At 73.6% G+C, this 55,484-nt stretch carries 58 protein-coding genes (2 of these 58 cut by a window edge); 25 read left to right on the plus strand and 33 right to left on the minus strand.

Annotation, left to right across the window (positions count from 1 at the left end):
* On the minus strand, nucleotides 1–53 hold the 5' end (the start) of the coding sequence (locus tag ACN265_RS11965; RefSeq protein ID WP_421411454.1) for a FecCD family ABC transporter permease. Its footprint begins 973 nt before the window's first position; 53 of the gene's 1,026 nt are visible here — the first part of the coding sequence; it begins with the start codon at nucleotides 51–53; its stop codon lies off the left edge, out of view.
* Between the two features lie 35 nt (nucleotides 54–88).
* On the minus strand, nucleotides 89–1,162 hold the full coding sequence (locus tag ACN265_RS11970; RefSeq protein WP_421411456.1) for a FecCD family ABC transporter permease: 1,074 nt from the start codon (nucleotides 1,160–1,162) through the stop codon (nucleotides 89–91).
* Nucleotides 1,163–1,234: 72 nt separating this feature from the next.
* Between ACN265_RS11970 and ACN265_RS11975 the strand changes: the two genes are divergently transcribed.
* Nucleotides 1,235–2,269, plus strand: coding sequence for an ABC transporter substrate-binding protein (locus ACN265_RS11975; protein WP_421407434.1), 1,035 nt, complete (start codon nucleotides 1,235–1,237; stop codon nucleotides 2,267–2,269).
* Between the two features lie 128 nt (nucleotides 2,270–2,397).
* Here the strand turns inward: ACN265_RS11975 and ACN265_RS11980 are convergent, their stop codons facing one another.
* On the minus strand, nucleotides 2,398–2,697 hold the full coding sequence (locus tag ACN265_RS11980; protein ID WP_420117202.1) for a hypothetical protein: 300 nt from the start codon (nucleotides 2,695–2,697) through the stop codon (nucleotides 2,398–2,400).
* A gap of 205 nt (nucleotides 2,698–2,902) precedes the next feature.
* Between ACN265_RS11980 and ACN265_RS11985 the strand changes: the two genes are divergently transcribed.
* Entirely contained in the window at nucleotides 2,903–3,742 is an 840-nt protein-coding gene (locus tag ACN265_RS11985; RefSeq protein ID WP_421407436.1) for an ATP-grasp domain-containing protein, read from the plus strand.
* On the opposite strand, the gene ACN265_RS11990 is transcribed toward ACN265_RS11985, so the two are convergent.
* From ACN265_RS11990 to pgi, 4 genes are all read right to left on the minus strand, one after another.
* Nucleotides 3,682–4,422 carry a lysoplasmalogenase gene (locus ACN265_RS11990; RefSeq protein WP_420117200.1) on the minus strand — a complete coding sequence of 247 codons (741 nt, stop codon included), beginning with the start codon at nucleotides 4,420–4,422 and terminating at the stop codon, nucleotides 3,682–3,684. The genes ACN265_RS11985 and ACN265_RS11990 overlap by 61 nt on opposite strands.
* Complete coding sequence (locus tag ACN265_RS11995) at nucleotides 4,419–5,246, minus strand: sterol desaturase family protein (RefSeq protein ID WP_204923012.1); 828 nt, start codon at nucleotides 5,244–5,246, stop codon at nucleotides 4,419–4,421. The genes ACN265_RS11990 and ACN265_RS11995 overlap by 4 nt, the downstream gene beginning before the upstream one ends.
* A gap of 100 nt (nucleotides 5,247–5,346) precedes the next feature.
* Entirely contained in the window at nucleotides 5,347–6,048 is a 702-nt protein-coding gene (locus ACN265_RS12000; protein WP_421407438.1) for a FadR/GntR family transcriptional regulator, read from the minus strand.
* A gap of 151 nt (nucleotides 6,049–6,199) precedes the next feature.
* A complete protein-coding gene (pgi, locus tag ACN265_RS12005) occupies nucleotides 6,200–7,837 on the minus strand; it encodes a glucose-6-phosphate isomerase (protein WP_421407440.1) in 1,638 nt (545 codons plus the stop codon).
* A 233-nt stretch (nucleotides 7,838–8,070) separates the two neighbouring features.
* Here pgi and ACN265_RS12010 point away from each other — a divergent pair, with 233 nt between their 5' ends.
* Both ACN265_RS12010 and ACN265_RS12015 read left to right on the plus strand, forming a co-directional pair.
* Entirely contained in the window at nucleotides 8,071–10,014 is a 1,944-nt protein-coding gene (locus tag ACN265_RS12010; RefSeq protein WP_421407442.1) for an ABC transporter ATP-binding protein, read from the plus strand.
* A gap of 221 nt (nucleotides 10,015–10,235) precedes the next feature.
* A complete protein-coding gene (locus ACN265_RS12015) occupies nucleotides 10,236–11,714 on the plus strand; it encodes an endo-1,4-beta-xylanase (RefSeq protein ID WP_421407444.1) in 1,479 nt (492 codons plus the stop codon).
* A 208-nt stretch (nucleotides 11,715–11,922) separates the two neighbouring features.
* Here ACN265_RS12015 and ACN265_RS12020 read toward each other — a convergent pair whose 3' ends face one another.
* From ACN265_RS12020 to ACN265_RS12045, 6 genes are all read right to left on the minus strand, one after another.
* On the minus strand, nucleotides 11,923–13,200 hold the full coding sequence (locus ACN265_RS12020; protein WP_421407447.1) for a sulfite oxidase: 1,278 nt from the start codon (nucleotides 13,198–13,200) through the stop codon (nucleotides 11,923–11,925).
* Nucleotides 13,201–13,297: 97 nt separating this feature from the next.
* Nucleotides 13,298–13,930, minus strand: coding sequence for a hypothetical protein (locus tag ACN265_RS12025; RefSeq protein ID WP_421407449.1), 633 nt, complete (start codon nucleotides 13,928–13,930; stop codon nucleotides 13,298–13,300).
* Nucleotides 13,927–15,345, minus strand: coding sequence for a selenium-binding family protein (locus ACN265_RS12030; protein WP_421407450.1), 1,419 nt, complete (start codon nucleotides 15,343–15,345; stop codon nucleotides 13,927–13,929). Before ACN265_RS12030 ends, ACN265_RS12025 begins: the two co-directional genes overlap by 4 nt.
* A 15-nt stretch (nucleotides 15,346–15,360) precedes the next feature.
* Nucleotides 15,361–16,155: an ABC transporter ATP-binding protein gene (locus ACN265_RS12035; protein ID WP_421407451.1), complete on the minus strand. Its 795-nt coding sequence runs from the start codon at nucleotides 16,153–16,155 to the stop codon at nucleotides 15,361–15,363.
* Nucleotides 16,128–16,961 carry an ABC transporter permease gene (locus ACN265_RS12040; RefSeq protein WP_421407453.1) on the minus strand — a complete coding sequence of 278 codons (834 nt, stop codon included), beginning with the start codon at nucleotides 16,959–16,961 and terminating at the stop codon, nucleotides 16,128–16,130. The genes ACN265_RS12035 and ACN265_RS12040 overlap by 28 nt, the downstream gene beginning before the upstream one ends.
* Complete coding sequence (locus ACN265_RS12045) at nucleotides 16,958–17,929, minus strand: aliphatic sulfonate ABC transporter substrate-binding protein (RefSeq protein ID WP_421407454.1); 972 nt, start codon at nucleotides 17,927–17,929, stop codon at nucleotides 16,958–16,960. The genes ACN265_RS12040 and ACN265_RS12045 overlap by 4 nt, the downstream gene beginning before the upstream one ends.
* A gap of 130 nt (nucleotides 17,930–18,059) precedes the next feature.
* On the opposite strand from ACN265_RS12045, the gene ACN265_RS12050 reads away from it, so the two are divergent.
* A complete protein-coding gene (locus tag ACN265_RS12050; protein ID WP_420117188.1) occupies nucleotides 18,060–19,220 on the plus strand; it encodes an LLM class flavin-dependent oxidoreductase in 1,161 nt (386 codons plus the stop codon).
* Between the two features lie 76 nt (nucleotides 19,221–19,296).
* Here ACN265_RS12050 and ACN265_RS12055 read toward each other — a convergent pair whose 3' ends face one another.
* Nucleotides 19,297–19,710 (minus strand): winged helix-turn-helix transcriptional regulator, encoded by a 414-nt coding sequence (locus tag ACN265_RS12055; protein ID WP_421407456.1) that lies wholly within the window; start codon nucleotides 19,708–19,710, stop codon nucleotides 19,297–19,299.
* Nucleotides 19,711–19,815: 105 nt separating this feature from the next.
* Between ACN265_RS12055 and ACN265_RS12060 the strand changes: the two genes are divergently transcribed.
* Both ACN265_RS12060 and ACN265_RS12065 read left to right on the plus strand, forming a co-directional pair.
* Nucleotides 19,816–20,526, plus strand: a complete 711-nt coding sequence (locus tag ACN265_RS12060; protein ID WP_421407459.1) for a DsbA family oxidoreductase — start codon at nucleotides 19,816–19,818, stop codon at nucleotides 20,524–20,526.
* A 90-nt stretch (nucleotides 20,527–20,616) separates the two neighbouring features.
* Nucleotides 20,617–21,285 (plus strand): NAD(P)-dependent oxidoreductase, encoded by a 669-nt coding sequence (locus ACN265_RS12065; RefSeq protein ID WP_421407462.1) that lies wholly within the window; start codon nucleotides 20,617–20,619, stop codon nucleotides 21,283–21,285.
* Nucleotides 21,286–21,336: 51 nt separating this feature from the next.
* Here the strand turns inward: ACN265_RS12065 and ACN265_RS12070 are convergent, their stop codons facing one another.
* The 7 genes from ACN265_RS12070 to ACN265_RS12100 form a co-directional block, all read right to left on the minus strand.
* The gene (locus tag ACN265_RS12070) at nucleotides 21,337–21,843 is read right to left on the minus strand and encodes an NUDIX domain-containing protein (protein WP_420117184.1); all 507 of its coding nucleotides are present in this window, start codon (nucleotides 21,841–21,843) and stop codon (nucleotides 21,337–21,339) included.
* Between the two features lie 34 nt (nucleotides 21,844–21,877).
* Entirely contained in the window at nucleotides 21,878–22,468 is a 591-nt protein-coding gene (locus tag ACN265_RS12075; RefSeq protein WP_421407465.1) for an NADAR family protein, read from the minus strand.
* Between the two features lie 80 nt (nucleotides 22,469–22,548).
* On the minus strand, nucleotides 22,549–23,190 hold the full coding sequence (locus ACN265_RS12080; RefSeq protein ID WP_421407467.1) for an SRPBCC family protein: 642 nt from the start codon (nucleotides 23,188–23,190) through the stop codon (nucleotides 22,549–22,551).
* Entirely contained in the window at nucleotides 23,187–23,558 is a 372-nt protein-coding gene (locus ACN265_RS12085; protein WP_204922997.1) for an ArsR/SmtB family transcription factor, read from the minus strand. The genes ACN265_RS12080 and ACN265_RS12085 overlap by 4 nt, the downstream gene beginning before the upstream one ends.
* Nucleotides 23,559–23,594: 36 nt before the next feature.
* The gene (locus ACN265_RS12090; RefSeq protein ID WP_421407470.1) at nucleotides 23,595–24,365 is read right to left on the minus strand and encodes a peptidoglycan recognition family protein; all 771 of its coding nucleotides are present in this window, start codon (nucleotides 24,363–24,365) and stop codon (nucleotides 23,595–23,597) included.
* A 111-nt stretch (nucleotides 24,366–24,476) separates the two neighbouring features.
* Complete coding sequence (locus ACN265_RS12095) at nucleotides 24,477–25,208, minus strand: lysozyme (protein ID WP_204922995.1); 732 nt, start codon at nucleotides 25,206–25,208, stop codon at nucleotides 24,477–24,479.
* A 168-nt stretch (nucleotides 25,209–25,376) separates the two neighbouring features.
* Nucleotides 25,377–26,924: an FAD-dependent oxidoreductase gene (locus ACN265_RS12100; protein ID WP_421407474.1), complete on the minus strand. Its 1,548-nt coding sequence runs from the start codon at nucleotides 26,922–26,924 to the stop codon at nucleotides 25,377–25,379.
* A 43-nt stretch (nucleotides 26,925–26,967) separates the two neighbouring features.
* Between ACN265_RS12100 and ACN265_RS12105 the strand changes: the two genes are divergently transcribed.
* On the plus strand, nucleotides 26,968–27,882 hold the full coding sequence (locus ACN265_RS12105; RefSeq protein ID WP_421407477.1) for a DUF559 domain-containing protein: 915 nt from the start codon (nucleotides 26,968–26,970) through the stop codon (nucleotides 27,880–27,882).
* Between the two features lie 247 nt (nucleotides 27,883–28,129).
* Here ACN265_RS12105 and ACN265_RS12110 read toward each other — a convergent pair whose 3' ends face one another.
* Nucleotides 28,130–28,522 carry a MarR family winged helix-turn-helix transcriptional regulator gene (locus tag ACN265_RS12110; protein ID WP_357930262.1) on the minus strand — a complete coding sequence of 131 codons (393 nt, stop codon included), beginning with the start codon at nucleotides 28,520–28,522 and terminating at the stop codon, nucleotides 28,130–28,132.
* 183 nt (nucleotides 28,523–28,705) lie between these two features.
* On the opposite strand from ACN265_RS12110, the gene ACN265_RS12115 reads away from it, so the two are divergent.
* Both ACN265_RS12115 and ACN265_RS12120 read left to right on the plus strand, forming a co-directional pair.
* Nucleotides 28,706–30,508 carry an ABC transporter ATP-binding protein gene (locus tag ACN265_RS12115; protein ID WP_421407479.1) on the plus strand — a complete coding sequence of 601 codons (1,803 nt, stop codon included), beginning with the start codon at nucleotides 28,706–28,708 and terminating at the stop codon, nucleotides 30,506–30,508.
* A gap of 78 nt (nucleotides 30,509–30,586) precedes the next feature.
* A complete protein-coding gene (locus ACN265_RS12120) occupies nucleotides 30,587–31,288 on the plus strand; it encodes a VOC family protein (RefSeq protein ID WP_421407482.1) in 702 nt (233 codons plus the stop codon).
* Between the two features lie 6 nt (nucleotides 31,289–31,294).
* On the opposite strand, the gene ACN265_RS12125 is transcribed toward ACN265_RS12120, so the two are convergent.
* Both ACN265_RS12125 and ACN265_RS12130 read right to left on the minus strand, forming a co-directional pair.
* Nucleotides 31,295–31,603 carry a hypothetical protein gene (locus ACN265_RS12125; RefSeq protein ID WP_420119002.1) on the minus strand — a complete coding sequence of 103 codons (309 nt, stop codon included), beginning with the start codon at nucleotides 31,601–31,603 and terminating at the stop codon, nucleotides 31,295–31,297.
* Nucleotides 31,597–31,878 (minus strand): DivIVA domain-containing protein, encoded by a 282-nt coding sequence (locus ACN265_RS12130; protein ID WP_421407484.1) that lies wholly within the window; start codon nucleotides 31,876–31,878, stop codon nucleotides 31,597–31,599. Before ACN265_RS12130 ends, ACN265_RS12125 begins: the two co-directional genes overlap by 7 nt.
* Before the next feature lie 307 nt (nucleotides 31,879–32,185).
* Here ACN265_RS12130 and ACN265_RS12135 point away from each other — a divergent pair, with 307 nt between their 5' ends.
* The 6 genes from ACN265_RS12135 to ACN265_RS12160 all read left to right on the plus strand — a co-directional run bounded on the left by ACN265_RS12135 (nucleotide 32,186) and on the right by ACN265_RS12160 (nucleotide 36,785).
* The gene (locus ACN265_RS12135; RefSeq protein WP_421407486.1) at nucleotides 32,186–32,425 is read left to right on the plus strand and encodes a winged helix-turn-helix domain-containing protein; all 240 of its coding nucleotides are present in this window, start codon (nucleotides 32,186–32,188) and stop codon (nucleotides 32,423–32,425) included.
* A gap of 251 nt (nucleotides 32,426–32,676) precedes the next feature.
* Nucleotides 32,677–33,531 carry a hypothetical protein gene (locus ACN265_RS12140; RefSeq protein WP_421407488.1) on the plus strand — a complete coding sequence of 285 codons (855 nt, stop codon included), beginning with the start codon at nucleotides 32,677–32,679 and terminating at the stop codon, nucleotides 33,529–33,531.
* A gap of 239 nt (nucleotides 33,532–33,770) precedes the next feature.
* Nucleotides 33,771–34,184, plus strand: a complete 414-nt coding sequence (locus ACN265_RS12145; protein ID WP_421407490.1) for a hypothetical protein — start codon at nucleotides 33,771–33,773, stop codon at nucleotides 34,182–34,184.
* Between the two features lie 162 nt (nucleotides 34,185–34,346).
* Entirely contained in the window at nucleotides 34,347–35,597 is a 1,251-nt protein-coding gene (locus tag ACN265_RS12150) for a cellulose-binding domain-containing protein (RefSeq protein WP_421407492.1), read from the plus strand.
* A 218-nt stretch (nucleotides 35,598–35,815) separates the two neighbouring features.
* A complete protein-coding gene (locus tag ACN265_RS12155) occupies nucleotides 35,816–36,283 on the plus strand; it encodes a ribonuclease domain-containing protein (RefSeq protein ID WP_421407494.1) in 468 nt (155 codons plus the stop codon).
* Between the two features lie 61 nt (nucleotides 36,284–36,344).
* Complete coding sequence (locus tag ACN265_RS12160; protein ID WP_421407496.1) at nucleotides 36,345–36,785, plus strand: barstar family protein; 441 nt, start codon at nucleotides 36,345–36,347, stop codon at nucleotides 36,783–36,785.
* A gap of 62 nt (nucleotides 36,786–36,847) precedes the next feature.
* Here the strand turns inward: ACN265_RS12160 and ACN265_RS12165 are convergent, their stop codons facing one another.
* From ACN265_RS12165 to ACN265_RS12175, 3 genes are all read right to left on the minus strand, one after another.
* Nucleotides 36,848–37,564, minus strand: coding sequence for an HD domain-containing protein (locus ACN265_RS12165; RefSeq protein ID WP_357930004.1), 717 nt, complete (start codon nucleotides 37,562–37,564; stop codon nucleotides 36,848–36,850).
* A 60-nt stretch (nucleotides 37,565–37,624) separates the two neighbouring features.
* Nucleotides 37,625–38,218, minus strand: a complete 594-nt coding sequence (locus ACN265_RS12170) for an ATP-binding protein (protein ID WP_421407498.1) — start codon at nucleotides 38,216–38,218, stop codon at nucleotides 37,625–37,627.
* Nucleotides 38,219–38,378: 160 nt separating this feature from the next.
* The gene (locus ACN265_RS12175; RefSeq protein WP_420118995.1) at nucleotides 38,379–38,669 is read right to left on the minus strand and encodes a helix-turn-helix domain-containing protein; all 291 of its coding nucleotides are present in this window, start codon (nucleotides 38,667–38,669) and stop codon (nucleotides 38,379–38,381) included.
* 66 nt (nucleotides 38,670–38,735) lie between these two features.
* Between ACN265_RS12175 and map the strand changes: the two genes are divergently transcribed.
* Nucleotides 38,736–39,506, plus strand: coding sequence for a type I methionyl aminopeptidase (gene map / locus ACN265_RS12180; protein WP_357930010.1), 771 nt, complete (start codon nucleotides 38,736–38,738; stop codon nucleotides 39,504–39,506).
* A 50-nt stretch (nucleotides 39,507–39,556) separates the two neighbouring features.
* Here map and ACN265_RS12185 read toward each other — a convergent pair whose 3' ends face one another.
* From ACN265_RS12185 to ACN265_RS12210, 6 genes are all read right to left on the minus strand, one after another.
* Complete coding sequence (locus tag ACN265_RS12185; RefSeq protein WP_421407501.1) at nucleotides 39,557–40,912, minus strand: pectate lyase family protein; 1,356 nt, start codon at nucleotides 40,910–40,912, stop codon at nucleotides 39,557–39,559.
* A 33-nt stretch (nucleotides 40,913–40,945) separates the two neighbouring features.
* Nucleotides 40,946–42,115, minus strand: coding sequence for a Gfo/Idh/MocA family protein (locus ACN265_RS12190; RefSeq protein WP_421411458.1), 1,170 nt, complete (start codon nucleotides 42,113–42,115; stop codon nucleotides 40,946–40,948).
* A gap of 74 nt (nucleotides 42,116–42,189) precedes the next feature.
* Complete coding sequence (locus tag ACN265_RS12195) at nucleotides 42,190–43,680, minus strand: mannitol dehydrogenase family protein (RefSeq protein ID WP_421407503.1); 1,491 nt, start codon at nucleotides 43,678–43,680, stop codon at nucleotides 42,190–42,192.
* A complete protein-coding gene (locus ACN265_RS12200; protein ID WP_421407505.1) occupies nucleotides 43,671–44,975 on the minus strand; it encodes an enolase C-terminal domain-like protein in 1,305 nt (434 codons plus the stop codon). Before ACN265_RS12200 ends, ACN265_RS12195 begins: the two co-directional genes overlap by 10 nt.
* On the minus strand, nucleotides 44,972–46,396 hold the full coding sequence (gene uxaC, locus ACN265_RS12205; protein WP_421407507.1) for a glucuronate isomerase: 1,425 nt from the start codon (nucleotides 46,394–46,396) through the stop codon (nucleotides 44,972–44,974). The genes ACN265_RS12200 and uxaC overlap by 4 nt, the downstream gene beginning before the upstream one ends.
* 69 nt (nucleotides 46,397–46,465) lie before the next feature.
* Entirely contained in the window at nucleotides 46,466–47,794 is a 1,329-nt protein-coding gene (locus ACN265_RS12210; protein WP_421407509.1) for a Gfo/Idh/MocA family protein, read from the minus strand.
* A gap of 237 nt (nucleotides 47,795–48,031) precedes the next feature.
* Between ACN265_RS12210 and ACN265_RS12215 the strand changes: the two genes are divergently transcribed.
* The 8 genes in view from ACN265_RS12215 to ACN265_RS12250 are tightly spaced (at most 35 nt apart) and all read left to right on the plus strand, a layout consistent with a single transcriptional unit that may run on beyond the window.
* On the plus strand, nucleotides 48,032–49,150 hold the full coding sequence (locus ACN265_RS12215; protein WP_421407511.1) for a LacI family DNA-binding transcriptional regulator: 1,119 nt from the start codon (nucleotides 48,032–48,034) through the stop codon (nucleotides 49,148–49,150).
* A 16-nt stretch (nucleotides 49,151–49,166) separates the two neighbouring features.
* On the plus strand, nucleotides 49,167–50,507 hold the full coding sequence (locus ACN265_RS12220; protein WP_421407513.1) for an ABC transporter substrate-binding protein: 1,341 nt from the start codon (nucleotides 49,167–49,169) through the stop codon (nucleotides 50,505–50,507).
* 35 nt (nucleotides 50,508–50,542) lie between these two features.
* On the plus strand, nucleotides 50,543–51,520 hold the full coding sequence (locus ACN265_RS12225) for a carbohydrate ABC transporter permease (RefSeq protein WP_421407515.1): 978 nt from the start codon (nucleotides 50,543–50,545) through the stop codon (nucleotides 51,518–51,520).
* Nucleotides 51,520–52,398 carry a carbohydrate ABC transporter permease gene (locus tag ACN265_RS12230; protein WP_421407517.1) on the plus strand — a complete coding sequence of 293 codons (879 nt, stop codon included), beginning with the start codon at nucleotides 51,520–51,522 and terminating at the stop codon, nucleotides 52,396–52,398. Before ACN265_RS12225 ends, ACN265_RS12230 begins: the two co-directional genes overlap by 1 nt.
* Complete coding sequence (locus ACN265_RS12235) at nucleotides 52,395–53,027, plus strand: hypothetical protein (protein ID WP_421407519.1); 633 nt, start codon at nucleotides 52,395–52,397, stop codon at nucleotides 53,025–53,027. Before ACN265_RS12230 ends, ACN265_RS12235 begins: the two co-directional genes overlap by 4 nt.
* Complete coding sequence (locus ACN265_RS12240; protein ID WP_421407521.1) at nucleotides 53,024–53,941, plus strand: PmoA family protein; 918 nt, start codon at nucleotides 53,024–53,026, stop codon at nucleotides 53,939–53,941. The genes ACN265_RS12235 and ACN265_RS12240 overlap by 4 nt, the downstream gene beginning before the upstream one ends.
* Nucleotides 53,938–54,975, plus strand: a complete 1,038-nt coding sequence (locus ACN265_RS12245; protein ID WP_421407524.1) for a sugar kinase — start codon at nucleotides 53,938–53,940, stop codon at nucleotides 54,973–54,975. The genes ACN265_RS12240 and ACN265_RS12245 overlap by 4 nt, the downstream gene beginning before the upstream one ends.
* Nucleotides 54,972–55,484, plus strand: partial view of a bifunctional 4-hydroxy-2-oxoglutarate aldolase/2-dehydro-3-deoxy-phosphogluconate aldolase gene (locus tag ACN265_RS12250; protein ID WP_357930049.1) — the 5' portion only. Its footprint extends 96 nt past the window's final position; the window shows 513 of its 609 coding nt (coding positions 1–513); it begins with the start codon at nucleotides 54,972–54,974; its stop codon lies off the right edge, out of view. Before ACN265_RS12245 ends, ACN265_RS12250 begins: the two co-directional genes overlap by 4 nt.

Genomic DNA, 55,484 nt, shown 5'->3' on the forward strand with positions numbered 1-55,484 from the left:
CTCCGGCCACGCCAGCGTACCGAGCGGGTGCCGATGCGGACCGCCCGTGCCAGCGGCCGGGGCGGTGGGGCGGCGGGACGGGTGCGGCTCACCGGCGGGCCACCAGACGCAGGAACAGCGGGCCGCCGAGTACGGCGGTGACCAGTCCGACCTGGAGTTCCCCGGGTCGGCCGAGGACCCGGCCGAGCACGTCGGCGCCGAGCAGCAGCACCGGGGCGAGCACCGCCGCGTACGGCAGCAGCCAGCGCAGGTCCGGGCCGGTCAGCGCGCGTACCAGGTGGGGGACGAGCAGACCGACGAAGACGATCGGGCCGCAGGCGGCGGTGGCCGCGCCGCAGAGCAGGGTGACCGCGGTGACCGTGCCGGCCCGGATCAGGGCGGGGCTGGCGCCCAGCGCGCGGGCCGCGTCGTCGCCGAGGGCCAGGGCGTTGAGCGGGCGGGCCCCGGCCAGCCCGACCAGCAGGCCGGCCAGGATGAACGGGGCCACCGTGGCGACGGTGGTGAAGTCGGCGGTGGCCAGCGAACCGACCGTCCAGAACCGCAGCCGGTCCAGCGAGGCCGCGTCGAGCAGCATCACCGCGCTGACGAACGAGTAGAGCACCGCGTTGAGGGCGGCCCCGGCCAACGCGAGCCGTTCCGGGGTGGCCTGTCGGCCGCCGCCGACGGCGTGCACCGCCACCGTGACGATCACCGCTCCGAGCAGGGCGAACCAGATCCAGCCCCGGACCGTGACGACGCCGAGTAGGGCGGTGGCGGTGGCCACGGCGGCGGACGCGCCGGCGTTGATGCCGAGCAGGCCGGGGTCGGCGAGCGGGTTGCGGGTGAGCGCCTGCATCAGGGCGCCGGCCACGCCGAGGGCCGCGCCGGCGAGCAGCCCGAGCAGGGTCCGGGGCAGCCGCATCTGCTGCACGACCGCGTGTTCGGGGGAGCCGGGGGAGACCAGGCCGTGCCACACCTCGACGAGGGTGAGCTGCTTCGCGCCGACGGCGATGCTGAGCACCGTCACGGCGACGAGGAGCAGCAGGCCGGTGCCGAGCCCGACGGCCCGGACGCCGACGCGCCGACGGGTCGACGCCACGCCCGGTGCAGCGGTGGGTGAGGATAGGGTGGCGGACAGTGTCGGCTCCAGGGGGCGAAAGAGCGGCGCATGCAGGTTGGACAGTGACTTAGGTTAGGTTAGCCTAACCCTGCTGTCGCGGATCGTCACGGTCCGGGCCTGATCGAAAGACGTCGTATGTTGCCTTCCTCGTCCTCACCCCGCCTCTCCCGCCGAGGGCTGCTCGCCGCCGGTGGCGGCGCGGCCCTGACCGCCCTCCTCGCCGCCTGCGGCGGTGGCGACGACCCGGCCGAGCCCGCCGGGAACGCCCCGGCCGGTCCGTGGAGTTTCACCGACGACCGCCAGCGCAAGGTCGAGGCGGCCACCGCGCCGACCCGAGTGGTCGCCTTCACCGGGGTGGCCGCCGCGCTCGTCGACTTCGGACTCGACTCCGCGCTCGTCGGGGTGTTCGGCGAGACCACCCGCACCGACGGCTCCCGCGAGCCGCAGGCCGGTGACCTCGACGTCGACAAGGTCACCGTGCTGGGCAACGTCTGGGGCGAGTTCAACGTGGAGAAGTACGCCGCGCTGCGCCCCGAACTGCTGGTCACCCACATGTACGACCCCGACGCCCTCTGGTACGTCCCGGACGAGAGCCGCGACAAGATCCTCAAGCTCGCGCCCAGCGTGGCGATCGCCACCGCGCGCACCCCGATGACCCGCCCGATCGAACGCTACGCCGAACTGGCCCGCTCCCTCGGCGCGGACCTGTCCGCCGCGAAGGTCACCACGGCCAAGACCCGCTTCGAGGCCGCCGCCGAGCAGGTGCGGGCGGCGGTCAAGGCCAACCCGGGCATCCGGGTGATGGCCTCCTCGGGCAGCCCCGACCTGTTCTACGTCTCCAACCCGAAGGTCAGCACCGACCTGATGTACTTCGCCGAGCTGGGTGTGGACATCGTGGTGCCGACCAAGCTGGAGGCCGGCGACTACTTCGAGGCGCTGAGCTGGGAGAACGCCGGCAAGTTCCCGGCCGATCTGATCCTGCTGGACAACCGCTCCACCGCGTTGCAGCCCAAGGACCTCGCGGCCAAGCCCACCTGGGCGCAGCTCCCGGCCGTCAAGGCCAACCAGGTCACCCCGTGGGACGCGGTGCCCCGCTTCTCGTACGCGGGCGCGGCCCCGCTGCTGGAGAACCTGGCCACCGCGATCCGCTCCGCCAAGCGCCTCGGCTGACTGCCGGGTCAGGTCTTCGGCAGCCCGCCGGCGCGGTCCGGGGGCGAGACAGGAAGAAGACAGGTCGCGTCCCCCTCACCGGCCCGGTGCGCCAGCCGCCGGGGGCGAGGGGGACGGCGATCGACGGGTCAGGCCGCCTCGACGGTACGCGTGCGCCGCGCGGGCCGGCCGGGCTGCTCCCGTACGGTGCGTCGGTCGTCGATGACGCCGGTCGTCACGTCGCCGGCCATGGTCAGCGCCCGGTGGGCGTTGCGCGCGGCGTCGCAGGGCCACTCCTGGTGTTCGCAGAGCAGGTTGTCGCAACGCCCGGCCTGGTCGGGATGGTGCGCGTCGATCACATCGAGGGCCATCCGCCACAGGAGCGGATCGGTGACCCCGGCGGGAACGGCGGCTCGGGTATGTCGCTGCGGGCGGTCGGTGTCGGGCACGGTCTCCCCCTTTGTCGGTACCGAAGAAGAGTCTCCACCCCGCGCGCAAGCGAAACCAACCGCCCCGGGTGCGGATGACCACCGCCACGCTGCGGAACTGTCCGACAGCGTGACCGTTCGTGCCCCCATTCCGGGTAAATCCGTGTGCCGCGTTCGCGGGAAAAGACGATGGGTGCGGGCGGGTCTGCCGGGGGAGGATGCGGGCATGCTGTTGATCGTCCCCGCCGACCCGCTGCGTCCCCGTCGACCGGACCCGCACTTCGCGCCGGAGGCGCAGGCCGCCCGGGCGGCCGGGCACCCGGTAGCCGTCGTCGACCACGACGCCCTCGCGTCGGGGCGGGACGTCACCCGGGCGGTCGCCGGGGTGCCCGCGGCCGACGACGCGGTCTACCGGGGCTGGATGCTCTCCACCGCCCGGTACGCGGGCTTCGCCGGGGCGCTGCGCGCCCGGCAGGTCACCCTGCGCACCGACCCCGACCGGTACCGCCGCGCCCACGAGCTGCCCGGGTGGTACGCCACGGCCGCGGCGCTCACCCCGCAGTCCTGCTGGACGGTCGGCGTCGACCGGTCCGACTTCGACCGCGCCCGTACCGCGCTGGGCGGCGGTCCGGCGGTGCTGCGGGACTGGACCAAATCCGCCAAGCACCACTGGCACGAGGCGTGTTTCGTGCCGGAGTTGGCCGACGGTGACGCCGCCTGGCGGGTCGCGACCCGGCTGCGCGAACTGCGTGACGACGACTTCGCCTGCGGTTTCGTGCTGCGCCGCTTCGAGCCCCTCGCCGGCGTCGAGATCCGCACCTGGTGGGTGGACGGCCGCTGCGTGCTCACCGGCCCGCACCCGGACACCCCGGCGGAACTGCCCGACGTGCCGGTGGACCTCGGGCCGCTGGCCGCCGTGGTGACGGCGCTCGACCTGCCCTTCGTCACCGCCGACCTGGCGTGGCGCACCGACGGCCGGTGGCGGCTGGTGGAGATCGGCGACGGTCAGGTCAGCGACCGCCCGTCCACGATGGCTCCGGAGGCCCTGGTCGCCGCCCTCGGCTGAGCCGGGTCGGCGCGGGGCGGCCCGACCCGGCGGCCCGCCCAGCCGGTGGTGATCAGGAGCAGGGCGGCGAGGTAGGTGGTCATCACCCACAGCCCGTGGCCGGGCAGCCGGACGCCCGTCGCCTCGACCCCGATCAGCAGGTCGGACAGGAGGAACAGCGCGCCACCGGCGGCCACCCGCCGGGACACCCCCCAGCCGGCGGCGGCCATCAGGGTCAACGCCAGGCTGTAGCCGAGCACCGGCAGCCGCAGGTCACCCAGCCGACCCCAGAGCAGCGCGTTGCCCGCCGCCCACAGTGCCAGGTAGCCGGCCACGGCCGGCGCGGGTGGCCGCCGGTGGCGCAGGAACGCGGTCAGGAACGCCAGCTGGGTGCCGAGGAAGCACCCCATCCCGAGCAGGAACGCGGTGCTGCCGGGCACCAGCAGCGCCACGTCACCGGCGGCCGCGCAGACCAGCCCGGTCGCCACCGGGTCCCACCGCCGGCGTACGGCGAGCAGCCAGCCGAGCAGCAGCGGGGCGAGCAGCGGCTTGGCCGCCCACTGCACGGCCGGCGCGTCGAGGGCGACCCCGGTCAGCTCGACGACGGCGGCCAGTCCGAACGCCCCCAGCCACCACCGACCGGCCACACCGGACGCCGGCCGGCCCCGGTCGGGTCGCCGGGTAGCGCGGGCGCCGCTCATCGGGCGGGCTGCCAGCCGGGACGGCCGAGGACGTGCCCGAGCCGGTGCCGCCACGAACCGGCCCGCCGCACGTCGGCCCAGATCGCGGCGTACTCGTGGGTGGCCACCCGCAGCGGGTTGTAGGTGCCGATGTTCGTCGTCAGCCCGTACCGCACGGCGGTGTCCTCCGGGGCGAAGCTGCCGAAGAGCCGGTCCCAGACGATCAGGATGCCGCCGTAGTTGCGGTCCAGGTACTCGCGGTTCGCGCCGTGGTGCACCCGGTGGTGCGACGGGGTGTTGAAGACCCACTCGACCGGTCGGGGCAGCCTGTCGATCCGCTCGGTGTGCAGGAAGAACTGGTACAGCAGGCTGACCGACTGCTGGAGGAAGATCATCCAGGGTGGGATGCCGAGCAGCGCCAGCGGCAGCCAGAACGGCAGTGAGGTCATCGGCGTCCAGCTCTGCCGCAGCGCGGTGGAGAGGTTGAAGTGGGTGCTGGAGTGGTGCACCACGTGGCTGGCCCAGAACAGGCGTACCTCGTGGTGGGTGCGGTGGAACCAGTAGTACGCCAGGTCGTCGGCGACGAACAGCAGCACCCAGGTGCCGACGCTGGTGGGGGAGAGCTGCACCGGCGCGACGGTCCACAGCGCGACGTACAGGCCGACGGTGAGCAGTTTCCACGGGAAGCCGATCAGTTGGCTGCCGGCGCCCATGGTGAGGCTGGTGGTGGTGTCCCGCAGCTCGTAGCCGCGTTCGTCGTCGTCCGGCGCGAACCGGTACGACCACGCCTCGACGGCGATGAGCAGCAGGAATGCCGGTACGGCGTAGAGCACGGCGGGGATCATGCGCGACGTTCCCTTCCGGGGGACGGGCGACGGGGGTGGACGCCCGGGACGGGTCGGCGGGTGGGGTGGTGCGGGTCGACCGGTGGCAGATGTCCGACGGTCAGCCGGTCGGGCTGGTGAGGGAGGCGGTGAGCAGGGTGTGTGCCTCGGTGGCGGCGTCGTCGCCCCGGCCGTCGGCGATCGCGGCGGCCAGCCGGCGGTGCCCGGCGACGTCCAGCAGTTCGGCCGCGCGTCGGGCCGGCGGCACCTCGCCGACGGCCAGTGCCCCGGCCACCAGGCTGTTGAAGGAGAGCAGGTAGGCGGTGTTGCCGCTGCCGGTGACGATGTGCCGCCACAGCGCGATGTTCGCCTCGGCCATCGCGGACAGGTCGGGGGCGAGCGCGGCGAACCCCTCCACGGTGTCGACCACGAGCCGGCGTACCGCCCCGGTGGCCCGCACCGCGCAGCACCGGGCCGCGTCGACCCCGACGCAGGCGCGCATCTCCAGCATGTCCCGGACCAGGTTCTCCACCGGCAGCACGTCGCCGGACTGGGCGAGGGACAGGGCCAGGTCGAGGCCGGCGTGCACCCGCCAGTCCAGCACCCGGGTGACGCCACCCTGGCTGACCCGGAGCAGACCGAGCTGCTGGAGCCGGCGCAACGCCTCCCGTACGGCGTGCCGGTTGACCGCGAACGCGGCGGCGAGTTCGCGTTCCCCGGGCAGCGGGTCACCCGGGGAGTGCCGCCCGCTGACGATGGCGTCACGGAGCTGGCCGAAGACGTGGTCGGAGACGGAGCTGCGGGGCACCGGCACGAAGGTCACGGCAGCAGTCTGGCGGCGTACCGGTCAACTCGTCAACTGGTTGGACCAGTCAGGTCGAAAGAATCGGCGGCCGGGTCGGGTGACCCGGCCGCCGTCCCGACGTACCTCACCGATGACCCCCGCCGGATGCCCGGCAGCGGCCGTCCGGACCTCAGGCCCGGCCGCGCTCCCGGCGGTAGCGGCGGATCAGCGCCGCCGTGGAGGAGTCCACGTCGGCCAGGTCCGGCGCGTCACCGGTCAGCTTCGGGGCGAGCTGGTTGGCCATCACCTTGCCCAGCTCCACCCCCCACTGGTCGAACGGGTTGATGTCCCAGACCGCGCCGCAGGTGAACACGATGTGCTCGTAGAGCGCGATGAGCTGGCCCAGCGTCGACGGGGTGAGCTTCGGCGCGATGATCGAGGTGGTCGGGTGGTTGCCCGGCATCACCCGGTGCGGCACCACCTCGGCGGGCGTGCCCTCCGCCTCGACCTGCTCCTTCGTCCGGCCGAAGGCCAGCGCGGCGGTCTGCGCGAAGAAGTTCGACATGAACAGGTCGTGCATCTCGCCCAGGTCGTGGTTGGGCTGGCTGAACGCGATGAAGTCCGCCGGGATCAGCACGGTGCCCTGGTGGATGAGCTGGTAGAAGGCGTGCTGACCGTTGGTGCCCGGCTCGCCCCAGAAGATCTCCCCGGTCGGGTGGTCGACGGGCGTGCCGTCGAGGGTCACCGACTTGCCGTTGCTCTCCATGGTGAGCTGCTGCAGGTACGCCGGGAACCGGTGCAGGTACTGCGAGTACGGCAGCACGGCGTGGGTCTGCGCGCCGAGGAAGTCGACGTACCACACGTTGATCAGCCCGAGCAGCGCCGGTAGGTTCCGCTCCACCGGCGTGGTGCGGAAGTGCTCGTCGACGGCGTGGTAGCCGGCCAGCAGCTCGCGGAACCGGTCCGGCCCGACCGCCAGCATCACCGACAGTCCGACCGCCGACGGCAGCGAGTAGCGGCCACCCACCCAGTCCCAGAAGCCGAACATGTTCTCCGGGTCGATGCCGAAGTCGGCCACCCGGCCCGCGTTGGTGCTCACCGCCACGAAGTGCTTCGCGATCGCCGCGTCGTCGTCGGCGTCCAGGCCCGACAGCAGCCAGGTCTTGGCCTGCTCGGCGTTGGCCAACGTCTCCTGCGTCGAGAAGGTCTTCGACACCACCACGAACAGGGTGCTCGCCGGGTCGAGGTCGTGGGTCTTGTCGTGGATGTCGGTCGGGTCGATGTTGGAGACGAACCGGCAGTCGATCCCCGCGTCCCGGTACGCCTTGAGTGCCTCGTACGCCATCACGGGGCCGAGGTCGGAACCGCCGATGCCGATGTTGACCACCGTGCTGATCCGCTCGCCGGTGTGCCCGCGCCACTGCCCGGAGCGGACCCGTTCGCTGAACGCGGCCATCCGGTCCAGCACCCGGTGCACGTCGGCGACCACGTCCTGACCGTCCACGGTCAGCGCGGCGTCGCGCGGCAGCCGCAGCGCGGTGTGCAGCACGGCCCGGTCCTCGGTCGAGTTGATGTGTTCCCCGGCGAACATGGCGGCGATCCGGTCGGTCAGCCCGACCCGCCCGGCCAGCGCGGTGAGCAGCCCGAGCGTCTCGTCGGTGACGAGGTTCTTGCTGTAGTCGACGTGCAGGTCGGCGACCTCGCCGGTGAGCCGCTCACCCCGTTGCCGGTCGGCCGCGAACAGCTCCCGCAGGTGGGGGCCGCGCATCGTCTCGGCGTGCTTGCGCAGCGCCTGCCATTCGTCGGTGGTGGTCACACTCGCAGCCATCGGGTCGATCTTCTCCTTCACGACGGTCGTCGGCGCGTGGTGCCGCCGACGGTTCGCGTCCCAGCCTGCCACCCGGGGCGCGGCCACGCGACGCGACCCGGCGCGGCGGGCGGCGCGGCGCGCCCCGCGACACGCCAATGCGACAGGTGTACGACACGCCGCCACGGCGAGACAGCCCGTCGTCGCTGACAGTAGGCTCGCCCGTGCCCCGCCCCTTCGGCCCGGGAGGAACCATGGCGACGGTGACCGGTCCCCGCCGTGCGGTCGGCGCGGACGAGCCCGCCGATCCCGACGCCGCCGACGCCGGGCTCGATCTGCCGGAGCTGGCCGACGGCGCCTGGATGCACCACGCCACCACGTTCGCGCACACCAGCTTCCGCGCGGTGGCCCGCCGGCTGCCCCGGCTGGTGCGCGAGGCCGTCGCGTTGGCCTGGGCCACCAGCCGGCGCGACACCCTCGCCGCGATCGGGCTGAACCTGGCCGCCGGGGTGATGACCACCCTCGGCCTGCTCGCCACCACCGGGGTGCTGCGCGAGTTGTTCGCCGCCGGCCCGACGCCGGACCGGGTCCGGGCCGCGCTGCCCGCGCTGGTGCTGGCCGCGGCGGCGGTGGCCGCCAAGGGCACCCTGACCGTCACCGCCGGCTGGGCGCAGGCCCGGCTGATCCCGCAGATCACCTACGCGGTGGAGCTGCGGCTGTTCGAGACCACCACGGCGGTCGAGCTGGCCGCCTTCGACGACGCCGGCTTCGCCGAGGAGATGGACCGGGTCCGTACCCGGGGCGCGGCCGAGGCGGCGTCCATCGTCGACCACACGGTCAACCTGATCACCGGGGTGGTGGGCGTGCTCGCCACCGCCGCCGCGGTGACCGTCATCCAGCCGTTGCTGCTGCCGTGCCTGCTGCTCGCCGCGGTGCCCGAGGCGGTCACCGCGGTCCGGATGGCCCGGCGGCAGTACCTGGACATGCTGGCCCGGATCAACAGGCGTCGCCGGATGTGGATGCTGGCCAACCTGATGGCCAACCGGCACACCGCCGCCGAGGTGCGGGCCTACCAGATGCGCGACTTCCTGCTCACCGAGTTCCGCCGGATGATGAGCGCCGAGACGGCCGCGCTGCTGCGGTTGGCCCGCGCGCAGAGCCGGACCCGGGCCGTCGGGATGTCCGTCGGCGGGGTCGCCGTCTTCGCGGTCTACGCCGTGCTCGGTGGGCTGCTGCTCGCCGGCCTGGTCGCGCTGGCCGCGGCGGCGACCGCGCTGCTCGCCCTCCAGTCGGCCCGCAGCAGCCTCGCCCTCGCCGTCTTCGCCACCAACAACCTCTACGAGGACGCCCTCTACTACCAGGACTACCGGGACTTCCTCGACCGCGCCGAGGGGCGCAGCGGCACCGCGCCGGGGCGGCCCGCCACCGGGTTCGACAGCATCGAGCTGGACCGGGTGAGCCTGCGCTACCCGGACACCGACGCCCCGGCCGTCGACGAGGTGAGTCTCACCGTCCGGCGGGGCGAGGTGGTCGCGCTGGTCGGGGAGAACGGCTCCGGCAAGACCACCCTGGCCAAGCTGATCGCCGGTCTCTACCGGCCCACCGGCGGGGCGATCCGGTGGGACGGCGTCGACGTCGCCGAGCTGGACCCGGCGTCGACCGCCGCCCAGGTGGCGGTGATGACCCAGGAGTGGTGGAAGTTCCCGTTCACCGCCGCGCAGAACATCCGCATCGGCCGGTACGACCGCGCCCCGGACATGACCGGGCCCACCGTCGAGGACGCCGCCCGGTCGGCCGCCGCGCACGACATGATCGCCGGGTTGCCGTTCGGCTACGACACCCTGCTGGCGCGGGAGTTCAAGAACGGCCACGACCTGTCCGGCGGGCAGTGGCAGCGGCTGGTGGCCGCGCGGGGCCTCTACCGGGACGCCCGGCTGCTGATCTGCGACGAGCCGTCGGCCGCCCTCGACGCCCGTGCCGAACACGCGCTCTTCGAGCAGTTGCGGCGGCGGCCCGACCGGACGGTCGTGCTGATCACCCACCGGCTGGCCAACGTCCGGCACGCCGACCAGATCTTCGTGATGGACCGTGGTCGGCTGGTGCAGCAGGGCGACCACGACACGTTGATGGCCGCCGACGGGCCCTACCGGGAGCTGTTCGAGTTGCAGGCGAGCGGCTACCTCGCCGCCACCGAGTAGCGGCGGCTGCGCCGACGACACCGCCAAGACATCGATGCTCGTTGAAGTCTTAAGGATGTTTCGATAGCGTCACCCTGGCAACCCCTCGACCTCGGCGGTGGCGGCTGAGCGACGACGTGGGCGGGTGTGGCCTCCGGGCGACCACACCGCCTCCCCGGTCGGCCACCGCACTCGGGCGAAGGTCGGGACGGTGCATCCCACCGTCTTGAAAGGCTTCTGCCATGAACCAGGTGTCCGCCCGCAGCAGCGGGCGTCGGACCACACCACCGCGGCTGCGTGCCGCCCTGGCCTCGATCGCCACCGGCCTGGTCGCCGTCGGTACCACCGTCGTCCTCGCCGCCAGCGCCAGCGCCGGCACCACCCTCGGTGCCGCCGCCGCCGAGACGGGCCGCTACTTCGGCACCGCGGTGGCGGTGAACAGGCTCTCCGACTCCGTCTACGTCGGCATCCTGAACCGCGAGTTCACCTCGGTCACCGCCGAGAACGAGATGAAGTGGGACGCCACCGAGCCCAGCCCGAACCAGTTCACCTACGCCAGTGGCGACAAGCTGGTCAGCCACGCCGAGGCCTACGGGATGCGGGTCCGCGGTCACGCGCTGGCCTGGCACCAGCAGCAACCGCGCTGGACGGCCGTCCTGTCCGGCACCGCCCTGCGCAACGCCATGCTCAACCACGTCACCCAGGTCGCCACCCACTACCGGGGCAGGATCGACGCGTGGAACGTGGTGAACGAGGCGTTCGCCGACGGTGGCAGCGGTGGGCGTCGTGACTCCAACCTGCAGCGCACCGGTGACGACTGGATCGAGGCGGCGTTCCGGGCCGCCCGGGCCGCCGACCCGGGCGCGAAGCTCTGCTACAACGACTACAACACCGACGGGCAGAACCCGAAGAGCAACGGCGTGTACGCCATGGTCCGGGACTTCAGGGCCCGGGGCGTGCCGATCGACTGCGTCGGCTTCCAGTCCCACTTCACCGCCCAGTCACCGGTGCCGGCGGATTACCAGGCCAACCTCCAGCGTTTCGTCGACCTCGGCGTCGAGGTGCAGATCACCGAGCTGGACATCGAGGGCTCCGGCAGCTCCCAGGCCGACAGCTACTCCCGCGTGGTCCGCGCCTGCCTGGCGATCTCCCGCTGCACCGGCATCACCGTCTCCGGCATCCGGGACACCGACTCGTGGCGGTCCAGCGCCACGCCGCTGCTCTTCGACGGCAACGGCACCAGGAAGCCGGCGTACGCCTCCACGCTGGACGCGCTCAACGCGGGCGGCACCACCGTCCCGCCGACCACGCCGCCGCCCACCACGCCGCCGCCGACGACGACCCCGCCTCCGACGACGACCCCGCCTCCGACGACGACCCCGCCTCCGACGACGACCCCGCCTCCGACCACCACCCCGCCGCCCGGTGACGGTGACTGCGCCACGTCGGTGTCGTTGAACTCCTGGTCCGGCGGCTTCGTGGCCACTGTCAAGGTCACCGCAGGCCCGGCCGGGCTCGACGGGTGGGTGGTCAACCTGACCCTGCCGTCGGATGCCACCGTCACCGCCGTGTGGAGCGCGCAGAGCACCGGCACAGCCGGTGCCGTCAGCTTCCGCAGCGTCAGCTACAACAGCGCCGTCGGTGCGGGTGCCGGCACCGAGTTCGGCTTCCAGGGCACCGGCAGCGGTCCCACCGGCACGGCGACCTGCGCCCGCGCCTGACCGGACACCGACCCCACCCCGGCGCGGCGGCGGCGACCGTCGCGCCGGGGCGGTCCGGCCGCCCGTCGCACCCGGACGGCCGACCCGATCCACGTGGCGGGGGTGGCCCGCCGCCCGTCGACGCCGGACACCCGCCGCCCGGCGGATGCCGGGCAGTCCTGCGGTCGGCGGTCCCGCCGGGTGGCGGTGCGGATGGACGGCGGGCGGGTCAGACCGCCGTCACCGGATGCCGGACCACCCCGTCGAAGAGGTAACCGAGGTCGTTGCCCAGGGCCCGGTCGGGCTGACCGCGGCCGGTCACGTCCACCGCGCGGGCCCGCAGCGTCCACCGGCCGGCGGTCGGCGGACACCACCGCGTCGACCACCGCTGCCAGGGTCCACCCCGGTCCGCCCCGACCAGGGTGGCCGGTCGCCACCCCTCGCCCGTGTCGACCTCGACGCGGTCGATCGGACCGGCCCCGGACCAGGACCGGCCGGTCAGCGTGGTCTCGACGCCGGCCGCCAGCCGGGCGTCCCAGGGCAGCTCGAACGCGCTCTTGACCGACTGGGTGCCGGCCGGCCCGCCGTCGGCCGGCTGGCCGGGACCGAACATCCGGTAGAGGCTGGTGTTCCACGGGGAGAACAGCGGGGTGGTGGAGACCTCGATCGCGCCGACCCACTTGATCGAGGAGATCCCGATCCAGCCGGGCACCACCACCCGGACCGGGAAGCCGTGGTCCGCCGGCAGCGGCGCCCCGTTCATCTCGTACGCGAGCAGCACGTCGTCGAGGGCCTTGCCGATCGGCAGCGGACGGCGTACCCGGCCGAGGCCGACACCCCCGGTGACGTACGGCGGGTCCAGGCCCTCCGGCATGACGTCCACCGCGTCGGCGGTCAACCCGGCGTGCCGTAGCACGGTGGCCAGTGGCACCCCGCGCCAGCGGGCCACCCCGACGCCCCCGAGCCGCCACTGCACCCCGGAGGCCGGGGTGTCCTGCTGGCTGGCGAAGAAGTGCCGCCCGTTGCCGGCGCACTCCACCAGGGCGGGCAGCTCGACGGCGGGCAGCGCGCGCAGGGCGGCGTAGTCGAACTCGACCGGGGCGTGGCGGGTCGGGGCGGCACGCAGGCCGTCGCCGTACAGCCGTAGTCGCCAGGTGTCGGCGTCGATGCGAGGGGTGTGGGTGTGGTTGCGGACGAAGAACCTGTCGTTCGGCACCACGTACCCCCGGCCGGCCATCGCCTCCCAGCGCATCTCGGCGTTGCCGTCGCGGGGCGTGAGCAGCGCGGGGTCGAGCGGCTTGACGATGCCCGGGTCCGCCCCGACCGGCCCGGCGGCGGGCGCGACCGGCTCCCGTGCGTCGGCGGTGGCGGCGAGCGCGCTCATCGCCGTGCCCAGCGCGACCAGGTCGGCGCGGGACACCCCGTCGGCGCGGGCCTGGCCGGCCAGCCACTGCCGGGCCCGGCGGGCGTCGTGGTCGGCCTCGTCGTACGACGCAACGGTGGACACCGGGGCTCCTTCGGCTCGGCGACGGTAACTCCTATTGAATCAGTAGGAGTTGTCCGCCGGGCAGGGCCACTGGCCGACCGGGGCCGGGGCCATTCGGTCAGATCGCCGCGGCCAGCGTCACCACCCCCGCCGCGACCAGCACCCCCGCCCACAACCGGTCCACGTTGAACCAGGCCCGGCGCAGCACCCCGACCCCCAGCACCTCGTACACCAGCAGCGCGATGGTCGACGCGACGGCCAGCATCGCCACGGTGTGCGCCCCGGCGGCGGCCAGTCCGCTCAGCGCTCCGGCCGGCGCCGCCGCCAGGTGCCCGGCGTGCCCGCCGGCCGGCGGGTCGGCCAGCAGCACCGGCAGCAGCATCAACCCGGCACCGTGCGCCGACGACATCAGGAACGACCAGCCGGCCACCTGCGCCGACGACAGCCGCATCCCGGCCCAGCGGAAGTGCCGCCGGGACAACAACCGCCACAGCCCGAACCCGACCAGCACCGTCCCGCCGGTCACCGTCAGCGCGGTGCTGGCGGTGACCGAGCGGGTGGCGGAGACCAGTGCGGCGACCACCGCCACCGAGGCCAGGTGACCCGCCGCGACCGGGGGCAGCGCGGCCAGCAGCGCCGCCCGGCGACGCTCCTGCAACCCCCGGGCGACCGCGAAGAGGCACCCCATCGCCGGGTTCAACCCGTGGAACGCGCCGAGCGCCGCCACCGCCAGCAGGGTCCGCCCGGTCACGGGAAGCAGTACGAGTCGGAGCTGGCGTCGCCGCCCTGCAACCGGGTCTGGTGCACCCGCAGCCCCCGGAACTGCTCGCCGTGCGGGAAGAACCGCACGTCCGGGGTGAGCCCGCCGCGCTCCGGGTCGACGTCCAGCTTGGCCAGCCAGGCGCCCACCCCGTCGGGATAGAACTGGTCGTCCCAGGAGCCGTAGAGCGAGTTGCTGACGTAGACCCGGCGGCCGTCCCGGCTGACCTCCACCATCTGCGGGCCACCGGCCAGGGGCTCGTCCGGCGCGGCCGGGTGGGCGGTGCGGGCCACGATGCCGCCGAGGCGCACCGAGCCGACCAGCACCGGGTGGAACGGGTCGCTGACGTCGTACCGGCGCAGCTCCCCGGTGCCCCAGCAGGAGACGTAGAGGAACCGGTCGTCCACCGACAGGTCGATGTCGGTGACCAGCGGGGGGACCGCGCCGAACGGCTTGAGCAGGTCCGGCAGGTCGGCCGGATCGGCCGGCTCGGCGGGGATGTCGATCACCCGGGTCACCGCCCACCCGGCGTCCGCGCCGTCGCCGTCGCGGTGCCACAACCAGACCGACGCCGACAGGTCCTCGACACTGATCACCACCCCCACGAAGCCGTACGACCGGGTCGGGTCGTGCGCGGGGCGCAGTTCGAGCGGCATCTGGTACTGGTCGCCGAGGTCGACCCGCTGCACGTGCCGGCGCTTGGCGAGGTCCCAGAAGTGGATCGCGTGCCCGTACTTCCGTCCCAGCAGCAGCTCGCCGACGATGCCGTCCTCGATCATCGACGGGGTGCCCCACTCGCTGGTGACCAGCACGTCCTGGGTGAGGTGCCACCACACGTCGTACGCCAGGAACTGCGGGCCCCGGTCGGCCTCCCAGGCTCCCCGGACGGCGAAGGTGGTGTGGTCGAGTACGGCGATGCCGCCCGGACCCTCGGCACCGTCGACGCCGCCGAGCGCCGACAGGTAGATGCCGTCCGGGCCGCAGTGCACGGTGTGCGGGCGGGAGTAGCCGGACCTCTCGGCCAGCTCCTGCGCGCCGATCACCTTCACCAGTTGCGGGGCGCGCGGGTCGGGCCGGGTGTCGAACACGTGGATGCGCGACGACCGCAGCCCCGGCACGATCAGGTAGCGCCGCTCGACGTGCGGATGCGGGGCGGTCGGGCAGAGCGCGCTGCTGCACGCGTTCCAGCCGAAGTGGTGCAGCTCGTCGCCGGTGTGCGGCAGGTCGGTCCAGCCGACCACCCGGCCGTAGTCGGTGGAATCCGGGTCGGTGTCGAGCACGACGATCGCGTCGGGCCGCTGCGCCGTACGGTCGAACGCGGCGACGTAGGCCAGCTTCTCGACGGGCGCGGTGGCCGCCTCGCGGGGGGAGGGGTAGAAGCTCGGGTCGGGTGTCCAGCGGGTCATCGGGGTCTCCCGGGGTCAGACGGCGGGTACGCCGAGGCGGTCGAGCAGCCGGCGACGCAACGCGCCGAAGGCGGGCTGCTCGGGGGAGCGGGCGGGGCGGTCGGCGGCGTGCCCGACGGGACCGAGGTCGACGACGATCTCCTCGGCGATGACGCCCCCGTCGAGCAGCAGGATGCGGTCGGCGAGCAGCAGCGCCTCCTCGACGTCGTGGGTGACCAGCAGGGCGGCGAAGCCGTGCTCGGCGCGCAGCCGCCGCAGCAGGGACTGCATCCGCAGCCGGGTCAGCGCGTCGAGCGCCCCGAACGGCTCGTCGAGCAGCAGCACGTCCGGCTCGCGGACGAGCGCGCGGGCCACCGCGACCCGTTGCGCCTGACCGCCGGAGAGTTCGGCAGGCCAGGCCCGGCGGCGGTCGGCCAGCCCCACCTCGGTCAGCGCCCGGTCCACCCGGGCCCGCACGTCGGGGCCGGTCAGCCCCAGCGCGACGTTGTCGCCGACCCGCTTCCAGGGCAGCAGCCGGTGTTCCTGGAAGACCACGGCGGCGGTGCCCCGCACCCGGGTCCCGCCGGTGGCGTCGGCGTCGAGGCCGGCGAGGATCCGCAGCAGGGTGCTCTTGCCGGAGCCGCTGCCGCCGAGCAGCGCCACCACCTCACCGGCGGCGATGGCCAGGTCGACCCCGGCGAGCACCGGCCGGCCGTCGAAGGCCCGCCGCACCCCGTGGGCGGTGAGCACCGCCGCGTCGCCCGCCCGGTCCGCCGCGTCGCCGGTCCCGTGCGTCGGGCCGGTCAGGTCGCCCGTAGTCCGCGTCGCCATGTCAGGGTCCTCCTCTCCAGCATCCGCAGGGCGAGGTCGGACAGCAGCCCGAGCAGCGCGTAGATGACCAGACCGAGCACCACCACGTCGGTCTGGCTGAACTCCCGGGCCTCCATCATCAGGAAACCGACGCCGGTCTGGGCGTTGACCTGCTCGCCGACGACGAGGCTGAGCCAGGCCGCCCCGATTGCCAGCCGCAGCCCGAGGAACAGCGACGGCAACGCCCCGGGCAGCACCACGTGCCGCAGCCGCGCGGCCGGTCCCAGGCCGCAGGTGCGGGCCGCCTCGACGAGCCGCTCGTCGATGTCCCGGATGCCGGCGTAGGTGTTGAAGTAGATCGGGAAGAACACCCCGAGCGCGACCAGGGTGATCTTCAACGACTCGCCGATCCCCACCCAGATGATCAGTAGTGGGACGAGCCCCAGGTGGGGCAGCATCCGGGCCATCTGCACCGGCGGGTCGACCAGGTCGTCACCGAGCCGGAGCAGGCCGGCGGCGGTACCGAGCACCAGCGCCAGCACCCCGCCGAGCAGCAGCCCGACGCCGGCCCGGGTGAGCGAGTCGAGCAGGTGGACGCCGAGGGTTCCGTCGCCGGTCAGCCGTACGCCGGTGGTGAGCACCCGGCTCGGTGCGGGCAGCTTGTCCGGGGCGAGCAGCCCGGCGCGGGCGGCGGCCTCCCACCCGGCGACGAGCAGGACCGGGCTGACCAGTCGCCACCAGCGCCGCCCGGCCCGACGGCGCGGGTCGGCGTCGGGTGGAGCCGGGACGGCGGCCGGTGGCGCGGTGACCACCACGGTGCTGCTCACTGGAACACCGCGCTGAACCGGTCGTCCACCCGACCGGCGATGTCGACCGGGCCGGGGACGAGTTCGAGGGTGGTGAAGCCGTCCGCGATGGCCTGGAGCTCCGCACCGACGGCGGGGGTGACCGGGGCCAGCGGGCGGGCGCTGCGGGCCAGCGCCCGGGTGGTGACGTCCACCGGGATCTTCAGCTCGGGGGCGAGCACCGTGGCGCGTTCGCCGGGGTTGGCGATGCCCCAGTCGGTGACCTTCCGGTACGTGGTGAGGAAGGCGCGGACGTCGTCGGTGCGGTCCCGCACCACCTCGGGGGAGGCCAGCACGTACTCGCGGTTGCTGGCCAGGCCGGTGGCGTCGGCGAGCACCGTCACCCCGGGCTGCTCGGCGAGGGCGAAGTACGGGTCCCAGATGATCCAGGCGTCGACCTGGCCGTTGTCGAACGCGGGCCGTCCCTCGGCCGGCTTGAGGTACTTGACGTTGATGTCCTTGAGCGTCATGTTGTTCGCCGCCAGTAGCCGGACCAGCAGCCAGTGCACGTTGCTGCCCTTGTTCAGCGCCACCGTCCGGCCGCGCAGGTCGGCGAAGGTCTTCAGGCCGCTGTTCTGCTTGACCAGCACCGCCTCGCCCTGCGGGATCGGGGCCGAGGTGCCGATTACAGAGAAGGGGATCTTCGCGGCGGCGGCGAAGACCGGAGGCGCCTCGCCGACCTGTCCGATGTCGATGGCGCCGGCCTTGAGCGCCTCGGTCAGGGCCGGCCCGCTCTCGAACAGCGACCACTGCGCGTCGGGTGCGGCGTTGCGGGCCTTGACCAGGCTCAGCCCGCCGAAGCGTTGGTAGCCGATGCGCAGCGGGCCCTTGCCGGTCTGCGCGTCGGCGGCGTCTTCGGCGCAGCCGGTGACCCCGCCGACGGCGGCCAGGGACAGGGCGGTGAACAGGGCGGTGGCCAGCCGGCGGAGGCTCCTCGGCGGGGTGGGCATGTCGGCTCCTCGGAAGTGGACGGTGGGCTCGCGACGCCGCAGGTCGGCGGCGCGCAGTAACCTACCAAGCCGATAGGATTTATGGGTAGCCTGTCGTGGTCGTCGTCCCATCCCTCAGGAGGACCCCCCGATGTCGCTGACCTTCCACTGGTTCCTGCCCACCTACGGCGACAGCCGCGACATCGTCGGCGGCGGCCACGGCGTCGCGGTCGGCACCGCCGGTGGGGCCCGTCCCGCCACCGTCGCCTACCTCGGGCAGATCGCCCGCAGCGCCGAGCAGCTCGGCTTCGTCGGCGCGCTCACCCCGACCGGGGCGTGGTGCGAGGACGCCTGGCTGGCCACCGCGATGCTGGCCGAGGTCACCGAACGGCTGAAGTTCCTGGTCGCGTTCCGCCCCGGGCTGCTCTCACCCACCCTCGCCGCCCAGATGGCCGCCACCTTCCAGCGCCTGTCCGGCGGCCGGCTGCTGCTCAACGTGGTCACCGGCGGGGAGTCCGCCGAGCAACGCGCCTACGGCGACTTCCTCGACAAGGACGCCCGGTACGCCCGCACCGACGAGTTCCTGCACGTCGTGCGGTCACTGTGGCGGGGGGAGACCGTCGAGCACGTCGGGGAACACCTGCGCGTCGAGGGCGCCCGGCTGGCCCGGCTGCCCGACCCGGTGCCCCCGGTCTACTTCGGTGGCTCGTCCGCCGCCGCCGGCCCGGTCGCCGCCCGGCACAGCGACGTCTACCTGACCTGGGGTGAGCCGCCCGCCCAGGTGGCCGGCAAGCTTGACCACATCCGTGCCCTGGCGGCCGACGCCGGCCGGTCGCCGCGCTTCGGTATCCGGCTGCACGTCATCGCCCGGGACACCGCCGAGGCGGCCTGGGCGCAGGCCGGCCGGCTGCTCGACGGCATCGACGAGGCCGACATCCGGGCCGCCCAGGAGGGGCTGCGGCGCAGCGAGTCCGAGGGGCAGCGCCGGATGCTGGCCCTGCACGGCGGCAGCCGCGACGGGCTGCAGGTCGCCCCGAACCTCTGGGCCGGGGTGGGGTTGGTCCGGGGCGGGGCCGGCACCGCCCTGGTGGGCAGCCACACCGAGGTCGCCGACCGGATCGCCGAGTACCACGCGCTCGGCATCGACGAGTTCATCCTCTCCGGCCACCCGCACCTGGAGGAGGCGTACTGGTTCGGCGAGGGGGTGCTGCCGATCCTGCGGGCCCGGGGCCTGTGGCGACACCCCGCCGGTGACCAGGCCACCGTCCCGACGCCGAGCGTCCCGTTCGCCCCCCAACCGGCCCGCGGCTGACCCGACGACCCCGACCGGCCGGGCGCGTCGGGTCGGTGCCGGCCGGCGAGGAGGGGGCGCTCCGCTCGCGTGGCGGTCAGGCCCCGGTCATTGCGGCGCGCTCGCGGTTGGCGCGGATCTCGTCGTGGTGGTCGGCGGCCCAGCCGATCAGCGAGGTGACGATCTCGTGCAGGCCGCGGCCCAGCGGGGCGAGGGCGTACTCGACGCGCGGCGGGACCTCGGCGTAGGCGGTGCGGGTGATCAGGCCGTCCTGCCCGAGCTGGCGAAGGGTGAGGCTGAGCATGCGCTGCGAAATGCCGGGGACCTGCCGTTGCAGGTCGGTGTAGCGCAGCGGTCCGGACTCCAGGACCGCGATGATCAGCAGGCTCCACTTGTCGCCGACGCGGTCGAGGGTCTGGCGGATGAAGTCCATGTGCTCGGCAGGGATGGCCGCGCACGGCCCGACCGCCGCCGCCCTCGCCGTCGCCGCTGTTCCGTCGGCCGACTCCATGACGCACATTCCTCTCCGGCACGCACACCGATGTGCCTTTTGTATCGCCTCCCATGCTGGCCTACCGTTGCGCTACGCACAACTCATAAGAAAAGGAGGTACGTGATGAAAGTGGAAATCTGGTCCGAAGTGACCTGCCCCTGGTGCGGCCTCGGGAACCACCGGGTGACCAGGGCCATCGAGCGGTTCGAGCACGCGGACGAGGTGGAAGTGGTCCACCACTCGTTCCCGCTCAGCAGCAGCTTCCCCGAGGGGACCACCTTCCCCGTCCGCGAGGCCCTGCTCCGCCGGCACGGTGTCGACGGCAGCCAGGCCGAGACCTCGACCCGGCGGATCGAGAAGCTCGCCGCGAGCGAGGGGCTGACCCCGTACCAGGTGCTGGACAACACGGTGGGCAACACCGACCTGGCGCACGAGTTCCTCGCCCACGCCAGCGCCCAGGGCAGGAACCGCGCGGCCTGGGACGCGATCTTCACCGCGTACTTCGGCCGGGCCGAGCCGGTCTTCTCCTCCGACGACCTGCTGGGGCTGGCCGACGAACTCGGCCTGGACCGTGAGCAGACCCGCCAGGTGCTCACCGACCGCCGCTACCGCCGGCAGGTCCGCGACGACGCGGCCCGCGCCCAGCGCCTGGGGGCGACCGGCGCGCCGTTCATCGTCGTCGACGACCGCTACGGCGTGCCCGGCGCCCAGGACAGCGACACCCTTCTTGAGCTGCTGCGCACGGTCTGGAACGACAGCCACCCCCGCACCGGCCACGCCGGCGACGACCCGGTCTGCGGACCGGACGGCTGTGCCGTCCCCCAGCGCGCCTGATCCCGGCTGCCCCGCCGCGCGGGCTCTGCCCTGACCGGTCGGCCGGCCGCCTGACCCACCCCGGAACCGAGCGAAAGGCATCTGATCACCATGAGCAAGAACCTCCTGGTCCTCGGCGGCAGCGGCCGTACCGGCGCTCACGTGCTGGCGTACGCGGCTCAGCGCGGCCACCACGTCCGCGCGCTCGTCCGCGACCCCGACCGGGTGCAGGCACCGGCCGGCGTCGAGCTGATCCGGGGCACCCCGGCGACCATCGACGACATCCGCCGGGCCGCCGAAGGCGTCGAGGGGGTGATCAGCGTGCTGAACAACGCCCGCGCCTCCGACAACCCGTGGGCCAGGCCGGTCAGCCCGCCGATGTTCATGACCACCGCCGCCCGCCACACCCTCACCGTCATGGGTGAGCAGGGCATCCGCCGGATCGTGCTGACCTCCACCCAGGGCGCGGGCGACGACTGGGCGCGGCTCAACCCGCTGGTCAGGGCGTTCATCAGGCTGTCGAACATCAGGACGGGCTTCGAGGACCACACCGGTGTCGACCGGGTCGTCCGTGCCGCGTCCGGCATCGACTGGACCCTGGCCCGCGCCGTGACCCTGACCGACAAGCCCGCCGGTGGCCACGTACGGGCCGCCGAGGCCGGCACCGAGAAGCCCGGCGCGCGGATCAACCGCGCCGACCTCGCCCGGTTCCTCGTCCGGACGATCGAGGACGACGCGTGGATCCGCGCAGCGCCCCTGGTCTGGAACACCCGCGGCTGACCCGTCCCGTCAGGATGCGGGCGGTCCCGCCACCAGCAGGGGCGCTCCGCCTCAGGTGCTGGCCAGGAAGTCGGCCAGCACCCGGGTGTGGGTCGAGAAGGCCAGCTCGACCGGCTCGGTGAGGACCAGCCACTCGGTGGCCTCCTCGGTCGGCGTCGACGGGGGGAGCTGCGCGGCCGGCCGCTCCGGCAGCACCCCGAAGACCATCATGGTGCCGCCGTGCGGGGCGCCGTGCACCGCGAACAGCCGGGCCCGCTGCGCCTCGTCGACCAGCCCGGTCTCCTCACGCAGCTCCCGGACCAGCGCCTCGGACCACTCCTCGCCGTACTCGACGAAACCGCCGGGCAGGGCGAGCTGGCCCCGGGCCGGCTCGATGTCCCGGCGTACCACCACCAGGCCGAGCCCGGCGTCGGTCCGCACCGGCAGCAGCGCCACCGCGACCGGGGTCGGGTTGCGCCACACCGTCTGGCCGCAGGCCGCGCAGAACCGGGGCCAGCCGGCGTCCGGCGGGTAGGCCGTCCCGCAGTAGTGGCAGTGCGCGTACGGCAGGACGGTCATGCCGCCGCACGTTACCGCCCCCGGGCCACCCGGCTCAGGGCAGGTCCGCCGTCGGCCCGGGGTCGGTCGGCCGGTCGTCGCGCAGGATCTCCCGGGCTTCCATCAGGGCGAACCCGAGCAGGTTGAGCCCACGCCAGCGGGCCGGGTCCCCGGCGCGCGGGTCGTCGGGGGCCAGCCCGACCCCCCACACCCGGTCGACCGGGCTCGCCTCCACCAGCACCCGGTCCCCGGTGCCCAGCAGGTACGCCCGCAGGTCGGCGTGCTGGCCGAACTTGGCCAGGCTGCCGGCCAGCACGACGGCGTACCGCTCGGCCTCCCACACCGCCTGGTCGAACCTGCGGACCTGGCGGCCGACCGCCTTGGCCTGCTGCGGGTGGCCGGCGGCGAGCACCCGCTCCCCGGCCTCGGCGTCGTCGAACAGCAGCGCCTTGCGCCACATCATCCAGTGCTCGGCGGTGGGGAAGCGCCGCCCGTCGACGGTGAACGACGCCGGCCACCACTGGCTCAGGCAGCCGTGGCCGACCGTGCCGTCCCGCTGCGGCTGGTGCCCCCAGAAGCAGAGGTAGCGCACCCGCTGCCCGGCGCGGTGCAGGGCGAGGACGTCTTCGGCGCGGCGCATCGACATGCCGCCCAGTCTGACCGCCGGCACCGACAGCACGCACCCGGGTTTGCGTCGGGCCGGCCGACCCGGCGCGACCCGTACCGTCAGGCCGGCGGCGCGCCGGTGTACGCGGCGATGGTGCGGGCGGCGGCGGCCCGGGCGGCCTGCGGGTCGGTGCCGCCGGCGATGTCGGCCTCGGCCCACGCCTCGCCGCTGAGCGTCATGAAGCGCCGCCCGTCCTGCGAGCCGATCCATTCGGCGGCCTGCTCGGGGGTGATCCCCCCACCGTCGGCGTCGAGGTGGCTGGCGAGGCCGAGCAGGCCGGAGTCCCAGCCGACGCCGACCGCGCCGGGGCCGTACTCGGTCCACCGGACGTCGTCGACGTGGGCGACGTGTTCCAGGGTGAACCGGGTCCGCTCGTCGCCCTCCGGGGTGAGGTGGACCTCGATCCAGCTGATCTCGTCGCCCATCTCCCAGGTGGCGGCGAAGCTCTTCGGCGGGTCGCAGCGCTGCACCACGCCACCGGCGTTGCCCTCGAACTGGTAGCGGCCGTGCAACCGCAGGTCGCCCGAGATCGGCAGGAACCAGCGCGGGATGCGCTCGGCGTTGGTGCAGGCGTCCCAGAGGTCGTCCAGCGTCGTCGGGTACGTCTGGCTGATGGTCAGCACCCGCGCCTCGCCCGCTTCGAGCGTGCGACTGCCCACGGTGCGTCGTACGGCGCTGATCTGCTGGCTGGTCTCGATCATGAGGTGCTCCGGTGCTCGGTCGGATCGTCCGTCGTGGTGTGCGCCCGCCGTTCGCGCCGACCCCGGGCGATCTCGGTGGCCAGGGCGTCCAGGGCCGGTGTCCAGAACCGGCGGAACCCCTCCAACCACCTGTCGACCTCCCGCAGCGGGGCGGGATCGACCGCGTAGAGCCGGCGGGCGCCCTGCGGGCGGACCGTGGCGAACCCGTTGTCCCGCAGCACCTTGAGGTGCTGCGAGACGGCGGGCTGGGTGATCCCGAACTCCTCCTGGATCACCGCACAGACCCCACCGGCGCTCCGCTCGCCCTGCGCGAGCAGTTCGAGGATGCGCCGACGTACCGGGTCGCCGAGGACGTCGAAGGCGTGCACGGTCCCCTTTGTATCAGGCATCACTTATATAAGCAATCAACCCAGTCGAGCGGCGACGGCGGAGCGCAGCTCGGGCAACCGGTCGTGCAGCAGCCCCGGGCACTGGGTGCTGGCGAAGTCCTTGTGGCCGTAGATCTGGCTCGCCGGGATGGCGTACTGCTGGCAGGTGAACGCGCAGAACACCACCAGGCTGTCCCAGAGCGCCTGCGGCGGCTGCACGTCGACGTAGATCCCGTCGTTCTCGATGCCGATGGCCTGGCTGTTCTGCCCCACGCAGTGGGCGCCCTGCACCATCGTCTGGCCGTGCAGCAGCGCGTACAGGCTGCCGTGCCGACCCTCGGTGAGCTGGCCGCCCCGGCTGTTGGTGAAGTGCTGCCCGGAGTCCAGCCAGCCGTTGCCGTCCATGTGCAGGTCCTGGATCTCCCGCGAGTTGGCGTACGCGTGGGCCAGGCTGTAGTCGGTCGAGTTCGGGAACGCGGTGTGGTGCACGATGATCTTGTTGGGTCGGCTCGGGACCACGCTCACCGGCGACGACGGCGGTCGGGCTCCCCAGGTGGCGCAGTTGGCGATCACCGGCTGGTCGACGCGGCCGAGGGCGACCCGGCCGCCGGCCGACGTGCCACCGGTGGTCAGGGCGCTGCCGCCGGCCGGCGTGCCGCCGGTGGTCGGGGCCGGGTCGACGGTGGGGTGGCCCACCGCGGCGGCGCCTGCGGCGGATCCGCCGAACGGGGTCGGCGCGAGCGCCCCGGCGGTGCCGAGCAGGACCGCGCCGCGCAGCACGCTGCGCCGGGACACGGGTACGGACATGGCGGGCTCCTCAGGGGTGGGGGAGGTGCCGGGGGTCGACCGGGGTGACGACTCCGGGGTGGCCGGGGTCGTCACCGGGCCGGCCGGGCGGCTGCGGTGCTCCGGTCGCGGTCAGCAGGGGCCGTTGCAGGCCAGCACCCGGAGCCGGTCGAGGGTGCCGTTCCAGACGTTCTGGTCGCCCGGGAAGGTGCCCGACGACGCCCACTGCCAGAAGGAGTAGGTGGCCCAGCCGGCCGGCAGCGTGCCCACCGTGCCGGCGTACCGGGCGAGCCAGAGCGGGTTGGTGGCGGCGAAGCCGCTGTAGTTGCCGGTGCAGGTGGTCCACCAGTCGGTGGTGGTGTAGATCGTCGCCCAGCGCCCGGTGCGAGCGTAGTACTGGTTGACGAACGAGGCGATCCAGCTGCGCATCGCGCTCTGGCTCAGCCCGTAGCAGGTCGCGCCGTAGGGGTTGTACTCGATGTCGAGCGCGCCGGGCAGCGTCCGGCCGTCCTTCGACCAGCCGCCGCCGTGGTCGACGAAGTAGTTGGCCTGGGTCGCGCCGGTCGTGGTGTCCGGCCGGGCGAAGTGGTACGAACCCCGGATCATCCCGACGGTGTACGAGCCGTTGTACTGCTGGGCGAAGTACGGGTTGGTGTAGTACGTGCCCTCGGTGGCCTTCACGTAGGCGAACCGGGCGCCGTTGTTCCAGGCGGCGGACCAGTTGACGTTGCCCTGGTAGCTGGAGACGTCCATGCCGGGCAGGCCGGCCGGGGCGGCGGTGGCCGGGGTGACGACGCCGAGGGTGGCGGCGACCATGGTGGCGGTCGTCAGCAGCGTGCCCGTGAGCGTACGGAGACGGTTCATCTTTCCTCCCTGGGGGATACCGCGTGGTTACGGCGGGAGCAACGAAAGGAACTGTCAGGTATTAGGTCACGGCCGGAGATAGTTTTCAATAGATAGAATCAAGATTATCGATTGCTGCACGTGGTGCTGTCGGCGGTGCCTCCGACGGTCGGGAGGTGGGTGGGTGCGTCAGGTGCCGGGACCGGCCAGGACCTCGGCCGCCGCCCGCTCGCCGGCCAGCACCGCGCCCTCCAGGTAACCGGCCCACCGGGTCGCCGTCTCGGTGCCCGCCCAGTGCACCCGCCCCACCGGCCGGCGCAGCTCGGGACCGTGGTCCCGCCACGAACCGGGGGTCAGCGCCCCGCAGAAGCAGCCCCGGGTCCACTCGTCGGCCGACCAGTCGTACTCGACGAGGTCGTCGGGCCCGGCGGCGGCCGGACCGACCAGCTCCACCAGCGCGGCCAGCACCGCCGCCCGTCGCCGGCCCGGCGACAGCCGGCGCAGCTCCCGGGCCTGCCGGCCGTAGCTGAACGCGGTCAGCACCCCACGCGTCGAACCCGGCGTCGAGTTGTCGACCGTCTCGGTCAGCGGCCCGTCGGTCGACGTGGTCACCCCGGAACACCCGTCGGCCCGCCAGAACGGCGTCGGGTAGACCGCGTGCAGCTTCAACGCCGACCCCATCGGCATCCGCTGGGTCAACGCGTCGCGCAGGGCCGGCAGCGCCGGTGAGTACGCGATCCGGCCCGCCAGCGCCGGGGCCACCGCCACCACCGCAGCCTCCGCCCGGTACGCCCCCTCGTCGGTGTACGCCACCACCCCGTGACCGTCCTGGTGGACCGCCCGCACCGGTTCCGTGGACCGTACCGTCCCCGACGGCAGCGCCGCCGCCATCCGCTCCGCCAGCAGGGCCGGCCCACCCACCAGTCGATCCTGCTGGGCACCCCCGGCCATCCCCAGCAGCAACCCGCTCCCGCCGCCGCTGCGCAGATAGAACAGCACCTGCAACAGCGACACCTCGTCCGGGTCCACCGCCAGCAACCCGCCGGCGATCAGCCGACCCACGTACCGGGCGGTCACCGGATCGGGTGCGGCGGTGCTCAACCAGCCGCCGAGGGTGAGCCGGTCCCACTCGTCCGCCCGCGCCGCCCGCCACGGAGCCGCCGGGTCCACCCCGGCGCAGAGGTCGTCCAGCAGGTTGACCGTCTGCCGGACCGACTCCGGCGGTGTCTCCCGCAACCGCCCGTCCCAGCACACCACCGGCCGGCCCTGCGCGGCCGACGGGAACGTGGTCAGCCCGTGCTCGGCCACCAGGGCGGCCATCCGTTCCTGGGTCGGGCCGATCCACTGCGCGCCCAGGTCCAGCGCCGTGCCGTCGTCCAGCCGCCGGGTCGCCACCCGCCCCCCGACCCGATCCCGGGCCTCCAGCACCAGCACCCGCACCCCATCCCGGCACAACGCCGCCGCCGCGGCGAGCCCCGAGAACCCCGCACCGACCACCACCACCCGCACCGACCGCGCATACCCCGCCCCCGACCCGTTACGCCCAGCCAACCCATGATCAAGTTGCCGAAATGCAGACGACACGCCGGGGAGAGTGCAACAAATCGCAATCTGATCATGGGGCTCCATAGCAGAGTTCCGTGCGGGGCGGGTGGTCGTCCACAAGGGCGGCCGGTGTCCACAGGTGGCGGGCGGCGCGTTGAGGGGGTGGGGGCGCGCGGGGCAGCCTTGGGGCATGCACCCGGTGTTGCGGTCCCTGGTTGAGCGGGGAGGCGGTGTGGTGACCCGACGAGCGGCGGTCCAGGTGGTTCCGCCCTGGGTGCTCGCGCACGCTGATCGCGCCGGCCAACTCCGCCGCGTCCTACCCGGTGTCTACGTCGACGCCGCTCTCGTGCCCGCCGCCCCCACTGCTGGTGACTCGACGTTCCCACTGCTCGACGCCGCCCATCGGGTCCGTGCGGCGCTCGCCTGGGCGCAGGGGCGGGCGGCGTTGGGTGGTCTGACCGCCCTCGACGTGTGGGGTGTGCGCGGGCAGCCGGAGGGGGAGCCGGTGCACCTGGACGTGGTCGCCGATTGCGGGCTCCGGCCCCGGCCACACCTGGTGATCCACCATCGGGAAGGCTTCTCCCTCGCCCCACCCCGGGTGGTGACCCGACGTGGTCTGCCGGTGGTACGCCTGGAGCGGGCCCTGGTCGACGCCTGGCCGCTGCCGCCCCCGCCGCAACGCCCCGCTGCGGTGATCAGGGCCGTCAACGACCGGCTCACCACCCCGGCGCGGATCGGGTCGGCGCTCACCACCGTGTCGAGGCTGACCGGCCGGGCGCAGTTGCGCACCCTGCTGGCCCTGCTCACCGCCGGATGTCGTAACCCGTTGGAGATCTGGGGGCACGACCACGTCTTCACCGGCCCGGGGATGCCCACGTTCCGGCGGCAGGCCCGGATCGTCGTCGGCCGCCGCACCATGTACCTCGACGTGTACGCCGAGCGGGAACGCGTCGACTTCGAACTCGACGGCGCGACGACCCACGGCGACCCCCGCCAACGCGAGATCGACCTGCGCCGGGACGCGCTGCTCGCCACCGTCGGCATCCTGGTGGTGCGCTTCGCCCGCCACCGCCTGGTCCACGAGCCCGACGCGGTCCGCCACGAGGTGAGCGCCATCCTCGCCACCCGCCGCGATGCGGCTGATACGTGACCGGCGCACCGGCCCATGACTCGCGCGTCGCCGGGCCAGCCCGCGCCGCCGCTAGTCGGCGCACCGGCCCCGACTCCCTGGCCCGCGGGCTCCCGGATCGCGGGCCCTCCTCCAGCATCCGACATGCGGGGAACTCGGTCGAGCTGCCGGCCGAGCAACGGCCGAAGCGTGAGTCGGGCAGGGTCGGTCGGGCTGAGCTGGGCAGGGCTGAGTCGGGGTCGGGCGGAGCGGGTGACGAGGGGCGCAGTCAGTCGCGCAGGGTGCGCAGGATGCGGATGAGGTCGGCGTGATCGGTGGGGGAGAGGTGGCCGAAGAAGCGTTCCGCCTCGGCGCTGCGGGCCGTCCGGATGGCCGCGCCGACCCGCGTACCCTCGTCGGTCGGCGCGACCAGGGTCGCCCGCCGGTCGGCCGGGTCGGGACGGCGCGCGACGAGCCCGCGTTCCTCCAGGCCGTCGACGACCTCGGTGGTGGAGCGGGGTGCGATGTGCAGGTGCTCGGCGAGGGCGCTGAGGCGCATCGCGCCGTGCCGGGTGAGCACCGAGAGGGCGCGGGCGTGTCCGGGGTTGACGTCCCAGGGTTCGAGGGTACGTCGGGACTGGTGGCGCAGCCGCCGCGCCACCGCCCAGAACAGCTCGGCCAGGCTCTCCTCGGCGGGGTCGGTCGGATCGGCCGGGTCGGTCGGTGGCCCGGCACAGCGTGCGGCCGGATCGGTTGGCGGGTCGGATGTCGCGCCGGTCACCGGAATACGGTAGCAGGAGTCGCTGTTGTTCCCTCATGATGAGGTAACCTCAGTAAACATCCCCCGAATGGAAGAAGGACCCCCTTGGACACCACGCCAACCCACCGGGAGGGCCGCGGCGGCGCCCCCCGGACCGTCAGTGCCGCCGAGAAGTCCCAGGCCCGTGCCGTCTCGCTGCGCCGCATCGGCCGGCTGTTCACCGCGTACCGTGGTCAACTGGCCGTGGTCACCGCGATCATCGTGGTGTCGTCGATGGTCGCGATGGCCTCGCCGTTCCTGCTGCGGGCGGTGATCGACCGGGCGCTGCCCGAGCGCGACCTGACCCTGCTGGTCTGGCTGGTCGCCGGCATGATCGCCGTCGCGGCGGTGACCGCGGTGCTGGGTGTGGCGCAGACCTGGATCTCCACCCGGGTCGGGCAGCTGGTGATGCACCGGCTGCGCACCGACGTCTTCGCCCACCTGCACCGGCAGTCGATCGCGTTCTTCACCCGCACCCGCACCGGTGAGGTGCAGTCGCGGATCACCAACGACATCGGCGGCATGCAGACGGTGGTCACCTCCACCGCCACGTCGATCGCGTCCAATCTGACCACCGTGGTGGCCACGCTGGTCGCCATGGTGGCGCTGTCCTGGCGGCTCACGCTGGTCTCGCTGGTGGTGCTGCCGCCGGCCATCTGGCTGACCCGCCGGGTCGCCGCGATGCGCCGCGAGATCACCGCCCAGCGCCAGCGGGAGCTGGCCGACCTCAACGTCACCATCGAGGAGGGGCTGTCGATCAGCGGCGTACAGCTCAGCAAGACCCTCGGCGCGGGTGGCGCCCTGATCGACCGGTTCACCGCCAGCTCGGCCCGGCTGGTCGACCTGGAGCTGCGCTCGGAGCTGGCCGGCCGCTGGCGGATGGCCACCATGACGATCATCTTCGCCGCCATCCCGGCGGTGATCTACCTCGGTGCGGGGCTGCCCGGCACCGCCGGCACCCTCAGCATCGGCACCCTGGTCGCCTTCACCGCCCTCCAGGGTGGGCTGTTCCGGCCGCTGATGGGGCTGCTCAACGTGGGCGTCACCCTGACCGCCTCGCTGGCGCTGTTCGCCCGGATCTTCGAGTACCTCGACCTGCCGGTGGAGGTGGACGACCCGGCCCGGCCGGTGCCGCTCGACCCGGCCCGGGTGCGCGGGCACCTGCGCGTCGAGGACGTCACCTTCAGCTACCCGGGCAGCGACACCGCCGCCGTCGCCGGCATCAACCTCGACGTCCCGGCCGGCAGCAGCCTCGCCCTGGTCGGCGAGACCGGCTCCGGCAAGAGCACCCTGGCCGCCCTGGTCAGCCGACTGCACGACCCCGACGCCGGCCGGATCACCATCGACGGCGTCGACCTGCGCGACCTGCGGCTGACCGACCTGGCCGCCGTCGTGGGCGTGGTCAGCCAGGAGACCTACCTGCTGCACACCACCATCCGGGAAAACCTGCGGTACGCGCGCCCCGACGCCACCGACGCCCAGCTTGAGGACGCCGCCCGCGCCGCGCAGATCCACGACCTGATCGCCGCCCTGCCCGACGGGTACGACACGGTCGTCGGCTCCCGGGGCCACCGCTTCTCCGGCGGCGAGAAGCAGCGCCTGGCCATTGCCCGTACGCTGCTGCGCGACCCCCGGGTGCTGGTGCTCGACGAGGCGACCAGCGCGCTGGACACCGAGACCGAGCGGGCCGTGCAGCGGGCCTTCGACACCCTCGCCGAGGGCCGTACGGTGATCACCATCGCGCACCGGCTCTCCACGGTGCGCCACGCCGACCAGATCGCGGTGCTCGACCACGGCCGGATCGTCGAGTCCGGCACCCACGAGACGCTGCTGGCCCGCGCCGGCCGGTACGCCACCCTGGCCGGCTGACCAGGGGCGACCCCGGCGGGTGGAAAAACCCGATCTGCAAGACGTGAGTTGCCGATCAGCGGTGACTAGAGTGACGCCGTGCAAAGTGGTGTGCGGTCCCAGGTGCCGGTGCTGTACGTGACGGACGCCGACGCGGCCCGACGGTTCTACGAGAACTTCGGCTACACCGAGATCCGGGCCGGCGGCGACGGTGGCTCACACTGGTCGTACCTGCGGTGCGGGGAGTTGACGCTGCTGCTGGCGGCGGTCACCCCCCGCCTGGTCACCGTCGAGTTGCCGCTGCTCGTCTACCTCTACGTCGACGACCTGACGGCGACCGCCGAGCGGCTCACCGCCGCCGGGCATCCCGTGCAGAAGGCCGGCTACCCGCAGCACGCGCCCGGTGGCGAGTGCCGGGTCACCGACCCCGACGGCAACGTGATCGCCTTCGGGCAGCGGCAGGCCGTACCGCATCAGGAGCGTGACCCGCAGGCGGGCGGCGAGGCGCGGTTCTCGCTGATCCGGGAGGCCGCCGAGGCGGTCGGCCGGCGGGGCGGCGCACCCGCCCGCTGCCAGATCGGCGGCCCGCGCGGTGAGCCCTGCCCCGAACCGGCCGAGGTCAAGCTCGCCGACTCGTGGGGCGACACGGCGTGGGGCTGCATGACACACGCCGACGAGACGCTGCTGACCGCGCGCGGTGCCTTCCTTGCCACCGAGGACGGATCGGGCCTCGGCCCGTTCCTGCGCGCCCGCCAACCCCAGCCGGATCGGCAGGTTCCCGAGCCCGCGCCGGGAACCTGACCCGACTCACTGCCGCGCCCTGCCCGACCCGACCGATACGCGGCGGGAGCGACCCCCGGTGCGTCGCGCCGCCTGCGAGGGGGACGGGGCGGAGGCGGCGCGCAGGCCGGCGAGCCGGACGAAGACCTCCCGCCTGGCGGTGGCCTCACCGCGCCGGTCGAGCACGTAACCGGTCAGCCAGACCCACCCGTCGTAGGTCGGCCGGTCGCACACCGACACCACCCGCAACCGCAGCGCGCGTGCCCCGGCGAACTGCACCGAGGCGGCCCGGTCGACGATCAGCAGGTCACCGGGGCGGGGCCGGGCATTCACCAACGCCCGCCGTTGCCGGGCCGGCACGGGTGCGCCGACCGTCGGGTCTGCCAGTCACGGAGGGCCCGCCCGAGCCTGTCGTTCTCCTGGGCGAGGGCACGGATCTCCTGGTGGAGCCCGGCGAGTTCGTCGGCCAGCCGGGACTGGAACCGGCGTACCTCGGCGGGGTCGAGCCCGCGTCGGCGCGGCGGGAACTCGCGGGTGCGTACCTCGTGGGGGGTCAGTAGGGCCGGGCGGCCGGTCCCGTAGGGCTGGCCACCGCGATACACCTGGGCCACGGGGGTCCTTTCCGGTGCTGGGAGAGAGGAAGGTCGTTCCGGTGATGCTGGGAAGCGGCTCGTCCGCGCCGTGGGCGGACGACCCGCCCGCTCGGCGTTCGCAGCCCACCTCGGCGGTACGACAGCAGAGCAGCCGGACGGGGGTCGGGGCGGGTGGGTGCCCGCCCCGACCGGGGAAACCGTTCTCGTTGCCACGCGAGGAGCGGCTCGCCGACAACACTAACGGCTTAGTCGTTTAAGTCAACCACCGAGTGTTGTCGGTCATGGGCGATTCGTGATCGAATTGGCGTGCCACGCAAGGAGCGCCATGCCGACAACGCCCGACTACATCCGCATCGCCGACGACGTCATCGCCGGGGTGAGGAGCAAGAGGCTCAACCCAGACGACAAGCTGCCCTCCATCGCGAAGATGGCTGCCGATTACCAGGTCGGCACGTCGACCATCCAGATGGTCTACGTGCGGCTGGAAGCGTTGCGTGTCATTCGCCGGCACCAGGGCAAGGGCATCTTCATCGCCGACCCGAGACTCTGGATGCGCGAACCCTGACCGGACGCCGGACCCTCACCCGCGCCGGCAGCCCTCCCAGCTTCCTCGGGCCCCTGTGCCCTGCCCGGTGATCAAGAGCTTTGCGTCAAGTGATCAAGAGGTTCGCGTCAACCTGACGATCAAAGTTGACGCGAACCTCTTGATCACCGGGGCGAGGCGGATGGGGCGAGGCGGATGGGGCGCGGCGGCCGGGGTGGAGAGGTAGGGAAAGTGGGGGGAGCCGTGGGGGGATCGGGTGCGTCGAAGGGGGTATGACGAGTTTTCGAGGTGTGTGGGCGGCGGTCGTGCCGGTGCTTCTGCTCACTGCTGCCTGTGCGGGGCAGGATGGGGCGGGCGTCGCGCCCGATGCGGCCCCGACCTCTCTTCCCGCCAACGTGCCGGTGCTGCGGATCGACCACACGGGTGGCTTCGTGCGGCCCGAAACGAACGTGACCCGGCTGCCGGCGGTCAGCGTCTACGCCGACGGGCGGGTGATCACGCAGGGACCGACCGTCCTCAGTTATCCGGGGCCGGCGCTGCCCAACATCCAGGTCCGTACGATCAGCACGGCCGAGGTGGCGAAGCTGGTCGAGCAGGCCCGTGCCGCCGGGGTGGGCAGCGCGGTCGACGTGGGCACCCCGTCGATCACCGACGTGACCACGACCCGGTTCACCATCCGGGGGACGGTCGGCAGCGAGCAGTTGGAGGTCTACGCCCTGGGCGAGGCGACCGGTCCCGAGGCCGGCCTGACCCCCGCCCAGCAGGCCGCCCGGGAGAAACTGCGGACCTTCGCCGACAAGCTGACCGACCCGGGGAACGCGGCGACGCAGCCGTACCAGCCGACCGCCATCGCGGCGGTGGCCGGGCCATGGGTCGCCACCCCCGAGGCGGCGAAGCAGCCCAGGATGGAGTGGCCCGGCCCGGTGCTGCCCGGGGCCAGCCTCGGTGAGGGCCTCGACCTGGGGTGCGTGACCGTCACCGGCGCTGCCGTACAGCAGGTGATCGCCACCGCCGGCAAGGCCAATGCGGCGACCCCGTGGACCTCCGGCGGGAAGCGCTGGGCGGTCACCTTCCGCCCGTTGCTGCCCGACGAGACCGACTGCGCCAGCCTCACCGCTGGTCGCTGAGTGTGCACCCGGCCGGTCGATCCGATCGTGTCGACCGGCCGGGGGTCTCGGGAGCCGTGGGCCGTCAATACCCGAGACGGCCGTTCGGTTGGTGGCGGCGATCGGTGTGCCCGAACGGCGCGGTGACCGACCCCGCGCCGAGTTCCTGCAGCGGCACCTCGACACGGTCTTCAAAGCCGACTGACCTGGCGGCGGAGAGTGGAGAATGTGGGCAACTCACGGCAGGCGATGGGGGCGGCGTGATCTCTTCGGTGACGGTGTGCAGCAGCTCGAAGTTCTACGATCTGGCACAGCGCGCCATCGATGCGTTGCAGGCGATGGGACTCACCGTCTACACCCCGCGATTCGACTACAACGAGGAGCATGTCGTGGTCGGGGAGGCGGACAAGTTCCGGCTGACCCATGAGTTCCTCGCCAAGGTCGCCAGGTCCGATGCGGTCTACGTGATCGCGAGTGGTGGCTATACCGGAGTCAGTGTCTGTATCGAGGTGGGCTACGCGCATGCCCTGGGCAAGACAGTGCTCTGCTCAGAGCAACCGACCGAGTTCGCCGTGCGCGCTCTGGTGGATGCCGTCGTACCCGTCGACGAGATCAGCGGGAGCGTCCGGTTGATCGGCCAGCGGCGCACCTCGACGACGCACTTGTTTCCATAGGCAACCATCACTACATTGGGTCCGGGTGCCGCCGAGTTGCCGGGCGGCTGTTTGGCCTGAGCCGGGCTGTTGTCCACGTGCCGACACGGCGCGTCGACGCGCGAGCGACGTCACTGCTCCCGCGCCGTCGGTCCACACCGACGGCCAGCCGGAAGGACCCCTGTGAGGATCTCCCGTACCCGTATCACCGCCGTCGTGGCCGCCACCGCCACGGTGGCCGCGGCCGTCACCACCGTGCTCGCCGGCACCGCCTCGGCGGCCCAGGGCTGCCGGATCGACTACCAGCCCAACGAGTGGACCGGCGGCTTCACCGCCAACGTCCGGGTCTCCCCGGGCGACACCGCCCTGAGCAGTTGGACCGTCACCTGGTCCTACCCGGGCGGCCAGCGGATCACCGGCGGCTGGAACGCCACGGTCAGCCAGTCGGGCACGACGGTCACCGCCCGCAACGCCGCCTGGAACGGCAGCGTCCCGGCGGGCGGTTCCACCGAGTTCGGTGTCCAGGGCACCAGCACCTCGGGTTCCGTCGCGCCGACCGGGTTCACGCTCAACGGCGTACCGTGCAACGGCGCTCCGCCGCCGACCACCACGCCGCCGCCCCCCACCACGCCGCCGCCGACGACCCCGCCCCCGACGACGCCGCCGCCCACGACGCCGCCGCCGACCACGCCGCCCCCGACGACCCCGCCGCCCACCACGCCTCCACCCACCACGCCGCCGCCGGCCGGGTGTGCCGGTGCGGTGCTCTGTGACGGTTTCGAGAACCAGACCGGCACGACGCCGTCCGGCGACTGGAGCGTGGTCAACCCGGACTGCTCCGGGACGGGCCGGGCCTCGGTGGATACGGCGACCACGCACAGCGGCAGCCGCTCGCTGCGCATCGACGGCGCGCAGGGCTACTGCAACCACGTCTTCGTGCGCTCCACCAAGGATCTCAGCGCGGTGGGCACCGTCCGGTACGGCCGGATCTGGCTGCGCCACACCACCGCGCTGCCGACCCAGCACGTCACCATGATGGCCATGACCGACGCCGCCGACGGTAACAAGGACCTGCGCATGGGCGGCCAGAACGCCGCGTTGCAGTGGAACCGGGCCTCCGACGACGCGACCCTGCCCGAGCAGAGCCCGGCCGGGGTGGCGTTGAGCGTGCCGCTGCCCACCGGGCGCTGGACGTGCCTGGAGTTCATGGTCGACGGCAACCAGGGGCAGTTGCGTACCTGGCTCGACGGCACCGCCGTGACCGGGCTGACCGCCGACGGGGTGCCCACCCACGACATCGACAGCCAGTGGCTCAACCGCACCTGGCGTCCCCGGCTGACCGACCTGAAGCTGGGTTGGGAGAGCTACGGCGAGGGCGCGGACACCCTCTGGTACGACGACGTCGCCCTGGGCACCAGCCGGATCGGCTGCTGACCCCGGCCGGGACCGGGCGGCCGACGGGGCCGCCCGGTCCCGGTCCTGCGTCCACCGGGCATTTCAACAGTCGGTGGCGCGCCGATCATGGTGCGTTCATCCACGGTTGCGAGGCTGGCCTCTGGTCGGCGGGGTTCGCCTCCCGCCAGAATGTGGCTGATCGGGACAACCATCCCGATCGATGCATTCCTGTCGGCCCCCGCGACCCGGAGGACCCGTTGAGCACTCCCGCGAACCCCGTCACCCCCGCCACCGCCCCGACCCCGCGCACCCGGGCCCGCCGCCTGCCGGGCATCCTCGCGCTGCTGACCGCCCTGGTCGCCGCGCTGCTCGTCGGACCGTCCGTGGTGACCCCGAAGCTGACCGACCCCGCGTCGGCGGCGGTCTACGGCTCCTGCACGATGTCCCGCTGCGCGGACGCCCGCACCGCCCGCTCCGGCTGGTCGGGCAAGGGTTTCCCGACCAGCCGGGGCTGGTACTCCTGGAGCGGTGGCCTGTCGAACTTCGCCGGCGGCCAGTTCCACAACTACGAGGGGCAGCTCCCCGCCGGCGCCACCTACTACGAGTACGACGTCTACCCGCGGGTCTCCGGCGCGGCGCGCGACGCGTACCGCATCGTGGTGAACAGGAGCAGCGGGGCGACCTGGTTCTCCCCCGACCACTACGCGAACTTCTACCGGATCTGACCGAGGACCACCCGGGGCGGGCCGGTCCGCCGGCCCGCCCCGTCGAGCAGGAGGATGCACCATGACCGGACAGCGCCAGCCGGGCTGGCTACGGGTGACCGACGAGGCCCGGCCGTCGGGGCACCCGACGCCGTCGGTCACCGTGGCGGGGGCGGCGGCCCGTACCCGCCCCGCGCTGTTCCACGCCCTCACCGACGCCCTCGGCCTGCCCGGCCACTTCGGCCGCAACTGGGACGCGCTCGCCGACGTGCTGGCCGACCGGCTCGACGCCGGCCCGCTCACCCTCGAGGTGACCGACGCCGGCCTGCTGCTGGCCGACGAGCCACCCGGTCAACTCGGCACGCTTCTCGACGTGGTGGGCGGGGTGGCGGCCGGCGCCCGGGAGCCGGTCTGCCTGCTGCTGCGCGACACCCCGCAGCGGCTGCCCGACCTGCGGCACCGGCTGCACGCCGTCCTCGGTGGTGGCGGGGTGGCCGTCCCGCCCGGCAGCGCGCTGCGCTGAGCGTCCGCGTCGTACCAGGGGCCCGCTCACCCCGCCGGCCCGCCGTCGCGGCGGGGGCGGGGTCAGTTGGGGTGGTCGAGGATCGCGCTGAACCGCTCCTCGGCCAGGTCGAGCTGGGCGAAGATGTGCCGCTTCACCGGTGCCGACAGCGGGGTGTCCGGCCGGGCGATCAGCTCCCGGTAGACCGGCACCAGCGGGCGGTACTTCGCCGCCGAACGGGCCACCTTCGGCCCGACGGCGTAGACCACGCCCACGCCGTTGTCGGTGAAGTCGGAGACCTTGATGACCCGGGCCCAGGGTTCCCGGTCCAGGCTGGCCGCGACGTGCTCGCGGTACTGCACGTGCGGGTCGCGCTCGGGGTCGTACACCGGGTTGGTGACCGCGGCGACCAGCCGGGCCACCCGGTCGCCGAACCGGCCGGCCAGCGCGGCCAGCGCCGCCGCCGTCGGGTCGGCCGCCCCCGCGCCGGCCAACTCGCCCGGGTGGTCCTCCACCGCGTCGTGCAGCAACCCGGCGACGATCACGTCGGGGTCGCGCACCTGGTAGTGGTGCGCCATCCGGATCGCCACCCGCAGCAGGTGGTTGAGATACGGCTCGCGGGACCGCCGGTCGTCACGGTGCAGCTCGGCGGCCAGGTCGAGGGCTTCGGTCAGCCGGTCCCGGTCGGCCGCGGCGAAGGCCGGCAACTCCAGCCGGAACCGGGCGAGCAGGCCCGGTTCGCCGTGCAGCTCGGTGATCGCGTGCATCGGCATGGTGGCGAGGTACGGCGGGAACTCCATCGCCTACTTATAGCCGATCTTCACTGTCGGTCCGACCCCGCCGTCGGGCATGTGACCACGTCATTTCCGGCCGGAAAGGTGCTTGACCAGGCGCACCGTCGTCCCGCCGGGGGTGCCGTCGAGCTGTGCCTCGTCCATCAACCGGGCCATGATCAGCCGTCCCCGACCCCGGTCACCGCCCTGCGACGGACCCGGTCGCCAGCCGCCGGTGTCGCGGATCTCGACCTCCAGCCGCTCGGCGCGCAGTCGGGCCGACACCGTGACGCTCGCCCCGGGCGCGAACCGGTAGCCGTGCTCGATGGCGTTGGCGCACGCCTCCCCGACGGCGATCAGCACCACCTCCACGTCCGCCTCGTCGACGCCGGCCCTGATGAGCCACGCCCGCAGCGCCTCCCGGGCGGGGGAGAGCTGGGCCGGATCGGCGGCCAGCGCCGTCCGGAACGCCGACGGCGCACCTTCGTCGCTCGGGTCGGCCTGCGCTACCGGGCCGGCCTGTGGTGCGGTGCCGGCCCGCGGTGTGCCGGCGCGGGGTGCCGGGTCGGCGGGTGGCTCCGGGGTGCCGATCCGCCGCGTGGTGCCGGTCGGGTCGTCCGCCGGACGGGGACCGGCCGCCGGCTCGGGCCGGTCCGCGCCGACGTCGCGTCCACCGGCCACCCGGGTCCACCTCCCGCTGATGCTCGTCGTCCGGTCGGCAGCCCGACCGCACCCGGTCATTGTCCCTGTCCCGGCCCGCCGCCGGGCACCACCCCTGGGCAGAGGGCTCCGGGACGCCCCCGGTGGGGGTCGGCCGGGACCGCGCCCCGGGGCGTCGGGGCTACGAGGCCAGCCGCTCACCGGGGTCGGGCACGGCGATCCCGGCGTCGGACTGGTTGATCTCCGACCAGACCGCGTCGAGGGAGAGACCGAGGACGTCGGCGAGCACCGCGATGGTCGGGAACGCCGGGGTGGCCACCCGACCGGACTCGATTTTCCGCAGGGTCTCCGGGGACAGCCCGGCGGCCAGCGCGGTGCCGAGCATCGACCGGTGCCCGCGGGCGCGGCGCAGCAGGGCGCCGAGGCGTCGTCCGCGGGCGACCTCGGCGGGGGTGAGCGGCAGCCTGACCATGGCTGCGATTCTAGTACCGGGATAACATGGCCGGGATACTTATTGGTGGTCCACGGAAGGCGCCGCATGATCGAGATCCTGAGCCCCACCGACGTGCGGCGCGCACGGGACACCGGCGCGCTGGTCGCCGAGATCCTCCAGACGCTGAAGGGCCGGATCGCGGTCGGCACCAACCTGCTGGAGATCGACGCCTGGGCGCAGCGCATGATCGTCGACGCCGGCGCGACGTCCTGCTACGTCGACTACGCGCCGTCCTTCGGCCGGGGACCGTTCGGCCACTACATCTGCACCTCGGTCAACGACGCGGTGCTGCACGGGCTGCCGTACGACCACCACCTCGCCGACGGCGACCTGCTCTCCCTCGACCTCGCCGTCTCCCTCGGCGGCGTGGTCGCCGACTCGGCGATCAGCTTCCTGGTGGGTGACACCCGCCCCCCGGAGAGCGTCGCGCTGATCGACGCCACCGAGCGGGCGCTGCGCGCCGGGATCGCCGCCGCCGGACCGGGCGCACGCGTCGGTGACCTCTCGCACGCCATCGGCACGGTCCTCGGCGCGGCGGGATACCCGGTCAACACCGAGTTCGGCGGGCACGGCGTCGGGTCCACCATGCACCAGGACCCGCACGTGTCCAACACCGGCCGGCCCGGTCGCGGGTACCGGCTGCGTCCCGGCCTGCTGCTGGCCCTGGAACCCTGGGTCATGGCCGACACCGCCACCCTCGTCACCGACGCCGACGGCTGGACGCTGCGCAGCGCCACCGGCTGCCGCACGGCACACAGCGAACACACGATCGCCATCACGCCCGAGGGCGCGGAGGTGCTCACCCTGCCGAGGTGACCCCACGGTCGGGCCGCGCCGACGGACGGCGCGGCCCGACCGCAGGCGGCTCACAGCGGCAGTCGACCGGCCCCGGCGAACGGCCCCACCACCAGCGGCACCAGCGGCGCGGGCACCGCCTGCGGCGCGCGCAGGGTCGGCGTCCACCCGGCGTCGCCGCCCAGGTCCGGGTCGTGGGTCGCGTTGTAGGCGGCCACCAGGTCGACCGGGCGGGGCAGCGCGTGGTCGGCGTCCACCCAGTTGCCCCGGGTGGTGACCGCGGTGCCACCCCAGTCGTACAGCAGGTCGCCGGCGGCGATGCCGGCACCGAGGGTGAAGAAGTTGTTCTCCACGTACGCGGCGGACTGCACGCCCACCCCGATCGCGTACGCGAAGTCGTCGCCGGCCAGCCGGTACCAGTTGTTGTAGACGTCGACCTGGCCGAACCGGACCCGGGGCAGCCGCTGGAGCACCCGGTCGAACAGGTTGTGGTGCAGCGTCACCTTCAACCGGCCGACGTCCGGCCCGACGGTGTTGGACGAGCCGATCAGCATCAGCTTGTCCCGCCCGGTGAACCGGTTGTACGAGGCGGTCACCAGGCTGGCGGTGTGGGTGACGTCCAGCGACCCGTCGTGCACCTGGTAGGGCCGGCCGAAGTACACCGGCTGCCCGCTGTCCGGGTTGTCGCCGTCGGTGAAGGTGTTGTGGTCGACCCAGACGTGCTCGCTGCGGCGTACCGAGACCTGGTCGTACTGGGAGTTCCAGTTGCCGGTCGCGCCGTCGGTGGGGGACCAGGCCGGGAAGCAGTCCCGGGCGTCGTCGAAGGTCAGGTTGCGGACGATGACGTTGCTGGCCCCGTCGATCATCAGGGTCAGCCCGGTGAGGACCGCCCCACGCCGGCCGACGATGGTGGTGTTCGGCCCGACGTTGATCTGCGTCTGCCGGGTCTGGTTGGCCACCGACCGCACCCGGGCGGCCTCCAGCGGCCCCGTCGGCGGCACCATGCCCCACACCGCCGGGTCGTACGCGGCCAGGTAGGCCGCCAGGCTGTACTCCGGGTCGGCCAGGTCGGCGCAGCCGAGCAGGTGGCCGTCGTCGGCGGTGAACCCGTCGACGGTGCCGTCCACGACGATCACCTTCGGGGTGGCGTTGCTCTTGTTGGTGGCGTTGTCGCCGCCCAGCGCCCGGACCAGGTCGGCCCGGCTGCGGACGAGGTGGACCTGGTCCGGGCCGGCCGCCGCGCCGCCGGTGGTGCCGGGGCCCTCGGACGCCCAGCCGTCGCCGGCCGGCAGGGTCTGCCGGGCCACCCGCTCGACCGCCCGGGGCACCCCGTCGGCGGTGCGGCCGGGTGCGGCGTGTGCCGCAGTGCCCGAGGTCAGCAGGAGGGACAGGGCGACCAGGGCCGCCCCGGTGGTTCGTGGACGCATGGGAATCTCCGGAGGGTGGTGGTGGATGGTGCGTCAGTCGTCCAGCGCCGCCAGGGGGATCCGCACCGGCGGCACCGCCCACGGCACCGCCAGTTCCGACAGCAGCGCCCCCTGCCCGGCGGCCCGGCGCAGCGCCGCGTTGATCCCGGGTACCGTCACCACCCGTTCCGGCCCGCTGCCGGTGACCGTGACCAGGTCGCCGCCGAGCAGGGTCGGCTCGGGGGCCTGCCGCACCTGTTCCAGTACGGCGGTGAACGGCGCGGTCCGGGCCAGCGGGGCGATCAGCGGGGTGCCGGCCGGGTCGGCCCGGTGGGCGAGCAGGTTCTCCAGCAGCCCCCGCCGCCCCGGCACCTCCCGGGGTTGCGGGTCGCCGGGCAGCAGCAGCCGGTCGGTGGGGTACTCCAGCACCGCCCGCCCGGCGGTGCCGGTCACGATCACCTCACCGGCGACGAAGTCCTCCCCGGCCAGGGTCACCGCCGCCACGATCGGCGGTCCGCCCGGGGTGACGATCCGCAGCGTGGCCGTGTCGTCGACCTCGATCGGGCGGACCCGGTAGCGCTCCAGCTCGATCCGCGCCGGCCGCACCGGCGCGCCGGTCACCGTCTGGGCGACCGCCAGGCACTGCATCACCGCGTGCGCCAGCGGGTTGGCCAGCGCGCCGTCGAGCACCGGTCGGCCGTGCAGGCTGCGTCGGCCGGCCCACGGGGACCGCGCGTAGTAGCCGTCGGGGCGTTGCCAGCAGGCGACCGTGCCGATGCCGGTGACGGTGCCCAGCCGGCCCTGCCCGAGGGCGGCCGACAGTTCGGCCAGCGCCATCGAGCCGAGCGCCTGGAAGCCGACCTGGCAGGCCCGGCCGGTCGCGGCCAGCGCCCCGGCCAGCTCCCGGTGTTCGGCGGTGGACAGCACCGGCGGCTTCTCCAACAGCAGGTCGGCACCGGCGGCGAGGACGTCCAGGGCGATCGGCAGGTGGGTGTGCGGCGGGGTGCAGACGATCACCACGTCCGGGCGGGCGGCGGCGAGCATCTCCCGGTGGTCGGTGTGCACGCTGACCCCGGGCGGGACCGGCGCGGCCGGCTCGTCCTCGATCGGCCGCACGTCCACCAGCGCCACCAGCCGCAGCCGTCCCGCCGCGTGCAGCCCGGCGACGCTGCGCCGGTGCCAGCGGCCGTGTCCGTTCGCGCCGACGATCGCCACCCGGGGCACGGCCGTCGCGTCGGGCCCGGCCGGAGCGTCCCGGGTGGTGGGCCCAGCGGCGGCGGCCGGCGGTACCGGGGCGGTCACGCCGCACCGGCCAGGACCGCCGCCACCCCGTGGGTACGCAGCGCGCCGAGCCAGCCGGCGACGTCGGCACGGAACCCGTCGTCGTCGGCGAGCGCCGCCGGGAAGACCTCCGGCAAAGCGAACAGCGCCTCGACTGTCCCGGCGGGGGTGTCCCCGGCGGTGGCGAGCGCGGTGGTGATCCGGTCGGCCAGCGGGTCGTCGAGCGGCAGCAGCGTGCCGTCGTCGGCCCGCCCGTCGAGGAACCGCAGCCAGGCCGCCACCACCAGCGCCGACCAGTACGCCGGTCGGCCCTGGGCACGCAGGTCGGCAGCGGTGTGCAGGACCCGCTGCGGCAGCTTCTGCGACCCGTCCATCGCCACCTGGAGGGTGCGGTGCCGGATCGCCGGGTTGGCGAACCGGCCCAGCACCTCGTCGCCGTACCCGACGACGGTCGTCCCCTCGGGCGGGGTGAAGCTCCCGGCCACGTCCTCGGCGACGAACCGGCGCAGCACGTCGGTCAGGCCGGGCAGCGCCAGCGTGTCCGCGATCGTCTCGCGGCCGGCCACCGCCCCCAGGTAGGCCACCGCCGAGTGGACGCCGTTGAGGCCGCGCAGCTTCAGCCGCTCCCACGGGCCGGCGTCGGTGGTGAGCACGGCGCCGGCCCGTTCCCACATGGGCCGGCCGCCGGGGAAGTCGTCCTCGACGACCCACTGGAGGTACGGCTCGGCGGCCACCGCCGCCAGATCGGTCACCCCCAGCGCGGTGCGGGCGTTCTCCAGGGTCGCGGCGGTGCTGGCCGGGACGATCCGGTCCACCATCGTGCCGGGGAAGCTCACCTGCCCGGCGAGGGCGTCCTGGACGGCGTCCGGCACCCCGGCCAGCGCCAGCGACTGCTGCACCAGGCCGCGCAGCCGACGCCCGTTGGACGGCAGGTTGTCGCAGCTGACCAGCGCGATCGGCCCCGCCTGGGCGGCGGCGCGGGCGAGCAGCCCCCGCACCAGCAGGCCGGGCACGGTGACCGGGGGCCGGTCGGTGGTCAGGTCGAGGGTCAGCTCGTCGTCGGCCCGCAACGCCCCGGAGACCGGGTCGAGCCGGTACGCCTTCTCGGTCACCGTCAACGTCACCACCCGGATCGCCGGGTCGGCGAGCAGCGCGACCACCGCCGCCGGGTCGCTGGCCGCGTGCCGCACCCCGGCCAGCGCGCCGACCACCCGGGTCGCGGACCGGTCGGCGGCCAGCGTGGTGACGCTGAACAGCGCGTCCTGTGCGGCGAGCGCCTCGACCAGGTCGGTGCTGCGCGGGGCGACGCCGACGATGCCCCAGTCGCCGCCGGCCGCGTCGACCGCCGCCTCGGTGCAGACCGCCTGGTGGGCCCGGTGAAACGCGCCGAGTCCGAGGTGGACGATGCCGGCCGGCACGGTGCCCGGCCGGATCAGCGGTCGGCTCTGCTCGGGCAGCCGGCGCAGGGTGGCCAGGCCCAGCCGGTCGGTGCCCCCGTTCACCGCCACACCGGGCCGTCCGGGAACCGGAACCGCGCGATCGACTCGGGGCGCATGGTGGCGCTGTAGCCGGGGGCGGTGGGCAGCAGGTACCGGCCGCCCCGGGTGCGGACCGGGTCGACGAAGTGCTCGTGCAGGTGGTCGACGTACTCGACCATCCGCCCGTCCAGGCTGGTGCCGACCCGCAGGTAGTCGAAGATCGCCAGGTGCTGCACGTACTCGCAGAGGCCGACGCCACCGGCGTGCGGGCAGACCGGCACCCCGAACTTCGCCGCCAGCAGGATCTCGGCCAGCACCTCGTTGACCCCGGCCACCCGGCAGGCGTCGATCTGCATCACCCCGATCGCCTCGGCCTGGAGCAGCTGCTTGAAGATCACCCGGTTGGCGGCCACCTCGCCGGTGGCGACCCGGCACCGGCCGTCGGTCGACGCGGTCACCGCGCGGGCGATCCGGGCGTGGCCGAGGATGTCGTCGGCGTGCGTCGGCTCCTCGATCCAGTACGGGTCGACCTCGGCCAGCGCGGTCATGTTGGTGATCGCCTCGTCGACGTCCCAGACCTGGTTGGCGTCCATCATCAGCAGCGCGTCCGGGCCGATCTCGGCCCGGATGATCCGGGCCCGGCGCAGGTCGTCGGCGGGCGGGCCGCCGACCTTCATCTTCATCGCCCGCCACCCCTGGGCGTACGCCTCGCGGGTCAGCGCCCGCACCTTGTCGTCCGGATACCCCAACCACCCCACCGAGGTGGTGTACGACGGGAAGCCGTCCTGCTCCAGCACGGCGAGCCGGTCCACCGCCCCGACCAACCCCTTGTCGAGGATGCCGGCCGCCTCGTCGGGGGTCAGCGCGTCGGTGATGTGGTGGAAGTCGATGTTGGCGACCAGTTCGTCGGTGGACAGCTCGGCGAGGTAGCGCCACATCGGCTTGCCGGCCAGCTTGGCCCGCAGGTCCCAGACCGCGTTGACCAGCGCGCCGGCGGCCATGTGGATGACCCCCTTCTCCGGCCCCAGCCAGCGCAGCTGCACGTCGGCGGTCAGCGAGCGCCAGAACGCCACCGGTTCGGCGGCGATCTCCTCGACGGTGCGCCCCCGGACGTGGTGGGCGAGGGCCTCGATCGCCGCGCAGGTGATCTCGTTGCCCCGGCCGTTGGTGAAGGTGAACCCGGCGCCCGTCGGGCCGTCGTCGGTGCGCAACTCGACGTAGCTGGCCGAGTAGTCACCCCGGTTGATCGCGTCGGAGCCGTCGCCGGCCGCCGCGGTGGGGAACCGGACGTCGTGCACGTCGACGGCGGTGATCCTGGTGCTCATGCGGACCCCTCGAACTTGAAGACCTTCTTGGGCAACCGGTACGCCAGGTCGACGACCGTCTCGGCGGCCTCGGCCTCGCTCAGCCGGTGCTCGGCGACGAGGCGGGCCAGGAATCCGGCGTCGATCCGGCGGGCCACGTCGTGGCGGACCGGGATGGAACAGAACGCACGGGTGTCGTCGACGAACCCGGCGGTGTTGTAGAACCCGGCGGACTCGGTGACCGCCTCCCGGAACCGGCGCAGCACCTCCGGGGAGTCCAGGAACCACCAGGGCGCGCCGAGGTAGAGCGCGGCGTAGCCGCCGGCCAGCGGGGCCAGTTCCCGGGTGAAGGTGTACTCGTCGAGGGTGTAGAGCACCACCCGCAGGCGCGGGTCGTTGCCGTACGCGTCGAGCAGCGGGGCCAGCGCGTGCACGTACTCGGTGGCGTGCGGGACGTCCCCGCCGACGTCGCGGCCGTGGGTGGCGTACAGCCGACGGTTGTGGTTGCGCACGGCCCCGGGGTGCAGTTGCAGCACCAGGCCGTCGTCGAGCGACATCCGGGCGAACTCCACCAGCATGTGCGCCCGGAACGCCTCGGCGTCGGCGGCGTCGGCCAGCCCCCGCCGGCCCCTGTCGTAGAGCCGCGCCGCCTCGTCGGCGTCGAGCACCAGCGTCCGGGCGGTGGGGTGGCCGTGGTCGGAGGAGGTCGCGCCGGCCGCGACGAACGCCGCCCGGCGGGCCCGCAGCGCGTCCAGGTAGCCGGCGTACGTGCCGGTGTCGACGCCGGACACCTCGCCGAGCCGGGCCACGTTGTCGGCCCAGCCGTCGAACTCCATGTCGACGACGTTGTCCGGGCGGAAGGTGGTGACCACCCGGCCGCCCGGCCCGCCCCAGCCGTCGGCGGCGAGCTTGGCGTGCGCGGCGAGGTCGTCCAGCGGGGACTCGGTGGTGGCGAGCACCTCGATGCGGAACCGGGTGAACAGCGCCCGGGGCCGGAACTCCGGCTCGGCCAGCCGGGCGGCCACCTCGTCGTAGACGGCGTCGGCGGTGGCCGGGGTGAGCGCGGTGTCCACCCCGAAGACCTCACTGAAGGTGCGTTCCAGCCACAGCCGCGACGGGGTGCCCCGGAACAGGTGCCAGTGCGCGGCGAAGCGCCGCCAGATGGTCCGGCCGTCGGTCTCCACCGGGCTGCCGTCGACGCTGGGCACGCCCAGTTCGGCCGGGGGTACGCCCTGGCTGAGCAGCATCCGGGTGAGGTAGTGGTCGGGCACGATGAGCAGCCGGGCCGGGTCCGGGAAGGGCCGGTCCTCGGCCAGCAGCGCCGGGTCGACGTGCCCGTGCGGCGAGATGATCGGCTGCGGGCCGGCGAGGGCGTACAGCTCGCGGGCGATGGCCCGGACGCCCGGGTCGGTCGGCAGGAGCAGGTCGGGAGAGGTCGGCACGTCGGGGGACTCCTCGGGTGCGGGCGGAGGGTCGGCGGTTCGGGGTGGACGGTCGTGGGGCCGGCCCGGTCAGGGCAGGGTGAGCAGGTCGGCGACGCGGACCGGCTCGCCGGTGTCGAAGGAGCGGTTGGCGGCCAGCCCGGTGAGCAGGGCCAGTGCGCCGTCGCGGGCGGTGGCGGCCCGGCCCAGCGGGTCCGGCTCGCCGCCGAAGATCACCCGGGTCATCCGGACGTCCGCGCCGCCGTGGCCCTGCCGGGTGTAGCCCTCGACCGGGATCCGGGTGGGTGGGGCCCAGAACGGGCGCAGGGTGAGGGTGGCCTCGCCGTGCTCGGCGGCGGCCTCGTCACCGTGCAGGGCGGCCCCCTTGAGCGCCCCGGCGGCGGCCGGGCTGACGAAGTCGCTCTCGGTGACCTCCAGTTCCAGCCGGCCCCGGCTGCCGTTGACCATCACCCGGTAGCCCTCCCAGGGGGCGTAGGCGGTGAGGTGGTAGGTCATCGTCGCGCCGGTGGAGTAGCGGGCCAGCACCGCCATGTCGTCCTCGATGCTCACTCCGGGGGCGAAGACGTTGCGGTCGCGCTGGTAGCCGTCGTCGGCCTCGGCGTCGAGGTACAGCTCGCGCAGCCGGGGGTGGTCGGCCAGCCGCAGGGCGAACGGGTCGTCGGCGGCGGCGGGGGAGTCGTGCGCCCGGTCGTAGTCGCGGGCGTAGCCGTGCCGGCGGCCCGTGTCGCCGTAGAAGAACAGCCGGCCGGCGGCGTACACCTCGACCGGGGTGGCGTCGAGCCACCAGTTGACCAGGTCGAAGTGGTGGCTGGCCTTGTGCACCATCAGCCCGCCGGAGCTGGCCTTGTCCCGGTGCCAGCGGCGGAAGTAGTCCGCGCCGTGCCGCACGTCGAGCAGCCACTCGAAGTGCACCGAGCCGATCTCGCCGACCGCGCCGTCGGCGAGCAGCCTCCTGACCTGCTCGTGCAACGGGTTGTAGCGGTAGTTGAAGGCGACGGTGACCTGCCGGCCGGTCTCGGCGACCGCGTCGAGGATGCGCCGGCAGCGGGCCGCGTCCACGGTCATCGGTTTCTCGGTGACCACGTCGCAGCCGGCCCGCAGGGCCGTCACGATGTACTCGTCGTGGGTGACGTCGACGCTGGTCACCAGCACCACGTCGACCCGTTCCTTGGCGAGCATGGTGGCGAAGTCGGCGGCCGGGTACGTCGGCACGGCCGGATGGCCCAGCTCGATCAGCCACCGGTTGTGCGCGTCCATCCGGGTCTGGTTGACGTCGGCGAAGGCGACCAGCTCGGCGGTGTCGGCGTGCGCGGTGACCAGGGCCCGGACGAACATCTCCGCCCGCGCCCCGGTGCCGACGAGGGCGTGCCGTCGGCGTGGCGTGGCTGGTGGTGGCATCCGTGGACCTCCCGTGGCTGCAAAGGTTTGCAGTGAAGAAACCACGTCGGTGAAGAGCACGTCAACGATCGATGCCAATCCCGTGGCATAGATACCGTTTCATACGCTTAAGGGGGCATGGCAGGAGCGCCCCCGCAATCGACCTGTAACAAACTCCCGTTGACAGTGGAGCAACCGTTTGCATTAATTGGCGGCACCCACGTGACCCCGACCACACCATCGACGAGAGGGCCGCCCGTGCCAGCCACCATCCGCGACGTCGCGCGGGCCTCGGGCGTGCACATCTCCACGGTGTCCCGGACCTTCTCGGCGCCGCACCTGGTCAACCCGGAGACCCGGGGCCGGGTGCTGGCCTGCGCCGAGGACCTCGGCTACCGACCCAACCGGGCCGCCCGCGCCCTGATCACCGGGCGGACCCACAACATCGGCCTGATCATCGCCGACATCGCCAACCCGTTCTTCCCGCCGCTGATCAAGGCGGCCGAGGGGCAGGCCCGGCACCGCGACTACCACGTCTTCGTGGCCGACACCAACGAGGACCCGGCCGCCGAGGAGGAGCTGGTCCACGCGCTGGCCAAGCAGGTCGACGGGGTGCTGCTGTGCAGCCCCCGGATGAGCAACGGCCTGATCGAGCAGGTCAGCCGGGAAGTCCCGGTGGTGGTGATAAACCGGCAGGTCACCGGCCTGCCCTGCGTGATGATGGACGTCGGCCAGGGGGCGCGCGCCGCGATCGAGCACCTGCTCGGCCTCGGCCACCGGCGGATCGCCCTGCTCGGCGGGCCACGCGGCTCCTGGACCCACCAGCAGATGCGTCGGGCGGCCGGCGCCGCCGCCCGCTCCGGCGGGGCCGAGCTGACCGTGCTCGGGCCCAACCCGCCCACCGAGACCGGCGGCGGTGAACTGGCCGCCCGGGTACGCGACAGCGGCGTCACCGCCGTGCTCGCCTACAACGACCTGATGGCGATCGGACTGATCGAGGGGCTCGACCAGCTCGGCATCCGGGTACCGCAGGACGTCAGCGTGGTCGGCGTCGACGACATCGCGCTGAGCCGACTCACCCGCCCCAAGTTGACGACGGTGGCCACGCCAACCGCGGCCGCCGGCCGGACGGCCGTCGACATGCTGCTGCAACACGACTCCGACCCGCGCCCGCGCGGCGGGGGACGGGCAGCGGCCGTCGGCGACCGTCGTACCACCGCACAGGTAATGCTCCAGACCGAACTGGTCATTCGCGACTCGACCGGACCCGTACCCGGTCGATCCCGTCCCGGTTCCGTTCCGGATGGCCCGGGCCCGCATCGCCTTGCGGACCCGGGCGGCCCGACCGCGACCACCGGTGGCGTCGTCGCCTCCTAACCCGAGGAGTGAGCGCATGCACCCCGCAACGTCCCCCACCGCCGGCACGCCGGCCGAACCGCACCACCGTACCCCCGCACCCCGTCGTCGATTCCTGCGCGGCCTGGTCGCCGCCGCCGTCGCCGTACCGCTGATGTTCGGCGCGGCGGCCTGCGGCGACGACGACGCCGGTGCCGACGGCCAGATCAAGCTCTCCGTCTTCTGGTGGGGCGGTGAGGCGCGGGCCAAGCTCACCGAGGACGCCCTCGCCCTCTACACCAAGAAGCACCCGAACGTGACGTTCGAGAAGACCTGGCAGGCCAACCAGGGTTACTTCGACAAGCTGGCCACCCTCACCGCCGGCGGCAACCCGCCGGACCTGTTCCAGATCGACGACAACTACCTGTCCGAGTACGCCGGCCGCAGCACCGTGCTCGACCTCAAGAGCTACCAGGACTCCGGCAAGCTCGACGTGTCGAAGTTCCCCAAGAGCCTGCTGGAGTACGGCGTCGTCGACGGCAAGCTGGCCGGGGTGGCCGCCGGCGAGAACACCCAGGGGCTGGTCTACAACAAGACCCTGCTGACCAAGAACGCCCTGCCCGAGCCGACCACCGGCCAGAGCTGGGAGGAGCACATCGCCTGGGCCGAGCAGGTGGCCAAGAAGGCCAAGGTCCCCGGCACCCAGGACCCGAGCGCCGACTACAAGGCGTTCTGGGTCTGGCTGCGCCAGCAGGGCAAGGACCTCTACAACGGCAAGGACCTCGGGTTCACCGCCGAGGACGTGGCCAAGTGGTTCACCCTGTGGAAGGGTGCCCGGGACCGGGGCGCCACCCCCACCCCCGACGTGATCCACGAGGGCAACGCCAGCGACGTGACGAAGCAGCTCGTGGTCACCGGCAAGGCCGCGACCTCCTGGGTCTGGGTCAACCAGATGCCGGACCTGAAGAAGAACACCAAGGACGAGCTGGGGGTGGTGGCGTACCCGGGTGACCCGAGCGCCCAGTGGGCCCGCGCCTCGATGTACTGGTCGGTGTTCAAGGGCAGCAAGCACCGGGACACCGCCGTCGACGTGATCAACTTCCTGGCCAACGACCCGGAGGCGGTGGCGCTGCTCGGCACCGACCGGGGCCTGCCGTCCAACATGGACCTGCGGGCCACGGTCAGCCAGACGGTGACCGACCCGGCGATGAAGCAGTCCATCCAGGTCGAGACCGAGCTGGCGCAGAAGTTCGGCCAGTCGCCGCAGGTGCCGATCAAGGGACACAGCAAGGTCAAGTCCGAGCTGGTCAAGGCCGCCGAGAACGTCCAGTACCAGCGGGCCACCCCGGAACAGGCGGCGGAGCAGTTCCTCGCCGCCTGCAAGTCCGCGATCGCCTGACCGGCACACCGCGGACGACGAAAGGAGCCGGACCCGTGGCCCTCACCACGGTGCCCGGCCGGACCGGACGCACCGGTCCCGCCCGCCCCCACGCCAAGCGGCGTCGGGGCGGGCGGGACCGGCACGCCGAAGGACTGGCGGGGTACGTATTCCTCTCGCCCTGGCTCATCGGACTGATGGGCGTCACGGCGATCCCCATGCTGCTCTCGCTCTGGCTGAGCTTCACCAACTACGACATCCTCACCCCGCTGTCCGAGGTGCAGTGGGTGGGCCTGGCCAACTACGAGCGGATGTTCACCGACGACCCGTCGTACTGGCACGCGGTGCGGGTGACGGTGACCTTCGCCCTGGTGGCGGTGCCGCTGAAGCTGGCCGCCGCCCTCGGGGTGGCGCTGCTGCTCAACAAGGCGTGGCGGGGGGTGGGCCTGTTCCGGGCGCTGTTCTACCTGCCGTCCCTGCTCGGCGGCAGCGTCGCGCTGGCCATCGTCTGGGTCAACATGTTCAACCGGGACGGCGCGTTCAACTCGTTCCTCGCGCTGTTCGGCATCGAGGGGCTGCCCTGGGTCAGCGACCCGGACTGGGCGTTGCAGACCCTGATGGTGCTGGCCATCTGGCAGTTCGGCGCGCCCATGGTGATCTTCCTGGCCGGGTTGAAGCAGGTCCCCACCGAGCTGTACGAGGCCGCCTCCGTCGACGGCGCCGGCCGGTTCCGCCAGTTCTGGCACGTCACCCTGCCGATGCTCTCCCCGGTCATCTTCTTCAACCTGGTGCTGGAGACCATCAACGGGTTCCAGGGCTTCACCGCCGCCTTCGTGCTCAGCAACGGCACCGGCGGGCCGGTCGACTCCACCCTGATGTACACGCTGAAGCTCTACATCTCCGGCTTCACCGACCTGGAGATGGGCTACGCCTCCGCGATGGCCTGGGTGTTCCTGCTCGCGATCGGCCTGATCACCGTGGTCTTCTTCAGCACCGGGCGGTTCTGGGTGCACTACTCCGACGGGGAGAAGTGATGGTGGCGGTGACCTCGACGACGCGACGGCCCGGCCGGCGGCAGGGCGGCCGGCAGGCCGTGCGCCTGCTGGTGCTGATCGTGATCGTGGCGGTGGTGCTCTACCCGCTGCTGTGGATGGTGGGCACCTCGGTCAAGTCGCAGGAAGAGATCGTCAACAACATCGGCCTGCTGCCCGAGCGCTTCACCCCGGGCAACTACTACGCCGGCTGGGGCAACTTCGACCTCAGCTTCGGCACGTTCTTCCTCAACAGCGCCATGGTCAGCCTGTTGACCGTGGTCGGCAACGCGGTCTCCTGCCTGCTCGCCGCGTACGCCCTGGCCCGGTTGCGGTTCCGGCTGCGGGGGGTCTGGTTCGCCGTCATGATCGGCACCCTGCTGCTCCCCGGCCACGTGCTGATCGTGCCCCAGTACATCCTGTTCCGCAGCCTCGGCCTGGTCGGCGGGGACTGGCCCTACCTGCCGCTGCTCATCCCGCAGTTCCTGGCCACCGAGGCGTTCTTCGTGTTCCTCATGGTGCAGTTCATGCGGGGCATCCCGCGCGAACTCGACGAGGCCGCCAAGATCGACGGGGCCAGCCCGTACGGCATCTTCCGGCACGTCATCCTGCCGCTGAGCCGCCCGGCGCTGGTCACCACCGCGATCTTCTCGTTCATCTGGACGTGGAACGACTTCTTCCGGCAACTGGTCTTCCTGTCCAGCCTGGACGACTACACGGTGCCGGTGGCGCTGACCCTGTTCATCGACTCCACCAGCCAGAGCGCGGTCGGCCCGATGTTCGCCATGTCGGTGCTGTCGCTGCTGCCGGTGTTCCTGTTCTTCCTGGCCTTCCAGCGGATGCTGGTCGAGGGCATCAACACCAGCGGGTTGAAGGGATGACCGCAGCCCCGCTGTCGCAGGAGGACGCCGTACCCGCCCGCCGGGACTGGCGCGACACCCTGCGCGACGCCACCGACCTGGCGCTGCTCGGGTTCGCCGTGACGCTGGCCGCGCTGCCGGTGCTCACCCTTGCCCCGGCCCTGGCCACCGCCAGCGCCGCCGTGCACGACCGGCTGACCCTCGGCGGTTGGCCGGACCTGCGCACCACGCTGTCCCGGTTCGGTCGGGCCCTGCCCGCCGGGCTGGTCGCCAGCGCCGTCGGGCTGGCCGTCGCCGTCGCGCTCGGCGTCGACCTGGTCGCGCTGGCCAGCGGCCGGGTGCCCGGTGGCGGCGTCGCGCTGGCCGGCACCGCCGTGGTCACCGCCGCCCTGGCCGGGTACGCCGGGCTGACCGTGGTGGCGATCGGTCGTACCGGCGGACGGGGCTTCCGGGCGGCGGCCCGGGTCGCCGCCCGGACCGGCCTGGCCCGGCCGGGGACCTGGGCGGCGGCCGGCGGGGTCTGCGCGGTGGCCGGGGTGTTGGGGATACTGGTCACCCCGGTGGCGGTGCCGATCCTGGCCGGCTACGCGCTGGCCGCCCTGCACGCGGTCGCCGCCCGCCGGCCCACCGCCCGGATGGAGGCACCGTGACCGGTCACCCCCAGTCCGTTCCGGCCGGCCCCGGCCCGGCCCCGACCCACGCCGCCCCGGAACCGGCCGACGACGATCCCCGGCTGCGCCTCGGCGACGTCGAGGTGGCCCGGTACGTGCTGCGCCCCGACCTGGACCCGAAGCACGGCCCCCGGCCCTACCTGCACCCGGTCCGGACCCTGGCCGGCACCCCGGTCACCGACGCGCTGCCCGCCGACCACGTCTGGCACCTCGGGGCGTCGCTGGCCGTGCAGGACGTCGACGGCACCAACCTGTGGGGCGGCCGGACGTACGTCCGGGACACCGGCTACACCTGGCGCGACGACCACGGCGTGATCGCGCACACGCACTGGCGGGAGCGCGCGCCGGACCGGCTGGCACACGCGTTGCAGTGGCGCGACCGGGCCGGCGGGGTGCTGCTCACCGAGCACCGCCGGCTCGCCGCGAGCCCGGTGACCCCGGACGCCTGGGCGCTCGACGTCGACTACACCCTCACCGCCCCGGCCGGGCGTGACGTCCACCTGGGCAGCCCGGCCACCAACGGGCGGCCCGGCGGGGCCGGCTACGGCGGCTTCTTCTGGCGGGCCGTCGCCGACGGTGAGCCGGTGACGTTCACCGCCGACGCCGACGGCGAGCAGGCCGCCAACGGCAGCGCCGCCCGCTGGGTCGCGCTCACCGCGGTCGCGCCGGGCGGTGGGGCGTACACCCTGGTCTTCACCGGGCTGGGGCTCGGCGACCGGTGGTTCGTGCGGACGGCGATGTATCCGGGGGTCTGCGTGGCCTTCGCCTTCGACCGGCCGGCCGTGGTGCCCGCCGGTGGCCGGCGCACCGGCCGGCACCGGGTGCTGGTCGCCGACGGGGTACGCGACCGGGCCGGCGTCACCGCGCTGCTCGCCGCCGCGGAGCCACAGTGACCGCCGCCGACCCGACCGGCGGGGCCGGGCCCGGCCCGGAGGTGGTCACCGTCGGCGAGTCGATGGTGGTGCTCGGCCCCGACCCGACCGGTCCGCTGGACCGGGCCGACCGGTTGGGCGTCTCGGTCGGCGGCGCGGAATCCAACGTGGCGTGCGCGCTCGCCGCCCTCGGCCACCGGACGGCCTGGGTCAGCCGGGTCGGCGACGACCCGTTCGGCCGGCGGGTCCGGCGGCACGTCGCCGCCACCGGGGTGGACACCGGCCTGGTCACCGTCGACCCGACCGCGCCGACCGGCGTCTACCTCAAGGACCCGACGCCCGACGGCACGACCGTGCACTACTACCGGTCCGGGTCCGCGGCCTCCCGCCTGCACCCGGGGGTGCTCGACGAGCCGGCGCTGGCCGGGGCGCGGCTGCTGCACCTGTCCGGGGTGACCGCCGCCCTCTCGCCGTCCTGCGCGGCCCTGGTCCGCCGGGCGGTCACCGACCGGCCGCTGCCCGCCGCCCGGGTCACCTTCGACGTCAACCACCGGGCCCGGCTCTGGTCGGCGGCGACCGCCGCGCCGGTGCTGCGCGGGCTCGCCGACGCCGCCGACGTGGTCCTGGTCGGCCTCGACGAGGCGCACACCCTGTGGGGCGTCACCGAGCCGACCGCCGTCCGCGACCTGCTGCCCGGCCCGGAACTGGTGGTGGTCAAGGACGCCGCCGTCGGGGTCACCGCGCTGCCCCGCGGCGCGGCGGCCGTCTTCGTGCCGGCGCTGCGGGTGCCGGTGCACGAGCCGGTCGGGGCCGGTGACGCCTTCGCCGCCGGTCTCCTGTCGGGGCTGCTGCGCGGCCTCGACCTGGACCGCTGCCTGCGGCTCGGGCACCTCTGCGCGGCCCCCGCCCTGACCGTCGCCGGGGACACCGCCCCGCCGCCGCGGCGGGCGTTGGTCGATCGGCTCCTCGCGCTGCCGGCGCAGGACTGGGCGAGCCTGGACCTGGTCGACGCCGGCCTGCTCCCCACCCCCGCCACCGGAAGGAACGGTCGATGACCGCGCACGACTTCGCACCCCTGTTCGGCACCGCACGGGTGATGGTGATCCTGCGGGACCTGCCGCCGACGGAGACCGTCCGGCTCGCCGAACGGGCCTGGAACCTCGGCATCGACGTGGTCGAGGTGCCGATCCGTACCCCGGACGCCACGCTGTCCCTGCGGGCGGCGGTGGAGGCCGGCAAGGACCGGGGCCGCCGGGTCGGGGCCGGCACGGTGCGCACCCCCGCCCAGGTACGGCAGGCCGCCAGCGCCGGCGCGGCGTTCACCGTCGCCCCCGGGCTGGACCTGGCGGTGGCCGACGCGGCGGTCAGCTACGGCATCCCGCACCTGCCCGGGGTGGCCACCCCCACCGAGGCGCAGCTCGCGCTCGACCACGGGCTGATCTGGCTCAAGGCGTTCCCGGCGGCCAGCCTCGGTCCACAGTGGTTCAAGGCGATGGCCGGTCCGCTGCCGGAACTGCGGTTCGTGGCGACCGGGGGGATCGACGCGGGCAACGCCGCCGACTTC

The organism is Micromonospora sp. WMMD730 (genome assembly GCF_049178955.1).
GTDB classification, from domain to species: domain Bacteria; phylum Actinomycetota; class Actinomycetes; order Mycobacteriales; family Micromonosporaceae; genus Micromonospora; species Micromonospora wenchangensis.

Coding starts and splice junctions, on each gene's coding strand:
- ACN265_RS11975 (WP_421407434.1), top strand. CDS start 1,235: ATGTTGCCTTCCTCGTCCTCACCCCGCCTCTCCCGCCGAGGGCTGCTC.
- ACN265_RS11985 (WP_421407436.1), top strand. CDS start 2,903: ATGCTGTTGATCGTCCCCGCCGACCCGCTGCGTCCCCGTCGACCGGAC.
- ACN265_RS11990 (WP_420117200.1), bottom strand. CDS start 4,422: ATGAGCGGCGCCCGCGCTACCCGGCGACCCGACCGGGGCCGGCCGGCG.
- ACN265_RS11995 (WP_204923012.1), bottom strand. CDS start 5,246: ATGATCCCCGCCGTGCTCTACGCCGTACCGGCATTCCTGCTGCTCATC.
- pgi (WP_421407440.1), bottom strand. CDS start 7,837: ATGGCTGCGAGTGTGACCACCACCGACGAATGGCAGGCGCTGCGCAAG.
- ACN265_RS12010 (WP_421407442.1), top strand. CDS start 8,071: ATGGCGACGGTGACCGGTCCCCGCCGTGCGGTCGGCGCGGACGAGCCC.
- ACN265_RS12015 (WP_421407444.1), top strand. CDS start 10,236: ATGAACCAGGTGTCCGCCCGCAGCAGCGGGCGTCGGACCACACCACCG.
- ACN265_RS12030 (WP_421407450.1), bottom strand. CDS start 15,345: ATGACCCGCTGGACACCCGACCCGAGCTTCTACCCCTCCCCCCGCGAG.
- ACN265_RS12035 (WP_421407451.1), bottom strand. CDS start 16,155: ATGGCGACGCGGACTACGGGCGACCTGACCGGCCCGACGCACGGGACC.
- ACN265_RS12045 (WP_421407454.1), bottom strand. CDS start 17,929: ATGCCCACCCCGCCGAGGAGCCTCCGCCGGCTGGCCACCGCCCTGTTC.
- ACN265_RS12050 (WP_420117188.1), top strand. CDS start 18,060: ATGTCGCTGACCTTCCACTGGTTCCTGCCCACCTACGGCGACAGCCGC.
- ACN265_RS12055 (WP_421407456.1), bottom strand. CDS start 19,710: ATGGAGTCGGCCGACGGAACAGCGGCGACGGCGAGGGCGGCGGCGGTC.
- ACN265_RS12060 (WP_421407459.1), top strand. CDS start 19,816: ATGAAAGTGGAAATCTGGTCCGAAGTGACCTGCCCCTGGTGCGGCCTC.
- ACN265_RS12065 (WP_421407462.1), top strand. CDS start 20,617: ATGAGCAAGAACCTCCTGGTCCTCGGCGGCAGCGGCCGTACCGGCGCT.
- ACN265_RS12070 (WP_420117184.1), bottom strand. CDS start 21,843: ATGACCGTCCTGCCGTACGCGCACTGCCACTACTGCGGGACGGCCTAC.
- ACN265_RS12075 (WP_421407465.1), bottom strand. CDS start 22,468: ATGTCGATGCGCCGCGCCGAAGACGTCCTCGCCCTGCACCGCGCCGGG.
- ACN265_RS12080 (WP_421407467.1), bottom strand. CDS start 23,190: ATGATCGAGACCAGCCAGCAGATCAGCGCCGTACGACGCACCGTGGGC.
- ACN265_RS12090 (WP_421407470.1), bottom strand. CDS start 24,365: ATGTCCGTACCCGTGTCCCGGCGCAGCGTGCTGCGCGGCGCGGTCCTG.
- ACN265_RS12095 (WP_204922995.1), bottom strand. CDS start 25,208: ATGAACCGTCTCCGTACGCTCACGGGCACGCTGCTGACGACCGCCACC.
- ACN265_RS12100 (WP_421407474.1), bottom strand. CDS start 26,924: ATGCCCCAAGGCTGCCCCGCGCGCCCCCACCCCCTCAACGCGCCGCCC.
- ACN265_RS12135 (WP_421407486.1), top strand. CDS start 32,186: ATGCCGACAACGCCCGACTACATCCGCATCGCCGACGACGTCATCGCC.
- ACN265_RS12140 (WP_421407488.1), top strand. CDS start 32,677: ATGACGAGTTTTCGAGGTGTGTGGGCGGCGGTCGTGCCGGTGCTTCTG.
- ACN265_RS12160 (WP_421407496.1), top strand. CDS start 36,345: ATGACCGGACAGCGCCAGCCGGGCTGGCTACGGGTGACCGACGAGGCC.
- ACN265_RS12165 (WP_357930004.1), bottom strand. CDS start 37,564: ATGGAGTTCCCGCCGTACCTCGCCACCATGCCGATGCACGCGATCACC.
- ACN265_RS12175 (WP_420118995.1), bottom strand. CDS start 38,669: ATGGTCAGGCTGCCGCTCACCCCCGCCGAGGTCGCCCGCGGACGACGC.
- map (WP_357930010.1), top strand. CDS start 38,736: ATGATCGAGATCCTGAGCCCCACCGACGTGCGGCGCGCACGGGACACC.
- ACN265_RS12185 (WP_421407501.1), bottom strand. CDS start 40,912: ATGCGTCCACGAACCACCGGGGCGGCCCTGGTCGCCCTGTCCCTCCTG.
- ACN265_RS12200 (WP_421407505.1), bottom strand. CDS start 44,975: ATGAGCACCAGGATCACCGCCGTCGACGTGCACGACGTCCGGTTCCCC.
- ACN265_RS12210 (WP_421407509.1), bottom strand. CDS start 47,794: ATGCCACCACCAGCCACGCCACGCCGACGGCACGCCCTCGTCGGCACC.
- ACN265_RS12220 (WP_421407513.1), top strand. CDS start 49,167: ATGCACCCCGCAACGTCCCCCACCGCCGGCACGCCGGCCGAACCGCAC.
- ACN265_RS12230 (WP_421407517.1), top strand. CDS start 51,520: ATGGTGGCGGTGACCTCGACGACGCGACGGCCCGGCCGGCGGCAGGGC.
- ACN265_RS12235 (WP_421407519.1), top strand. CDS start 52,395: ATGACCGCAGCCCCGCTGTCGCAGGAGGACGCCGTACCCGCCCGCCGG.